Here is a 54407-nt window from a genome sequence, read left to right as displayed (position 1 = left end):
CCCCTGAGCTGCCCGGCTATCTGGGAGCCGATCGTGCGGTTCGTGTAGGCGTCCATCCAGCGGAGGTTATCAGCGTGGTCGCGCCCGCCCAGCTGCAATTCGTGCACGTGGTCGGGGTCGAGTCCGTCGCCGGCTCGGCTGGCCGAGGTGCGCCCGCTGAACTTCTGGGCGATGCGCCGCTGCTCGGCGCGGTTGCCCCGGTGCTGGCCGGCGAGCTTGCGGATGGTCGCGCCGCGGTAGTTGCGGGTGATCTGCGGATCGCGTTTCACGGGGGTCTTGCGGAGCTGGCCCTCGCGGCTGAGGCGGCGGAGGGAGTCGGCCTTCGTGCGGAAGTCCTTCTTGCTCATCTTCGAGTCGAACTTGATGGTGACGACCTTGGGTTTGACGCCGCGGCCCTTGCCCGCGCGGAAGAAGCGCGGGTTGTCGATGATCGCCGAGATGATCTTGGCGCCCTTGGAGACCGTCTTGCGGGCGGCCCGGGTGCGTGCCCTAGCCATTGAGCACCGCCTCGATCGCCATGTTGAGCAGCTGGTCGATGAGCATCGAGGTGATCATCTTGAAGATCGGGATCTCCAGGAGCGAGGCGCCGAAGGTGACCACGGCGGTGGCGATGGCCTGTGCGATCTGAATGGCGAGGGTGACGAGCTGGACGATCATCTGGAGCTTCAGCGCGAGCACGACGCCGGCGGCGATCATGAGGCCGATGCTGATGATGTTCGAGGGCTCGCCGATGTCGGCGATGTTGCGCACCGCGGACTCGCCGTCCTCCCACTCGGAGCGGAAGGCCTCGATGTCCTTGCTGATGTTGTTGTCGGTGACGGTGCGGGCGGCGTCCTCGAGCTGGTCGATCGCGCCGGTGATCTGGTCGGACAGTCTGGTCCAGGTGTCGCCGAGGTCGAACAGCTTCGTCTCGTCCGATTCGGGCCAGTCGTAGCCGAGCATGGAGAGCAGGCTCGTGAGTTCGGAGGGCAGTGACATACCCACTTTGGGTCTCCTTCGTAAGGGGAGGAACGCGAAGGGTGATGGGAGGGCGCGGCCGGTGGCGGCGGCCGGGCGGGGGTCGTCAGAGGCCGAGTTCGGCGAGGAGCTCGCGGAAGATGCGCGCGGCCTCGCTGTCGGCGGTCTCGTGGTTGTCGGCCATCTCGCGGAGGTTGACGGCGTAGTCGAGGAGGTCTTCGATGTTCGTCTCGATGCACTCCATGAGGGCCTCCATGCACACCTGGTGCGCGAGGTCCAGGAGCGAGCCGATCATGTCCCCGCCGAAGGAGTCGGTGAGCCCTTCGACGGCGGATTTGAACTCGTCGAAGAGGCCTTGGACCGCCTCGGTGGCGGCGTCGAGCGCTTCCGCGCCCTCCCGGATCGAGTCGAGGTCGAGTTGCACCACCATGTCAGGCCCCTCCCTGCAGTTTCTTCATCACGGCGCTGATCTGGGTGCTCATGGCCCGCATCTGGGCGATGCCCTGGTCCTGGATCTTGGCGACGGCCTCGCCGATGGCTTCGAGGTCGGGCGCGGCGGTGTCGTGGCCGAGGGACTCGGCGCGGGCGTCGAGGGCCGCGTTGACGACGTTGCGGAGCTCTTCTTCGAGGAACTCGGTGCCTTCCTTGAGGACCCGCACCTCCGTGAACTCGAAGCGCTCGACGCGGCCGTTCGCGCCTAGGGTCAATTTGATGCGCCCGTCGGCCGCCTCGGCGGTGACCGGGGGGACCTGGTGGTCCTGCTGCGTCTGCCTGACGACGTCCAGTTTCGAGCGGGCTTCCGCCAGTTGCTGGGCGATGGCGTCCTCACCGAACATGCCGCCTCCGAGGGTCTCAGTGGACTCAAATGTGAGTATCAGCATAGACCGGGGGCGCCACTTTCGGGTCCCCCGAATATCACTGTCTACCAGGGCCTTTGGTAACTCTGTTTACCGAGAGTCACGATGTCGACTCTGTCCATATTGGTGCGCATTCGACGCTGAACTCAGGCCCCACTGGACCGCTCCAGACACACGGCCGCCGCTGCGCCCGTTCGAGCGCGGCGCCAGTCCCCGACTCACCCGGACGGGTGGGGTGAGGGTGGGGTTTCTCCCCCCGTTCCCGAAGCGCCCGAATCCCGCGCACTCCGGTACCGTTTAGTCATGGACCTCAACGCGGACCTGGGGGAGGGTTTCGGTCGCTGGGTGCTCACGGACGATGACGCGCTGCTGCACATCGTCACGAGCGCGAATGTGGCGTGCGGATTCCACGCCGGGGACCCCTTGACACTGCGCCGCGTCACCGCCCTCGCCGCCGCCGGAGGCGTGCGCATCGGCGCCCAGGTCTCCTACCGGGACCTCGCCGGGTTCGGACGGCGCGAGATCGACCTCCCCCCGGAGGAGCTGGCCGCCGAAGTCGCCTACCAGATCGGTGCGCTCCGGGTCTTCGCCCAGGCCGCCGGCGCCGACGTGGCGTATGTGAAACCCCATGGGGCGCTGTACCACCGTGCCGGGCGCGACCCGGTGCAGGCCGCCGCCGTCATCGAGGGCGCGACGATCGCGGGCGTGGGCGTGCTGCTCACGCAGCGCGGGAGCACGCTCGACCTCCTCGCCGCCGAAGCCGGACTCCGCGTCATAGGTGAGGCATTCGCCGATCGCGGGTACCTTCCCGATGGGCACCTCGTGCCGCGCGGGCTCCCGGGAGCACTCCTCGGACCCGCCGAAGCGGTGGCGCAGGCCGTATCGCTCGCCGCCGACGGCGTCGTGACGGCGATCGACGGTACTGTCACTCCTGTTGCGGCCGAATCGATCTGCGTGCACGGCGACGGTCCCGACGCGGTGGCGGTCGCCGCGTCGATCAGATCAGCATTGATTGAGCGAGGCATCGACGTGGAGGCTTTCTCGTGAGCACCAGACCCACCGCACCCACCTCCGGCCGGGGGCTCCGGCCGCTGCCGGCCGGACCGCGCGGCATCCTGATCGACTGCGGCACCACCGCGCTCGCGCGCGCCTGCTACCGCTCGCTCCAGGCCCGGCGCATGTCAGGGCTCCTGGAGGCCGCCGACCTGGTGCCGGGCGCTACGACGGTGCTCGTCGACGGCATCGACGAACCCGAACTGCTGGCCGCCGAACTCCCCGGCTGGCCGCTCACGGAGGAGCCCGAGTCGGCGGGCGAGGCCGTCGAGATCCCCGTCTGCTACGACGGACGCGACCTCGAGGCCGTGGCGAAGATGTGGGGCGTGAGCCCCGAAGCGGTGGCGGACATCCACTCCGGCATCGAGTTCGAGGCGGCGTTCTGCGGGTTCTCCCCCGGCTTCGCGTACCTCGAGGGCCTGCCCGAGGAGTACCAGGTGCCGCGCCGCGAGACCCCGCGGACCTCGGTCCCGGCCGGGTCCGTGGCCATCGCCGGGCCCTACACGGGCGTGTACCCGCGCTCGAGCCCCGGCGGGTGGCAGCTCATCGCGACGATGACGAACCCGGGCCGGCTGTGGAACGAGCACCGCGAACCCGCGGCGCTCCTCGTCCCCGGCACCAAGGTGCGATTCGCGGCGGTGCGGGTATGAGCCACATCGAGATCCTGCGCGCAGGCGTGCTCACCACCTGCCAGGACGCCGGTCGCCCCGGCTGGGGCCACCTCGCGGTGCCGCCCTCCGGCGCGGCCGACCGCCCCTCATGGCGGCTCGCGAACCAGTTGGCGGGCAACCCCACCGGGGCTTGCGCGCTCGAGACGACCCTGAACGGCGCCACCGTGAAGGCGCACCGGAACGTGACCGTGGTCGTGGGCGGCGCGCCCTGCCCGGTCACTGTGGACGGACGCCCGGAGGCGTGGGGCCAGCCGGTGAAGCTCAAGGCCGGTTCGGTGCTGGACGCCGGGCCCGCCGAGGTCGGCGTCCGGTCGTACCTGGCGTTCTCCGGAGGGCTGCACCCGAAGTCGAGCCTCGGCTCGCACTCGACCTGCCTCCTCTCCGGTCTCGGCCCAGCGCCCCTGGCCGACGGCGACACGATCCCGCTCGGCCCCAGCCCCGCGCACCCGCCGCTGCCCACGCAGTGGCCGGCGCCCTGGGCCGGGGTGAGTGAGGAGCTCGTCATGAAGCTGCACCTGGGCCCCCGCCTCGAGTGGTTCCGCCCCGAGGCGATCGCAGAGCTCGCCCGCGGGGTGTGGACCGTCTCGGAGCACTCCAACCGGATCGGCCTGCGCCTCGACGGCCCCGCCCTGCGGCGCATCGACACCGCGGAGCTGCCGAGCGAAGGCATCGTCGCCGGAGCACTCCAGGTCCCCCCGAACGGCCAGCCGATCCTCTTCGGCGCCGACCACCCGACCACGGGCGGCTACCCCGTCATCGGCGTCGTCGGCCCCGAAGCCCAGGCCGCCGCCGCCCAAGCCCGCCCCGGCACGAGGATCAGGTTCGCCCCGATCCCCATGCCCCACTGGAGCAGAAGGGCCTGACCACCACCCGGCCGACGCCCCGGGGCGGCCCGATCATCCGGCCGCCGTTCGCCTGACGGCCTGCCCGGCGGTCCGGGCAGGCCGGGCAGGCCGGGCAGGCTTTCCACTGTCTATTCGTTCAGCGCCCTCCCGAAGTCCGCAATGAGGTCCTCGGCCGCCTCGATGCCCGTGGAGAAGCGAATGAGGTCGTCTGCGATGCCCGCTGCGGCCCGCTCCTCGGCGGTCAGCTTCGCGTGGCTGCTGATCGCCGGGCGCGTCACCAGCGACTCCACCCCTCCCAGACTCGCCGCCGCATACGGGATCTCCAGCGACTTCAGCAGCCGCTCCGCCGCCTCCAGGCCCCCGACCGGCCGGAACGCCAGCATCGAACCGAACCCGGAGAACAGCGCCGCGGCCCGCGCATGGTCGGGGTGCGACTCCAGCCCCGGGTAGTGCACCTCGGCGATCGCGCTGTGCCCCTCCAGGAACCGCGCCAGCGCCAGCGCGTTCTCCCCCTGCGCCTTGACCCGGATCGCCAGGGTCTTCAGGCCGCGCGAGAGCAGGAACGCGACGTGCGGGTCGATGCTGCCGCCGTACAGCATCAGGAAGTGCCGCACCTGCTCGATCCGCTCGGCCGAGCCGGTGACGACGCCCGCGACGAGGTCGGAGTGCCCGTTCAACCCCTTGGTCGCCGAGTGGCACACCAGGTCGTAGCCGATGCTGTGCGGCCGGAACAGCATCGGGGTCGGGAACGTGTTGTCGATGATCGAGGTCAGGCCGTGCTCCCGCGCGAACGCGGCGAGCCCCACGAGGTCGCCGACCCTGACGAGCGGGTTGGTGATCGACTCGACGTAGACCGCCTTCGTCTCGGGGGTCAGGACCGCGGCCCAGGCCTCCGGATCGGCGGCGTCGACGAAGTCGACGCCCCAGCCGGACCGGCGGGACTCCTCGGCGAGGAGGGCGTGGGTGCCGCCGTAGATGTTCCCGGCGACGATGATGCGGTCGCCCGCGGCGAGGACGCTGCGGAGCGCGGTGCTGATCGCGGCCATCCCCGAGGCGGTGGCGACGGCGGCCTCGGCGCCTTCGAGGGCGGCGAGCTTCTCCTGCAGGTAGGCCTGGGTCGGCGTGTTGGAGTAGCGGATGTAGTCGACGCCGCCACCGGGTTCGATCTCGTAGACCGTGCCCTGGTAGATGGGGAAGACGACGGAGCGGCCGTGTGCGGGCCGGGGTTCGGCGGCGTGGACGGCGAGCGTCTCGAATCGAACGTTTTCTGCGGTCATGGAGCCACATTACGTTCGGGTACGCCTGGGCCGCATCTGTCTAACGACCGGTTTGACCCCTGCCGAATGTCCTGTTCTTCAGCGGCGTTCCTGGTCGAGGCCGGCCAGGTACGCGTTGTAGACCTCGTGCGGGTCGTCCTCGGGGCGGCCCGAGGCGGCGGCGCGCTCGGCCATCCGGTCGAGGCGGCGGCCTTCGCGGTCCTCCGAGCGCGTCCACTGCGCGATGAGCACCGCGATGATGATGAGGCTCGGGATCTCCCCGAACGCCCACGCGATGCCGCCCCCCGCGCGCTGGTCGGCGAGGAGGTCGCCCACCCACGGGATGGCGATCTGGGTGTACCAGTCGACCGCGATCAGGTTGGTGCCCATCATGAGTGTGAGCCCGAAGATCGCGTGGAAGACGATCGACACGAAGTAGAGGAGCACCTTCGCCGGGTAGGAGAGCGGGCGCGGCTTCGGGTCCGGGCCGATGACGACCCAGAAGAACAGGCTCCCGGCGGCCAGGAAGTGCATGGTCATGAACAGGTGCCCGAAGTGCGAGCGCATCGCCCACTCGAACATGCCCGTGAAGTACATGAGGTACAGGCTCGTCAGGTAGACGAACAGGGCCACGAGCGGGCGCGACACGAACTGCGACCAGCGTGAGTGGATCGCCGCGAGCAGCCATTCGCGCGGCCCGCCGGCGCGGTCGGGCCTGAGGGCCCGCAGCGCGAGCGTCACCGGAGCGGCCAGCACGAGCAGGATCGGCGCGAGCATGTTCAACGCCATGTGCTGCACCATGTGCGCGCTGAACAGCACCATCCCGTACTTGCTGAGCCCCGAGGAGGTGGTGATGACGACGACGGCCCACCCGGCGATCCACAGGGCCGTGCGGTACCAGGGCCAGGCGTCGCCGCGGCGGCGCAGGCGCACGACGCCCGCGACGTACGCGCCCACGAGTGCCAGACCGGCCGTGCAGAACAGCACGGACGGGTACCAGTCGAGGACGATCGACGAGAACGAGAGCGGGCCGGGCGTGGGGAAGCCGAGCAGGGCCGTGTTCGGGTCCGGCAGCTCCTCCGACGGCGGCGGCGTCACCGACAGGGACGAGGCGAGGCCGAACGCGGCGGCCATGAGCCCCAGCTCGACCGCGGCCAGGCGCGTGAACGCGCTGCGGTCCCCCTCGGCGATGCGCGGCAGGGTGGCGCGCCGGTGCGCCCAGCCGAAGACCCCGCCGATCGCGAGGACCACGAGCTTCGCGAGCGCGATGCGCCCGTACGGGGACGTCCACAGGTCTGTGAGGTTCACGTTGGCGCAGAACACGATCAGACCCGAGAAGCCGATCGCCGCGTAGGCGAACACGGCGGCGGCGGAGTAGCGGCGGGCGGCGACGAGGGGGTCGCGGCGGGCGATGAACAGCGCGAACAGGCCGCCCGCCCAGAACGCGGCGGCGACCACGTGGATGAGGAGGCCGTCGACGGCGATCTGGTGGTTGCCGTTCGACGCCGAGTGCCCGGTGAACACCGGCGGGAGCGCCGCCGCGAGCGCGAGGGCGGCCGCGCACACCGCGCCGGGGATCGTGAACGCCCGCGCCGCGACCACGGCCGCGGCGGTCGCGAGGAGCGCGGTCAGGCCGAGCGCCTGCCCCTGCTCGTACTGGCCCACGTACGACCACAGGCCCAAGGCGGTGACCCCGCCGAGCGGGCGGGCGAACGAGTTCGCGAAGTCGACCGGCAGGCTCACCAGCGCGACGGCCGCCCAGATGCCGGAGGCGGCGGCGCCGACGCGCAGCCACCGCCAGGACTGGCCGGTGAGCCGGGCGCGGTCGCCCTGGCGCCCGGGCAGGAAGCACGCGGCGGCGATCATGCAGCCGACCGCGGCGAGCATCGCGAGGTCGTACCCGTACTTGAGAAGGCCGGCGGCCCAGGTGACGGTGGGGTCGGCGGTCGACAGGCCGGGCAGCTCCGCGACGTCCACGGCCCCGCCGAGGTCGAGCGCGATCACGGCGACGGCGAGTCCCGCGAGCACTGCCGCGGCGACCGCCAGCGCGCGCAGTCCGCGCCGGTGCCGCGCCTGCTGCCCGCTTCGGGACCCCGCGCCGCCGCCAGGTATGGTAGCGGCGGTGTTTTGGCTGGTCTCGGTCGATGCGGTCACGTAACCCAGCATGGCTGATTGTTCCAGCTCACGCCCCACCGGGTGGGGCCCAGTCGTCTCCTGCAACTCCACGGCGCGCCCCGCGGGCGCGTGCAGCCGTGTCATGGTTGCAGGACACAGTCAAAAAAGGCACGGTCACGGAGTGCGGCAGGCTATGCCGTGCGATGGCAGTCACGGCGGCGGCAGCGTCGCCGTAGTTTTCTATGGTGGATCGCGATGGGAATCATCGAAAGACGCGGTGAGATCATGAACCTGCTTCAGGGGAGCGGCGGCGTGCTCGGCAACATGCACTTCACGCTCGACGGCTCGGACGATCCGTCGAACGTGCTGAACCTCATGGCTCTGGACGCGTACGTTTCCGGGGCGCAGCCGCACGCGGTGGTGCGGGCGCTCGACATGGTCGCCGACGACGTGGACCTCATACCTGAGGGCGGTTCACTCGTACGGTCGATTTCCGGGGCCTCTTTTCTGCAACTGGTCACCGGTGACGGCTGGACCCTGCGGACGCAGCGGTGGCGGGACGGTTCGGGCCAGGCGGTCGTGACGGCGGTGACGCGCGAGCGCGCCGAGGAGATCGCCGCCTACCTGACCGACCGGACCGGCTCGGTCGAGGAGGTCGGCGAGGACAAGGTCGACATGGGCTTCTGGTACCGGTCGGCGCGGGGACCGTTCCGGTCCACGCGGTCGATCAGCGCGCCGCGCTGGCCCGAGATCGAGCGGAACTACTCCTCGAGCGCCGGTTCGGCGCTGGGGAAGCTGATGGCGACGCGGGCTTCGGACGTGGCGGGGCGGCTGGTGCTGTTCCACGGCCCGCCCGGGACCGGCAAGACGACGGCGCTGCGGGCTTTGGCGCGCGAGTGGGCGCCGTGGTGCCAGGTGGACACGGTGCTGGACCCGGAGGCGTTCTTCGCGGACCCGTCCTACCTGATGGAGGTCATCATCGGGTCGGAGATGGACCTGGTGCTGGACGCGGACCTGAATCCGGACGAGCCGCGGCGCGGGCACTGGCGGTTGATGGTCCTGGAGGACTGCGACGAGCTCATCCGCGGTGAGGCGAAGGAGGCGTCGGGGCAGTCGCTGGCGCGGCTGCTGAACCTGACGGACGGCCTGCTCGGGCAGGGGCGCGAGATCATGGTCGCGATCACGACGAACGAGCGGCTCGACCGGCTGCATCCGGCCGTGGTGCGGCCCGGGCGGTGCCTGGCGCAGATCGAGGTCGGGGCGCTTTCGGCGCTGGAGTCGAGCGACTGGCTCGGCGGCGACGCGGTGCGCGAGCCGATGACCCTCGCCGAGCTGTACGCGCGGCGCGGCGGCACGGACCCGACGCGGACGGAGTCCCCGATCCCGCAGCAGCAGATCGGGCAGTATCTCTAAGACATTGGGGGCGCTAGCCTTCAAATCGGACCCCGCATTGAGTTTCGGCTCGCAAGCTTCGCCGAGGCCGGGAACTTCCAAATCAATACTCCCAGCGGGGTACGACAGCCGAGGGGCGCATCGCGATCGCGATGCGCCCCTCGGCTTTATAAGAATGAATCTCAAGCGCCCCGGCCCGGCGAGCCTGCTGCAAGGCTCAGTTCGGCGAGTTCGCGGCGTCGCGGGAGGCGAAGACCTCCCTCGCGGCCTCGACCGCGTTGATGGCGGCCGGGAACCCCGCATAGACGGCGATCTGGATGAGCGCCTCGATCACTTCGACCCGAGTGCAGCCGGCGTTGAGGGCGCCGTTGATGTGGAAGCGCAGCTGCGGGGCGGCGTTGCCCAGCGCCGCGAGCGCACCGATGGTGACGAGCTCGCGGTCGCGCAAGTCGAGTTCGGGACGGGTGAGGACGTCGCCGTACGCGAACTCGGCGATGAACCGGCCCAGGTCCGGGGCGATGTCGGCCAGCGAGGTCACGACCGTGGGTTCGGCTTCGCCTGAGAGGTGCTGCAGGGTCTTGAGTCCGCGCTCGTGGCGTCCGTAGGAATGCTCCATGGGGGTCCTCCTTGGTCATGTGAGGACCGGATTCGGTTGCCCCACAAGGCCAATCCTCTAACAAGCGGCGTGCAGTGGCAAGGTTCGGACCCTGCGCCGCGGCCCGCGCAAGGGGCCCGGAACCTCCCGCGGATTCGCCTGATACACGCGTTTCACCCCACTTGATCCGCGTCTGACTTGCTAGGCTCAGGCGCGCATTCCCCCCGCCGCAGTCGACCATCGTCCACTCCAGGGGGAGCAGCATGTACACGCCGCCGAAGACCACGCACCGAGTCCGAGCACAGCGCATGGCCGTTCTCGGCGCCGCCGGCATCGTCGCCGTGGCGGCACTGGCCACGGCCGCCACGGTTCCGACAGCGCAAGCGGCGCCAGTCTCCGTCGATCCGCTCGCGAGGGCCCTCGGCTACAACGCGTTCGTCGAGAACGAGACGGTGCTCGCCTCGACCGAGTCCGAGGGCGGGATCGCGACGGGCGGCAACCTCGTCATCGCGGGGTCGTACAACGTCAACATCCACGACGCGAGCTCCTTCACCGCACCGGGAGACACCGAACCGAGCGCCCTCGTCGTAGGCGGCCGGATCGACTTCGCACAGGACCCGGCGACCTCGGTGGTCCAGGTTCACGACTACGTGAAGGTCGGCGACCTGAACGGCGCCCGGGTGCTGAACGAAGACGCCAACAACGCCTCGGTGAACACCCATGTGGTCGCGGCCGGTACAGGCTACGACTCGACGCCCAGGATCCAGCTGAACATGCAGCAGCCGATCTCATCAGTGGGCCCGACCTCCCCGATCGACTTCGAGGCGGCCTTCACCGAGCTCCGGGCGAACGCGGCCGACCTGTACGCGTGCGACGCGCACGAGGTCGTGATGAAGGACGATCAGGGCGCGACCGTGCCCAAGGGCCAGGTGCAGCAGAACCAGCAGATCCGGATCGCCCTCAAGAAGGGCGTCACCAACATCCTCAGCGTGACGGGCGAGGATCTGAACGCCATGGCGGACCTCGTCTTCCTCGACCGGCCGAGCACCTACACCCCGCTCCTGATCAACGTCGACACCTCCTCCACCGGCGACGAATTCGACTGGAAGGTCGCGACCCAAGCCGGCATCAGCGGCCCGCAAGCGCCTTACATCCTGTGGAACTTCAACGAGACCGCGCGGCTGCGCATCGCCTCGGGCGACTCCGTCGAGGGCTCGATCCTCGCCCCCTACGCCGATTACTCCGACATCAGCCCCACCAACGTCGAAGGCCAGATCATCGCCAGGAACGCGAGCCTCGGCGAGGTCGGCGAGAACGGCGGCGAGATCCACCACTTCCCGTTCCAGGCAGAGCTGACCTGCGACGACGATGTGGACCCCACCGCCAACGGCAGCACCGATGCCCCGACCACCGGCGACGTCACCACCTTGCCGTCCGGCGACACCACCACCGGCACCGGCAGCAGTGGCCCCGACGGCTCGAACGGTTCCGACGGCGCGCACGGTTCCGGCGGCGACGGCAACCTGGCGGCCACCGGCGGCGACATGCGGGCGTTCATCATCACGGCGGCCGTGCTGGTCGCAGTCGGCGCGGTGGCGCTGATCGCCGCGGCCCGGAGGCGAGCGGGCGAGTAGGGCGGGTCGACGACCGGAGCCGCAGGTCGGGTTTCGGTTCGAACAAGTGCATGCGTAAAGCCTATGGAAACGCGGAGCCGCTGCCATCGGCCGAACTTCCGGAACCGCCCCTGCCGAAAGTCAGGGGTGCCTGGAACGGCACGAGGACCGTGCCGGACCGTCCGGCGGGTCGGCCGTGGCGGCACCCGCGCCGGCGTTAGCCTGGGCCGCATGTGGCACCGCTTCGAACCGTCCGCACCCGCACGGCCGCAACGAAACGACGGCGTCCGATGAGACCGGCCGCACCCACGTACGCGCACACCTGGACCGCGCTCGTCCTCACCGCGATCGCCGGTGCCGTCGACGGCGCCGGGTTCCTCAGCCTGAGTCAGCAGTTCGTCGCGAACCAGACCGGCAACGCCGTACTGCTCGCCGTCGCCGTCTCCGGCGAGCTGACCGGACGCGAGGACGGCCTCTCCCCCATCGGCCCCTTGTGGTCGCTCGCGGGGTTCTCGCTGGGCACGGTGCTCGCCTCACTGGCGACGCGCCGCCACGTGCTCACCAGCTTCGGCGTGCCGCTCCTCCTGGTCGTCGAAGTCGTGATGCTCGCCCTGGCGGGACTCAGCGGGGGTTTCGAGCTCGCGATCGCTCTGGCGGCGTTCGCGATGGGGGTGCAGAGCGTCCACGCGGTCCGGATCGGGCTCTCGGGCGTCAACACCACGGTGCTGACCGGCACGCTCATCGCATTGTCCGTCAACCTCTCCGGCGGGCGGAGCGGGCTGCGGACGGCCCGGCTGCAGGCCGGGGTGTGGGCCGTGTACCTCGTGGCGGCCGGGCTCGGCTCGGTGCTGGCGAACGCGGTGTCCTTCGGGGCGGTGTGCGGGATCGCCGCAGTGGTGGTCGCCGCGATGGCCGTGGCGGCCTTCGCGGAAGCGCACCGGGGCACCGCCTGACACCGGCTCAGCTGCCGGTCAGGGCCCGGACCGCCTTGAGCCCGGGCCTGCGCAAAAGCGGCCACTTCCGGTCGGCCGCCGTGCGCCGCGCGAGGTCGTCAGCCGCGGCCTCCCATGCGGGGTAGGCGAACTCGAACCCGGCGTCCTCGAGGCGGCCGGGGATGACGCGGCGGCTCTTGAGCAGCAGCTCGGTGTCGCTGCGGAGCGCGAACGCGCCGATCTCGGCCATCCACTTCGTCGCCGGGATGCCGAAGTGCCCGCCCCAGGCCCTGCGAAGGGCCCGCATGAGGTCCTTCTGCCGCAAGGGATGCGGGGCGGCGAGGTTCACCGGACCGGTGAGGTCGTCGTGGTCGATGAGGAACTGCACGGCACGAGTGAAGTCCGCTTCGTGAATCCACGACACGAACTGGCGGCCGCCCGCGACGGCCCCGCCGAGGCCGAGCAGGGTCATGCGGGAGAGCACGTCGAAGACAGCGCCGCGGTCGGTGCTCATCACCATCGCCGAGCGCATCGCGACCTTGCGGGTGCGGGGCGTCTCGGCCTCGTCGAGCGTGCGTTCCCAAGCCTTGGCGATGTCGATGCTCTTGGCCCAGTAGGCGGGCACATCGGGTTCAGCGCCGCCGATGAGGCCGGTGGCCTCGTCGTTCGCGCGGTCGAAGGTGTGGGCGTAGATCGTGGCGGTGCTCATCTGGAGCCACACGGCCGGCGGCCGGTCGGCGGCGGCGATGGCCTCGCCGATGACGCGGGTCGAGTCGACGCGGGAGTCCATCATCGCGGCGAGGTTCTCGCGGGTGTAGCGGCAGCTGACGCTGCGTCCGGCCAGGTTGATCACGACGTCGGCGCCGTCGACGGCCTCGGTCCACGGCCCGAGTGCGCGGCCGTCCCAATGGACGTGGTGCGGGCGGGAGGGGCTGCGGGTGAGCACGATGAGGCGGTGGCCTGCGGCGAGGAGTCCGCGTTCGAGGACGGCACCGACACTGCCGGTCCCGCCGGGAATGACGATCTTCATGGGGTTCTCCCTTCCCCGCCAAGCCTACCTGCCGTATTGAACACGTTCAATTACTTTGCGAGGCCGAGACGCGAGACGCGCCGCACATACCCCACGAACCCGCAGTCCATCGAAGCCGTCAGGACGCTACTGGACCACCGACCTAGGCTCGAGTCCGGCAGCTCGAAAAGCCGTGACCTGCGTGAAGATTCGACGTGCAGCGCGCCGTGCAAGCATCGGAGCGACGAAGGCCACTAATCGCTCGGTCGGGCTCGCGGAAATGTCGGCGGGCTCGCGTAGCCTGCCGAGGTCACGATGACCTTGGAGGCTCGGTGAAGTTCAGGAAGATCGACGACAAGCTTTCCATGCGCAGGCCGCTGTGGGAAGCCGAGCGGTTGCGGCCCTTCGACGAGGAGCCCGAACCGGACTTCGAACTCAGCGAGCGCCTCTTCGACGGCCTGGAATGGACCGACGGACAGGGCGACGGCAGCCTGGACCAGTCGCTGCTGCGCAGCGTCGACTTCTCGGGGACGGTGCTGTCGCCCTTCGAGATCGTGGACGTCACCGTCGAACGCTCGATGCTGGCCAACGCCCGCTGGGAGCGGGCGACCGCGCGGCGGCTGGAGATCACCGACAGCCAGCTGGTGGGCTGGCAGGCGCAGTTCGCGCTGGCTCAGGACGTCTATGTCGCCGACTGCCGGGCCGACTTCGCGGGCATCTCGATCGGTACCGCGAAGGGACCGGTGGTGTTCGAGCGGTGCCGGTTCATGAACGCGACCTTCCTCGGGGACCTCTCCAAGGCCGTGTTCATCGACTGCGCCTTCCCGGGCGCGGACTTCTCGCGGGTCTCGAACGCCAAGGGCTGCGACTTTCGGCGAGCGGAACTGTCGGGGATCAACGGGCTCATGAGCTTGCGCGGAGCGCTCATCACGGCGGACCAAGCGGTTGAGATCGCGGGCGAGCTGGCGACCGCCGCGGGTTTCAAGCTGGCCTGAGCCGCGAGCCGGCGTTGCGGCGTTGCGGCGTTGCGGCGTTGCGGCGTTGCGGCGTTGCGGCGTTGCGGCGTTGCGGCGTTGCGGCGTTGCGGCGACCGATCCTAACCATCGATCAGTCTGACTTACCACCGCTGTCGCCGTATCGCGATTGCATTGCGACCGATATCGATCTTCTCCCCTTCCCTATTTCACCTCCTCGAAGGTCCCGGAGTACACCTCGCCGACTCTGCCGCCGCCCACGTCGAGTGACCGGAACGCGGTGACCTTCTTCGTCTTGAAATCCATCACGTGCGCCACGGTCGCCCCCGAGACCTCGTTCCAGCCGACCAGGTACATCCGCGACCCGACCTCGGCGACGTACAGCTCCACCTCCTCTGAAGCGCCTTCCACCGCGCCGTCGATCTGTTCGTAGACCAGTCTGTTGCCCTCCGCCGCATAGGTGTTGTGGAAGATCACCCCGTTGTCCAAGCGGATGTCGAAAGCCTTCCCCGCGAATGCGAAATCGGTCATGACCGTCTCCTTCCCCGACTGCGCCCATGGTCCGCATCAGCACGGACCCTTTTGGCCGCCTTCCAACCTAGGAGATCAACGACCGCGTCACCGGCGTTTCAGCGAGCCTGGCATGGTCGAAACCGGTCTATGGTCGTATCGTCGGCAGAGGCCGAGAACTCAGGTCGAGGTCGACGACCTTGCAAGACCACGGCCGCTGCCTCCGGCCGCACGGCGAGTACCCGCCGCCGACCTCGCTCTCGTCTTTCGCTGCTCCTGGGAGGAGTCAGCGGCCCTCGGCCGCCTCGTGCGGCACTCCTCCTTCCGACTCGATGGCCATGCGGGCCGCTTCCACTCGAGCGCGGAAGTCCTCGTCCTCGGTCTCGGCCAGCGCTTCGAGCGTGGTCTTCCTTCGCCGCAGCGACCGTTCCAGCCAGGCCTGCCACTCCGGCGTCCGTTCGACGGCCGCCACGGTCGCGGGTCGCCAGACCGGCATCGGGGCGCCGGTGGCGGCGAACCGCGGGTTCGGTTTCAGCCCTTCGGGTTGGGGCAGGAAGTCGCGGACTGCGGAGTCGGTCCAGCCGCGTGAGCGCAGGATCGGCTTCGTCACCCAGATCGTGCCGTCGCGTTGGCGTACGAACTGCGGCCTGGGCGGCGCGGGCGGGCCCTGCCACTCGAGCGGCAGTGGCTTGTACCTCGGCGGATCGTCAGGCGGAGCGCCCTCGCGCACGGTTTCGACCGCGGCCCTGGAGGGTGTGGAGAGCGGAGGTGGCCGGGTGTCGATCTCGGGTTTCATATTCGGCGCTGCGGGTTCCGGACCCGCCGCCGGTGGGCGGGTTTCGGGTTCGACGCTCGGGAACGGTCCGAGCCGGTCCGCGGTGGCCAGTGAATCGAGAAGCCACCTGGCGAAATGCGCTCGCAGTGGCTCGTCGGGAATGGTCGTGAACGGCAATGCCCGGGTGATCACCTCGAGGCTCGCCTGGTTCCGTGAACTGTCTGATGGTTTCGCTGCCATCGCTTCGTCCAATCGGTTCTCGCGCCCCGCCGCTGGGCGTTGCGCGCGCTATTCAGTTGCCTCCACAACTGTAGAAGCGGGGTACGACATCTTCGACCGGCAAGACATTGACCTGCGAAGACAGCTGTTGCAGGGTCGCTCAGGACAGGGTCGTCAGCCGCGTGTCAGCGGCGCGTCAGCGCCCGAGGCGATGGTTCTTCTCGACACCGCCTCCGGGAAACGCCGGGGCATCCGAGAGGGGAACCACCATGAGCGCCAACGAACTGCAGCAGATCGTCGCCAAGTCCGCCACCGAGTACGCGGTGCCCGGCATCGCCGTCGGCATCTGGCACCAGGGCCGCGAGATCTACGCGTCCCACGGCGTCACCAGCGTCGCGAACCCTCTCCCGGTCGACGAGGACACGATCTTCACCCTCGGCTCGACCAGCAAGAGCTTCACGGCGACCGCGCTCGTGATCCTCGCCGAGCAGGGCAAGGTCGACTTCGACGCGCCGGTGCGCCGCTACCTCCCCGACCTGCGGCTCGCCGACGAGCGGTCGGCCGCGACGATCACCGTCGGCCACCTGCTCAACCACACTGCGGGCCTGGACACCTGGATGCTCCGGGACACCGGCGACGGCGACGACGCCCTCAAGACCTATGTGGACCACTTGGACGAGCTGACGATCATCGCCGAGCCCGGCGAACGGGCGTCATACAGCCAGGCAGCGTTCAACCTCCTCGGGCGCGTCATCGAAGTCGTCACCGGCATGACTTACGAGCGGGCGATCGCCGCCCTCCTGTTCGAGCCGCTCGGGCTCGAGAACTCCACCTTCTTCGCGGCCGAGGCCATGACCCGCAAGTTCTCGCTCGGCCACAGCGTCACCGAGGACGGCACCACGGTCGCCCCCCACCTGGAAGGTCCACCGCGCCCAGAATCCGGGCGGGGGCGGCGCCTCCACCGCGCGCGACCTCGTCCGCTGGGCCCGGTTCCACCTCGGGGACGGCCGCACCGAGTCGGGCGAGCGGATCGTCTCCCGCGAAGCGCTGCAGGCGATGCGGCGGCAGACCGTGGAGTTGCGCGGCAGCTCGCTCGGCGACGGGTTCGGCATCTGCTGGTTCCTGCGCGAGATCGACGGCGTGGCCACGTTCGCCCACGGCGGCTCGTCCGTCGGCCAGTTCGCGGACTTCCTCGCCGTGCCCGAGCACGACTTCGCGATCGCCGTCGTCACCAACGCCGAACCGGGCGGCACGCCCTGCAACCTGGCGGTCATCCGGTGGGCGCTGGAGCACTACCTCGGGCTGGTCGACCGCGATCCCGAGCCGGTCCCGTTCGACCGGGAGCGGGCCGCCGGGATCGTCGGGGACTACGAGGTCGACATGATGGTCGTGAGCGTCGTCGACGAGGGCGACCGCCTGAGCCTCGCGGCTCGGATCCGGCCCGAACTGCGTGCGGCCTCGCCGGAGATGCCGGCCGACTGCGAACCCGCGAACATGGGATTCCTTCATGAGGACGGCGACGACTACATCGTCACCGAGGGCCCGCTCCAAGGCCAGCGCGGGTTCTTCGCGCGGGACGAGGATGGCGAGATCACGGCGATCGACCTCGCCGGACGCCAGTTCCGCAGGGTTCGCGAGCGGGTCTGAGGGGTGAGGCCGGAGTCGACCGTCCTGCGGCGATACGGGAGGCCCCGGGTACCCGCCCTATCCCACCTTCACCACTACCAGTGAAAAGGACACCGTCTCACAGGGGTGCGACGAAAATTTGTTCGAACGCCGCCGCACCGGAGTGCGGCGGCGTTCGAGGCGCTGGACGTGGCGTGTTCCGGGCGCTCGGCGCGACGCCCAGGACGCGGGGCGTGGCGCAGGGCGGACGTTCAAGAACCCAAGACCTGAAGCCCAACGGCCCAACAGCCCAACAGCCCAACAGCCCAACAGCCCAACAGCCCAACAGCCCAACAGCCCAACAGCCCAACAGCCCAACAGCCACCATGCTGCGCCGCCCTCCAATTCCGCCACTCCTTCCCGCCCGGGCACACTTACTCCCATGCGCGTACACCTCCTCGGTCCCTTCGAGATCCGCAACGGCGACGATGAACCCGTCGAGCTCGCCGGTGCGCGCCTGCGCGCGCTCGTCGCCCGCCTCGCCCTCGAACCGGGCCGCGAGGTCACCGCCGACACCCTGCTCGACGCGATCTGGGAGGACGACGCGCCCTCCGCGAACGCCCTGCAGGCCCTGGTGTCCCGAGTCCGCCGCGCCATCGGCGCCGACCGGCTCACGCGCGGCGCCGCCGGGTACCGCCTCGCCGTCGAACCCGGCGACGTCGACGTGAAGCGGTTCGAGCGGCTCTCCGAGACCGGCCGCCGGCAAGCCGACCTCACCGCGCTCCGCGAAGCCGAATCGCTCTGGCGCGGAACGGCTCTCGCCGACCTGCGTCACCTCCGGTTCGCCGAGAACGAGGCAATCCGCTTGGAGCGGCTGCGCAACGAGACCGCCCGCGAGCGCCTCGCACTCGAGATCACCACCGGCGCCGACGTACTCGCCGAACTCGAACCCGTCGCCGAAGCGCACCCGCTCGACGAGCGCTGGCAGGCCCTCCTCATGCGCGCCCTCTACGCGACCGGCCGCCCCGCCGAGGCCCTCGACGCCTACGAGCGCGCCCGCGAACGCCTCGCCGACGAACTCGGCGCCGACCCCTCCGCCGAACTCGCCGACCTTCACCTGCAGATCCTGCGCCAGAGCGCGGCCCCGACCGCGCGCGTCGAGAAGCGCACCAACCTCAAAGCGCAGCTCACCAGCTTCGTCGGCCGCGAGGCCGACCTGGACGCGCTCACCGCGGCGGTCGCCACGTCGCGGCTGGTCACCGTCACCGGCCCCGGCGGCGCCGGCAAGACCCGCCTGGCCGTCGAGGCAGCGGCCACGATGTCGAGCCTTGCGCCCCAAGGCGTCTGGCTGGTCGAACTCGCCGCCGTGGGCGACGACGCCGACGTGGCGCCCGCGGTGCTGCGCGCCATCGGCGCCCGCGAGTCGGGTCTGCTGGAACCGTCCGCGCACGATGCCGCGTCGCGCCTCGAGGAGTACTTCGCGGAACAGGACGCGCTCATCGTCCTCGACAACTGCGAGCACCGCATCGACGCCGCCGCGCGCCTCGCCGCCCGGCTGCTCGGCGCCTGCCCCGGCCTGCGCCTCCTCGCCACCAGCCGTGAAGCCCTCGGCATCGGCGGCGAGCGGCTGTTCCCGATCCCGCCGCTGCCGCTCGCGGCCGATCGTCCAGAAGCGAGCCCCGCGGTGCGGCTGTTCTGCGAGCGGGCAGCCGCCGTGCGCCCCGATTTCAAGCTCGACGACTCCAATGCCGAAGCGGTCGTGGAGATCTGCCGCCGCCTCGACGGCCTGCCCCTCGCGGTCGAGCTCGCCGCCGCCCGCATGCGGGCGCTCGACGCGTCCCAGATCGCCTCCCGCCTGGACGACCGGTTCGCGCTCCTCGCAGGATCGGACCGGACCGCGCCCGAACGGCACCGCACGCTCGAAGGGGTCATCGCCTGGAGCTGGGACCTCCTCTCGGATGCCGAACGGGCCCTTGCCATGCGCATGGCCGTCTACCCCGGCGGCGTCGGGCTCGACCGGGTCGGTGACCTCGACGCGCTCGCCGGACTCGTCGACAAGTCCCTGGTAGAGCGCGTCGGTGAGCGGTACCGGATGCTCGAGACCATCCGCGCCTACGCGGAGGCGCAGCTCGAACCCGACCAAGCGGAGGTCGAACGGGACGCGATGGCCCGGTACTGCCTCGACCTGGTCGAACGCGCCGACGACGAGATCAGGTCGGCCGCGCAGCTCGAGGCGATGGCGCGCCTGGACGCCGAGCACGACAATCTCCTCGCCGTGCTCGCCCGCTCGGTCGCGTTCGGGCACAAGGAGTCCGGCCTGCGCATGATCGCCGCGCTGTTCTGGTTCTGGCACCTGCGCGGCTTCCGTTCCCAGCTCCAGCACTGGTACCCGGCGCTCCTGGAGCTCCCGGGCGAGATCCCCGAACGGCTCGTGCCCGCCGTCAAGCTCCTCACCGGCATGGGCCAGTTCGAATTCGGTGACCCCGAAGCGGCGACCCGATCGATCGCCGAAGGCATCGCATTGGGACGCAACGCGCAAGGGCCGATCGCGGGGCACTCGCTCCTGGCCATCGGCCCGGCGTTCCTCTCCGACCCCGCCGTCTCCGCGGACCGCACCACGGCCGAAGCCTGGGAGCTCGGCGTCATCCTGCTCACCGAAGCCGCCGTCAACGAAGGCGGCACGGGCGCCGAAGGGCTCGAGCAGATCGAACGGGCCGAAGCCGAGTTCGCGAAGCTCGGAGAGCGCTTCGGCCTCGCCTCGGCCCTGCGGATGCGTGCCGAGTACTCGGCGCGCCAAGGCGACCACGACGAAGCCAAGGACGCCCTCGCGCAGGCCGGGCGCCTCTTCGACGAACTCGGGACCGCTGACGACGCCGCCGAGACGTACGCCGAACTCGCCCTGGTCACCGTCCGCAGCAGCGCTCTCGTCGACGGCGCCCGCACGATCGAGCAGGCCTGGGAGCCCATGCGCCTCAGCCTGGCACGGGCCGACGCCGAACGCAATCCGAACACCACCGCGTATGTGCGGTGGTGCCGCGCCCAGATCCTGTTGAGGGAGGGCGATCACGAGCAGGGCCTGAGCGAACTCGCCATGGCCGAGCAGGTCTTCGGTGACACCAGAATGGACCCGCGACTCCGGGTCTGGGGAGCCGCGCTGCGCGCGATCGTGGCGCTCGCCGAAGGCGACGCGGCGCGCGCGCATCGCTTTCTCGATGCGCTGACGGCCGAGAGCATCGAAGGGGCGGCTGACCCCAACGTCGCCGTCGCCGTGCGCGTCCGGGCCGCAGCCGCTCTCGCGGCGGGGGACCCGGTGCACGCGGCGACCCTGCTGGGCGCGGCCGTCTCGCTGCTCGGCACCGAGGACCGCCGGGGCTACGACGCGGCGCTGCGCACGCTGGAACGCACCCGCGAGGCGTTGGGAGACCAGCGGTTCCAGGCCTCGTACGAAGCCGGAGCCGTACTCGACCGCACCGCCGCCGTCGACCTGCTGCTCGCGCACTCCCGGCAAGGCTGACCCACGGGAGGAGAACCGGGCCGGATCAGGTCGCGTCCCAGGGCCGCACCTCCACGACCGCGCTCGTCGCCAGCGGGCCGTACAAGTGCGGGTATTCGGGTGCGCCGGGCCCGGGGGCCTCGTAGCGGATCGGCACGTCGACCAGCGCGGTGTCGATGACCAGGACCACGAGCGGCCCGGGGTGGTCGCCGTACACGAACGCGGCCACGGCCTCGAGCTGCTCGGGCAGCGAGCAGTGGATGAAGCCCACCTCGGCGAGGGTCTTCCCGCGCGTGGAGCCTTCGTACACGCCCGCGGCGAGCGCGGCCTCCCAGAGGCCCGGTTCGGTCAGGTGCAACAGCTCGGTCATGCCACGCACGCTACCGCCGCGCCCGGCACGGCGTGCGGCCCCGCGCAGGGCCGGGTGCGCCGCAGGTGCCGACGCCGCAGTCACAGCCCGCCGAGCACGAAGGCTCCTGCGCCACGGCACCTCTGGAGACGCCGCCGTCCGCGACCGGAGACCGGTCGCGGACGGCGGGAGAGAGCACTCGGTGTCAGTCGGCGTACCGGACCGTGAGGTCCCCGACGCTGGTGTTGACCGAGATGACGTAGTCGGCGCGGGAGGACGGGTCGGTCGCGATGTCGATGTCCTCGCTGCCGACGCCGGACTCGAAGACCACGTCGTAGGTGGTGCCGTCATCGGGCACGATGATCTCGACGTCGCCGGTGCTGTTGATGACGCTGATGTCGCCGCGGACCTCGGCGTACTCCAGGCGGACCGAGCCGACGCTGGATTCGACCCGGGTCTCGGTGGCCCGCAGGTTCTCGCCTTCGACGCCGCCGATGCTGGTCTCGACGTCGATCGTGCCGTCGAGGCCGTCCATGTGCACGTCGCCGACCGAGTTCTCCGCTTCGGCGGCGGCACCGCTGGGCACGGCGATCGTGTAGTTCACATCGCACTCGTCGCTCGCGAAGACGATCAGGCGGTCGTTGCATTCGCCTGAGGCCGTGAACGTCTCGCCCTGCCACTGCTCCTTGACCTTGGGATCCTCACCGCGCCAGATGGTCTCGCGGTCGACCACGAGCGAGCCGTCGGCGGAGGCGTTGAGTTCGATGCTCCCGACCTCCACGGTGACGTCGACGCCCGTGGTGGGTTCCGTGTACGTCTCGCTGTGGGTCTCGGACTTCTCGGGCGAGGCGGTGGACCAGATCCAGACGCCGGCGGTGGCCAGGGCGAACAGGAGCACGATGCCGGTGGAGGCGACCCCGACGATCCACCAGACGGTACGGGCGGCGCGGGGGGCTTCGGGCTCGGGGGCGGTGGTCTGCTTCTCGGGGGTGTCGATCATGACCGGTCCTTCGTGTTGCCTTGCAGGAACTTGAGAATGGCGAGCACGCGGCGGTTGCCGCTGTCACTGGGCGGGAGCCCGAGCTTGGTGAAGATCGAGTTGATGTGCTTGCTGACCGCGCCCTCGCTGAGGACGAGGACGGCGGCGATGCCGGCGTTGGAGCGGCCCTCCGCCATGTGCGAGAGCACTTCGCGCTCTCTCGGGGTGAGGCGGTCGAGCTCGCTGCCGTTGCGGCGCACCAGGAGCTGGGAGATCACCTCGGGGTCGAGGGCGGTGCCGCCGTCCGCGACCCGCTTGAGCGAGGCGAGGAACTCGGCGACGTCGGCGACCCGGTCCTTGAGCAGGTAGCCGATGCCGCGCATCTGCCCGGTGAGCAGTTCGACGGCGTACCGCTCCTCGACGTACTGGGAGAGCATGAGGATCGCCAGGTCCGGGTACTGGCGGCGCAGCACCAGTGCGGCGCGCACGCCTTCGTCGCTCTGGTCGGGCGGCATCCGCACGTCGGCCACGACGAGGTCGGGCCGGTCGCGCTCGACCGAGCGCAGCAGTGCCTCCGCATCGCCCACGGTGTCGATGACTTCGATGCCGCCGATCTCCATGAGCCTGGCCAGGCCCTCCCGCAGCAGGACCGAGTCTTCGGCGATCACGACGCGCATGGCAGCTCCGCTTCGATTTCCGTGGGGCCCCCGAGGGGGCTGGTGATGCGGAAGGTGCCGTCGACCGAGCGCACCCGGTCGGACAGGCCCTGGAGTCCGGTGCCCGCCTGAGCGTCCGCGCCGCCGCGGCCGTCGTCGGCGATGCGCAGGTGCAGCACCCCGTCCTCTAGGGACACTTCGACCGCGGCGTGCTCGGCCTCGGAGTGTCTGGCCACATTGGTCAGTGCCTCGGAGACGACGAAGTAGGCGACGGCTTCCACGTCCCGGGCGACGCGTCGGTCCATGTCGACGCGCAGCCGCACCGGGACCGGCGAGCGGGCGGCGACCGCCGAGAGCGCGGCGTCCAGGCCGCGGTCCTCGAGCACCGCCGGGTGCAGGCCGCGCACCAGGTCGCGCAGGTCGGTGAGGACCTGCTTGGCCTCCTCGTGGGCTTCCGCGATGGCGCGGGCGCCCTCCTCAGGAAGGTCGTCAAGAGTGGCGCGGGCGATCCCGAGGTTCATGGCGAGCGAGGTGAGCCGCTGCTGCGCGCCGTCGTGGAGGTCCCGCTCGATGCGGCGCCGCTCCGCGTCCGCCGCATCCACAGTAGAGTCGCGGCTCGCGGCGAGATCGGTCACCCGCAGCTCGAGGGCCTCCGCCCGGCTGGTGCCCAGGAGGACCCGCGCCATGAGCTCGTCGAGCACCGCCAGGCCGCGGGTGATCCAGGGCGCCGCGAGGGTCAGGACGATGCCGGTGCCGCAGAGGATCCAGTGCCTGGGGTCCAGCCCCGACTCGCGGCCGATGAGCGGCGCGAAGACCATCGCGGGGCCCGCGGTCCACGCGGCGATCGCGAAGGCCGCCGCCAGAAAGCCGTAGATCCCGGCGATCGCGTGGTAGGCGAGCTGCCGCCATGTGCGGGGGTGCTTCACGATCGCCAGGAGGTGGCGCGGCGCGAACGTCACCGGCTGCGTGAACGGCCCTTCGGGCCACTCGGTGCCGAGGAACGCGGTGTGGCGGCTGCGCTGCACCACCGTGAGCACGCCGTTCACGACCAGCAGGATGCCGCCCATGATGATCGGGACGATGATGGTGATGAGGCCGCCGACGCCGGTGGCGACGAGTGCGGCGATGGCGGCGCCGCCGGCGATGCCGACCAGCGCCCCGGTGACGAGGTGCATGAGGGAGCGCCAGGTCGAGCCCGCCCAGAAGGCCCGCACTGCTGCTCGCGGGGCTCTGCGCCAGGGGATCGGCGGCGCCGCTGAAATGTCCATGCATTGAACAGTAGGTTCGCGAGCGGGCCCGCACATTGCCGCTGGTGCCCGACTTCACGGTGAAGTTATCTCCACCCCTGCGAGCGGCCGAGGCCGGGAGGTGCTCCCGGCCTCGGCTGCGGGGTGGTGGTCCGGCGCGGGGGCGCTAGCCCATGGTCCAGCGCTGGTTGGCGCCGCCGTTGCAGGTCCAGAGGACGACCCTGGTGCCATTCGCGGTCGCGTTCCCTGAGGCGTCCAGGCACAGTCCCGATTGGGTGCTGGAGATGGTGCCGTTGGCGTTGACGTTCCACTTCTGGTTCGCGCCGCCGTGGCAGTCCCAGATGATGGCCCTGGTGCCGGGGGCGGTCGCGCCGCCTTCGGCGTCGAGGCACTTGCCGCCGTAGACGCGCAGTTCGCCACTGGCGGTCTTGGTCCACTGCTGATTGGCCGCGCCGTTGCAGTCCCACAGCTGCAGTTGGGCGCCGTTGCTCTGGGACTGGCCGGCCACGTCGAGGCAGCGGGACGACTGGGCGCCGACGATCGCGCCCTCGTCGCCGCCACCCGGGTCGCCGGATCCGAACTGGGAGAAGAAGTTCCAGGTCACCCCGGAGGTCCAGGTCTGCCAGCCGTCGTCGTAGGTCCCGTCGATCGGGCCGGGGGTGTGGCCGCCGTCGAACGCGGCCCACTGGACCGGATACCCGGCCCGGCAACCGGAGTAGCTGGTCACGATGTGCGTGCGGCTGCCCGAGGCGGGCTCGGGCGGGTTCTGCCGGGTGCAGCCGTTGTTGGTGACGAACCGGTCGCGCAGCGAGCGCCCCTGGGAGATGTTGAGGACGTTGTCGGAGATGCCGTGGATGCCGAGGTAGGCGATGGGCTGCGTGCCGCCGCTGCACCCGCTGAGCTGCCCGCCGGCGTAGACCGCGACCGCCCGGAAGACCGTCGCCCGCGAGCAGGCGAGGGAGTAGCTCATGCCGCCGCCGTAGCTGAAGCCGAGCGCGAAGCGCTGCGCGGTGTCGACGCAGAGGCCGGACTCCAGGCGCCCGATCATGTCGTCGACGAAGGTGACGTCCCGGCCGCCCGAGTTGGCCCAGCCGTTGCCGATGCCCTGCGGCGCAACGAAGATGGCGCTGTTGTTCGAGAGTCGCTGGAGCCCGTAGTAGGACCAGTTCGCGCCGTCGGTGCCGCCGCCGGCCACGTCGCCCGCCGTCCCGCCGTTCCAGTGGAACGCGAAGATCAGCGGGTACGCGCGACTGCGGTCGTAGTTGTCGGGGACCCGCAGGATGAACGAGCGGCTCGTGCCGCCGCTCTGGATCGTGTGCGTCCCGCTCGACAAGGTCGGAGCGCTCCCACATCCGGCGCTCGAGGCGAGGGTGGTGACATCCGTACTCGTGTCGGCGGGCGCCCCATGGGCTCCCGTGGCGCCGACGGAGCCGACGACGACGGCGGCCACCGCGGCGAGCAACGCCAGCAGCCGGTGGGCGGAGCGCCTGCGCACCCGCTCGGTCCGTTCCCTGCTCCATATCCGTTTCACTGCTGCATCTCCTTGCGTGCCACGAAGACCAACGCCTTCATCGAAGTTCATCAATGCAAGGCTTCAGCGTACTTACATATGACGTATCAGGTCAAGAGGTCGGTGCAACCACGGATAAATCAGGCCTACCGCCTGATCAGCGCATCCGAGAGGCCTCGTTCATCTGATCTTTCTGCAGGCGAATCCCTTCGCCGCCCCGGCCTGGCCACGAGCAAGTGAGCCCGGCTCGCGAATAGTGCCGCTTTTGCATATTTGCGCCGTTCACAGCCGTACGATCGATATATGGCTACTGTTCTATGGCTTCTGATCATTGTCTGGGTCGTGCTCGCGATCGTCGGCTTCGCCATCGAGGGCCTGCTCTGGCTGGCCATCATCGGCATCGTGCTGTTCATCGGCACCATCGTCTTCGGATTCATCAGGCGCGGCGCCGGCCGCGGCGCAGCCTGATCCGGCGGCCCCGGACGACCGGGCGGGGTTTCGTCCCGCCTGGGAACGGGCATGCTCTCGGAACCGAACGCCAGGAGGATGCGCCATGAGCACATTGATCGAATCAACCGAGACCACCGGAGCCGAGGACGACCAGTCGCCCTCAGACGAGTTGCGGGACAACGAACTCGACGTCCTGCGGGAGACGGGCGGCATCAGGTCGATGCTCCCGGTCCTCGTGGGATCGGTCGCCGTCGGCATCGCCGCCGTCGCCGTCATCGGGGTGCAGCTCACCCGCCGGCGCCGGTCGAAGACGCTCCTGCGACGGGCCGCGTCCCGCGCGGAGGACGTCAGGGACGCCCTGACGCACGCCGCGGCCGAACTCCCCGAACGCGGCAAGGCCGCAGTCCGGCGAGTGCGCCGCTGACCGGCTCGCCCTCGTTCCCAAGCGGACTCGGCACCCGCACCGATCCACTCAGGATTCAGGTGACCATCCCCGCCCCAATGCCTTCCCTCGTCTGGAAGCCCGCCGCCCCCGACCTGTACGTCGCGACGCTGGACGGCGAGTTCGCCGGGTACGTCTCGGCCGTCGAGGAACTGCACTCGGCCTTCGGGCCGCACGCGCAGCACCTCGGCTCCTACCGCTCGTTCCGCACCGCGTCGTCCGCGCTCGGCCACTGGCTGGCGCACGCGGTGGGGTGCGGCGTGCCGCCGAGACTGTCGAAAGTGGCACTCCCTGCAGGTTTATAGGAACGGGCAGCGGTCAGCCAGGCCGCATTGAGACCGAATCGGTATAGGCTGGGCACATCGATGGAGCCGCTCGGGCACCTGCACGGCCCGCTTTGACGCGAGCCGGGACGGGAATCGAAGACCCGAGCGCTCCGCATGTGTCAGCAGAACCGCGCTCTGAACGCCTGCGATGCGGGACCTACCCCGCACGCAGGGGTGGAACGCGCTGGTGCCGGCCCGGGAAGCGCAACCTGGTCGATCCGAAGCCGGGTGTTCACCGGTTGCCCAACCAGACAGCCGCAAGGCGGTAGCCGCACATGGCACCACGACACCTCAGCCGACGCAAGAGCGACGACGAATACGGGGAGTTCGCCCCCTTGTTCGGTCAGATGGCCGGACTCGACGTCCACGATCCCCGACGCGAGGAACTCAGGAGCCGGATCATCACCGGATACCTCCCCCTCGCCGACCACATCGCCCGCCGATACTCGAGCCGCGGCATCGCCAAGGACGACCTCGCCCAGGTCGCCACGGTCGGCCTCATCCGCGCCATCGACCGCTTCGACCACGAACGCGGCGAGTTCCTCTCCTTCGCCGTGCCGACCGTCATGGGCGAGGTGCGCCGCCACTTCCGCGACACCGCCTGGCCGGTGCGCCTGCCGCGCCGCCTCCAGGAGGTGCGCATGGCGATCACCACCGCGGCACTCCAGCTCTCCCAGACGCTCGGCCGTCCGGCCACCGCCGGCGACCTCGCCGAGCGGCTGGGCATCCCCGAATCCGAAGTCCTGGAAGGGCTGGAGGCGATCAAGTCGCTCCGGTCGGTCTCCCTCGACCAGCCGGTGCACGAGGACGGCCTCTCGCCGGTCGAGACGATCGGCTCGGAAGACCTCGCCCTCGAACTGGTCGACAACCTGACGTCCCTGCTCCCGCTCCTGCGGCGGCTGCCCACGCGCGAGCGCCAGATCCTCGCGCTGCGGTTCTTCGGCGAGAAGACGCAGTCCCAGATCGGCACGGAGATCGGCGTCTCGCAGATGCACGTCTCCCGCCTGCTCAAGAGCACGCTCACGGAGCTGCGCGCCGGCATGCTCACCCCGCCGCCGCAGGACACGACCGCTGAGCGCGGGCCTCCGACAAGGCCGCGTGAGCGGCGTCCCGGAAGCTGAGCGAACGTCTTGAGCCCGAGGACCGGCGTCGCCGCACCTCGCTGCCGCAGACACGGTCAGGGCCGGCATCCCGCAGGGGAGACCGGCCCTGAACTGCTGTTTCATCCGTCGGGGTGACTGTGTGCTGGAAACCCGTGTCTCGGGTCATAGGAAGCGTCTCGGTGTCTGGTCTGGGGTCCCTGGCCTTCGGCTCGGTTAGGCGGCACGGAGCTTCCCGCGCAGCCACCAGGCGATCTGGAGGAGCACACCCAGGGCGATCGCCCCCATGAGGACGTTCAGCAGCACTTCGTCCGCGACGGCGATCGCCGATTCCAGGTGCGCGCCGGTCCTCCATTGCGGTACCTGAACACTGATCGCGAAGACCGCGCAGCCCAGGGCGGGCAGACCGTAGGCGAGGCGGCGGCCCGGCAGCGGCCAGGAGGCCGCGATGAGCACCACCGCGGCGGCGGCGAACGCCGCGGTGAAGCCCGGTGACGCCGTCTCGTTCGGATTGCCGGCGGGCAGGAAGTACACGGCGGTGACGAAGAGCGAGAGCAGCATCGCGGCCAGGGCGCCTCCTTCGACGAGGTACGTCTTCACGCGGCGGCGCGGCATCCGCCATGAGGCCCAGAGCAGCCAGGGTGCCGGCAGCGACAGGACCGCGATGCCGAGTGCGGTCTGGACCGGGCCGGACAGGTCCCCGTCCAAGTCGAGCCATCCCAGGAGAAGGAAGAGCCATGCGAACGGGGCGAGCCCCCAGAGGACGGCGGGCACAATGCCCCTTGCGGCGGTGGTCTGCGGTGTCGTGTTCATGAGGCCAGTGTCGCGACCATCCGCAAGCACTCCACTACCGAATCCGCGCCTCAGTTGGAGCATTCCTACAACAGATCCCTACGATCGATCTGCGACGCCCTCGTATTTTCTCGGATTTCCACAAACGGTCTGCCGTGATCGTCCGGTCGGATCCTTTCGGTATTCGGCCTGTAAGAAGCGGTAGACGCCGAAGCACTCGAGTGCGATCAGGCCGCCCCAGGCCGCCCCCGCCCGGCGTCGTGAGCGCGGCGTCGAGGCCGCCGGTCTGCTTCGGGTCGAAGTCGACCGCCGCGGAGACGGTCAGGGCGCCGGCAAGGGCGACCGCGACGTCACCCTGCGCCGGGCGGAAGACGCCGCCACATCGGCCACGGCGCGCGAGCACGGAAAAGGGGGCCTTGCGGCCCCCTTGTCTTTGGTCGGGTTGACAGGATTTGAACCTGCGACCCCCTCGTCCCGAACTATCGGCATGGGGGTCGTTGGGGGCCAACCAAGGTGCATCGCAGCTGGTCAGAGCCAATCCGAGGTATCCTCGCTCGCTGCGGTTGCTGTACTTTGCTGCTGTACTGCGGTCAAGCCGGAGCCATAGGAATAATCCATATTCGGAATGTCAGTACACGCGAGTCGACTATCTGGTAGATCGATCTGCGCCCAAATCCTTCCGAGCATATTTGCGGAAATCATTTAGGCAGTTGAGTATCACTTCCTGGAAATTGTCCGGATCGCCGCTGATCGCTTCCGAGATCGTGACAAGGTGTTTGTCTGCACTGTCCGTCACCTGATTCGTCCCTACGAGTCTGATTTGGTCGATCCATGCAGCGCCCCGCTGAAGTTGATCTTTTGTGACGCGCGCCTTGTCCTTACCATCCCAACCGAATTGGAGATCACGGAGAAATGACGCATACCCCTCATATGCCTCTAGTCGTGCCTGTCGCAACCACTTCCGGTGTTCGAGGCGCAGCGTCAGGAAGGATGTCACGAACGCCGCCAGCACAAGCGCGATAGCGGCAATGATTGCTGGAGCTAGCTGGACAATCAACGGTGTCTCAGAGCCTACTTGCACAATGATTGGGGTTTCTTCCATCAGACGATTATCCCCGCGCACAGTCAGTCAGTGTCAATCGCATCTTGACGGTCCTTTTGGTTGGCAGAGGGCTCGGTCATAGTTCAGCCCATTACCCAGCTCGCTCTTGACCTCACTGGAGGCCGGGTTCATTGGCCGGGGGCGGGTGCGCGATACGCTCGCTCGGCGACAGGGCGGGCCCGCAGGGATCGCCCGCTATCCGGCCTGGCCGCGCGCCCGCAGGGGTCCCCGGCCAAGGGTTCCGGCCGGAACCTTTCTTCCATCCTCAGGGCGTCCTCCGCTTGGCCCGTGGCCGGCCGAGGACCGCCCGCAGCGAAGCGAGGACCGGACCGCAGGCCTGCCGCGAGGCGCGGCCGCAAGGCCGCCTTGAAGATGTATAGAAAGTTCTCACAGGGCTTCTTGGCCTGGGCTCCGGCCGTAGTGGGCCCGCCAGCGGCGGTGCGCTGGGGTTCTTCCTCAAAGCAGTTCAGGCGTTATAGTGGCAGCACGTATGACTACCTATGATGAAGCTTTCGAGACATCGCGAGCGGCACTCCAAGAGGCGTTGCCCCGCCGATGGGCACACGTCCAGGCGGTAGGTGCCAAAGCCCTTGCGGTCGGTCCGAAGATCCTTTCCGAGCCGGATGCCGATGCACTCGCTATCGCCGCAATCCTGCATGACATCGGTTACGCCCCAAGCATTGTCGACACCGGCTTTCACCCACTGGACGGTGCACGCTGGCTGCAACGTCATGGTTGGGATGCTCGCATTGTGAACCTAGTTGCCAACCACTCGTGCGCCTGCCTTGAGGCGGATGAGCGCGATCTTCGGGCAGAGTTGGGTGAGTTCCCGAACGAGAAGACCCTCATCACAGACGCACTGTTGTACTGCGACATGACAACCGGTCCTGACGGTCAAGACTTCGAGATTGAGGAACGGCTCGCGGAGATCAAGTCACGCTACGGTCCTGAGCACCTGGTGTTCCGGTTCATCTCGCGGGCCGAGCCTTCGCTCATCGACGGGGTGCGGACGGTCCAGCGGGAACTGGGTCATCAGCCGATGTAGGGCTCAGCCAGACCCTGGAACCCGTGTTTGATGCGCAGCCTCATTGAGGAATTGATCCTCACTGAGGCTGTTTCTGCTTCGCTGAACCACTGGACCTTGAGGGATTCCTCGCTGGTTTGGATCTCGCCGCCGATCGGCACAGCACGGAAGCAGAGCGAGAACTGCTGCCGGACTTCGCCATCGCTGTACTCCGAGAGGTGGCCCGGGTCTGTGTATATCCCGATGAGGCCGGTGATCTCGATGTCGAGACCGGTCTCTTCCTTCGCCTCGCGAACGGCAGTCTGGCTGATCGTCTCACCGAAGTCGTGGGCTCCGCCTGGCATCGCCCAATCCTCGTTGTCGCTCCGCTGGATCAACACAATCCGTCCGGCCCCGTCTTCGATGAACGCTGTGGTCGACGGAACCACGCTGTTCGGCTCGGGCGCGTTCGGATCGTTGATGTGGTCGACGCGGGTCATGGGCGCATCGTACCTTGTTGACCTGTCCAGATATTGACCGAATTTGCGAGGACCCGCTCGAAGCACTCGGTAAAGGTGCGGAACATGCCACCGCCTGGCAGCTCCTTCAGGTGCATGACCGGAGCGTGGGAGGCGTAGCACCCGAGGACGTGGGTGTTCACCAGCATCTCGGAGTCACACCAATAGATGCTGTTGTACAAGGTTGTGTCGTGGAACCCGACCCAGATTCCCGGCGTGCCCTCAAGCTGCTGGTAGAACGGCAACACGGCCTCGATACGGCGCTGCATACCTTTGCCGACGCCTTCCTCCTCGCCGCGGAGCTCGACCGCGGTCGATTTGGGATCCCCGAGAAGGATCGAGACCTTCACGCCCTCAGCGGCCTTTGCTTTGAGGAGCGGCACCAAGCCAGCATCGCCCTCGGGGAGGAACAGGCCAGCGTAGGCAAGGACTCCGATGTGCCGCGTCGCTTGCCTGAAGATCCGAGACCACAGCTCCGCTGGGACATCGTTCCGCTTCGCATAGGTGTGCACCAGCTCAGACTCACTGACCAGCTTCGCTTTCTGCTCAGGAAGGGCATCAGGCCAGAGGTAGTTCTCGCTCTGCTGCAACGCCAGAGCGACTGCGGCCCGCGTCTTCGCGTATGGGTTGCGCCCCTTGGTGATCCAGCGTTCGACCGACTTCGGGTCGACTCCGATCGTCTGAGCAAGTTGGGCGGGGGTCATGCCCTGCGCATGGATCGCGCTCCGGAGCCGTTCGTTCATACCGCTGTCCTTCACCTCTGAAGTAGGGACGTCTAGGGACGAGTCTAACAGTATTGAGACGTCCTGAGAAGTCCCATGCGGTGGTGAATGTGTCCTCTTTGAAGCCTCATTCTTGAGTCATCAGCCCGGATCACCTGGGTTGGGGCCCAAGCGGGTCAAGCAAAACGACAAGGAAGAGGTAGGGCTATGAAGCTCAAGCTGGATGTCTCGGACGTGACTTTCATGGTGTCGCTGGCCCCGGTGGCCAAGGAGTACGACGGCAAGCACCAGACCGACAAGGACGGTTCGCTGAAGTGGACCACCGAACTCATCGCGCTCGGCTCGTCCGAGGACGAGGGTGCGTCGGTCATCAAGGTCGTCACCACTGGTGAGAAGCCGAACCTCCCCAAGGGGAAGCCGGTCTCGGTCGTCGACCTGGAAGCGGTCCCGTGGGTCTCCAAGCAGGGCACCCTCGGCACGGCGTACCGGGCCTCTGCGATCAATCTCGCCGGTAAGTAGTCACCCTGAGGCTTACGCCTCTTGATCCCGAGAGGATCTGCCATGCACGACTTCCCGATGAACGCCACGTTCGGCGCTCACCTCAAAGAGGGTATGGGCCTGCGGTCCAGCGTTCACCACTCCGAATGCGGGGTGCTGACCGTGGGGACCTGGAGAGAGGACAACTGGGAGCTGAGCCTGTTCGGTTCGCCCGCCAGTCTCCGCAAGCTCGCTGAGGCGCTGCACCAGCTCGCCGACGCGACCGAGCGCGATGTCAACCGTCAACGGACGCTTGACAACGCTCCGGCAATCCGCCGGTCCAAGTTCGTCCTGGAGGGCGAAGCCACCACCGAAATCAAACTCGCCGCTTAAGCGGCACTGGGGAACCGGTCCAAATCCGACCAAGAACTCGACCGGCTCCCCGGTTTCCAACAAGCAACCATCCCTTGCCCCCAAGGGGGCGGAAAGGAGTGCTGCCATGCCTCGTAATGGTAGCAACCGTGCCAGCTCCGGGCGTTCCCGCTCGGGTGTTCGTGCTGGTCAGACCATCATCGATACCTTCGAGATCGACTCGGCGAAGCGCCGGGCCAAGATCGTCGGCATCCTCGCTGGCGTCTTCGCTGGCCTGGTCGCCTTCGCGATCGCTCTGACGGTCAAGGATGGCGCTGCGGCGTTCCTCCTGGCGGTCGTCGTCGCCTTCGCCACCGGCTTCGTCGCCGCTGGCTTGGTGCTGATCTGGCCGGGGCTGCGCATGGCGTGGCACTGGGCCGGAGAGCTGGTCGTCCTGGCCCTGGTGGTCAGCGTCTGGGCGTTGCTCAACGCTTGGGCGGGACCGCTGGTCGCTCTTGGCGCGACGCTCCTGCTGATCGGTGTGCCGTGGCTGTTCCGCCCGGTGTGCCGGTTCCTGGTCCGTTGGGCCTGGTGCATGATCGTGCGCCACCGCATCCGTGTCGCCTGCGATGCCTTCATTGAGGGCAAGGGCGTTCGCGGTTCGGTGATGCCGCTGATCCTGTGGGCTTGTCCCACGGATTCCGGTGAGCGTGTGTGGCTTTGGCTGCGCGGTGACCTCACCTTGGACGATCTGCGGGACCGTCTCACCGAACTCGCTTCGGTGTGCTGGGCACACGAGGCATCGGCCGAAATGGCCGGGTCGAAAGCGGCCTACGTGGTCGTGGACATCCGTCGCCGTGACGTCCTCGCTGAGGGCGTGGCCATGCCAGTCACCGAGATGCTCGAAGGCATCGATCCCGATTCCTACCCGGTCGAGTACCGCCGGGTGGACGACTCCGAAGGCGTCGACCTGACACCGGAGTCGGTGAACGCCGAACTGGATGCCCTGCTGGGCACCAAGGGCGGTCGCAAACCGCGTCAGCGCAAGGCCGATGACGGCCAGACCACCGCACCCGATGAGAACCCGGACGAGGGCGACATGCCCGCCTGGGTCTAACCCAAAAAGCTCCCCAACTGGGGCTGCTCACGGTGGGAGCCGTGGAAGCCAGAGAGGCCAAGTACCGGCTCCCACCACCAAAACTCACGCATCGATAGATGCACCGATTTCACTAAGGAGATTGCACGATGAACATCGCACTGGGACCGGTCATGTCGATCAAAGACCCCATCTACCTGGGCCGGTCGGCTTCGAACGAGGCCGTCAACGTCACCATGTACGGCAAGAACATGATGCTCAATGGCGAGCCCGGCTCGGGCAAGTCGGGGCTGATGAACAACATGATCGCGCAGGTGTCACTGATGCCGGACGCGCGAATGCTCGGCTTCGACGCCAAGTTGGTCGAGCTGATGCCCTGGACCGATGTCATGGACGTGTTCGTGGGCCCGGAAATGCGCAAGGCGCTTCAGACGATGCTGTGGATCCAGAAGCTCATGGACCGCCGCTACGACTGGATGTCGCGCAACCGGATCCGCAAGCTCGTCCCGTCGCCGGCCGAACCGGCGTGGGTGCTCTTCCTCGATGAGGTCGCGTACTACACCTCGGTCGCGGGAACCAAGGTCGAGCAGGAGCTGTTCTCCGCGCTCTTCCGTGACGTGGTTGCCCGGGGACGGGCAGCGGCGATCATCCCGATCATGGGCACGCAGCGTGCCTCCTTCGACATCCTGCCGACCGCACTGCGCGACCTGTTCGCCTACCGGTGGACCGGCCGCGCGACCACGCCCGGCTCCTCGGATGTCGCCCTCGGGGCCGGTTGGGCCGAAGCGGGCTACAACGCAATGAGCCTGGACCCCAAGAAGCCCGGGGACTCCTTCCTCCTCGCCGAGGGGAATGCACCGCAACGGATGCGGGCGGCCTGGATGACCGACGAAGAGATTCAGACTGTCGCGGCCTTCGCTGCGCAGCTTCGGGGCCACAGGGCCTCTGCCTAGAGCGAGTGCCGTCAGCGCCAACAGATGTCAACGAGCAGTTGACGGCACTCCAGGGCGAATGGTTCACCCGGGGTTCGATTCCCCGGCGTCCACGACGTAAGGAATCCCAGCACTAATCGCACACGGGCTAGTACTGCGTCCTGCTGATGAGGCATTGATAACAAAGGAAAGAGGGCAAGAAATGAAGCACCTCAAAGTGACGCTCGACGGTGAGGACAAGAACGTAAATCACTACGTCACCACTGACGAGAACGCCGCTGCCGTAATTGCGGACTTCAAGGAAGGCGACATGATCGCCATCGACAACCACATCTTCCGAGGTGACGTGACGGTTAACGATTCGACCACGCTCATCCGGGTGCACCGGATTGTGGAGATCGAGATCAAGAACAGGTAAGCCGTAGCGGCTTACTGGTAGAGCGATCGGCAATCTTCGGGGTTCGAGGCCCCGACGCTCACGCAGCAATAACCACGAATGACACAGAGAGGAGGAGTGTGCATTGTTCCGGACCGAATTCGATGACCCTGAAGGCATCCGCCACGGCGGATTGCCGACGTTCAACTACCGCTGCGCGCCGGTCGGACTGTACACCCGCCGACAACTCGCCGCTGAAGGTCTTACGCCTGGGCGGCAACCCATCGCAGGCCAGATCTTCTGGCGTCGCGGTAACCGAGTCGCCTACCTCTATAGGCGTGACCTGCCCGTGCCCAAGCGCCCGGCTACCGACGCCCAACTGCGGGCCCTGATGAAAGCGTGGGTCGCTCTGTCGACCTGCCCGTCATGCCAGACGGAATACGGCTACTACATCCCCAAGCGCTACGGCGAATGCCTCGACTGCTTCGAAGGCGGCGCGCGATGACCGATCTCCTCGCCGCGTTCGCCATCTTCCGCGAAGCGATGCCACTGCATCGCGTCAAGCAGATCGACTCGCTTCCCCCGTGGGAGCCCGATCTTTCCCGAATGCGGTTCCTCTGCGTCATCTGCGACGTGCACATGACCGGAACCGAACTCGCCGACGACGACAGGCACCTCCTCCTATCCCTGCCCTTCGAGGGCTGGGAAATGCGGGCGTGCGAGGTCTGCGGCGAAGAGACCGTGCCAACGGTCGAGCACTCCAAGAAATGCGACTACTGCACCGGCGTGCAGTGGCAGAAGCCAAGGAGCCAGAAATGAAACTCGAAGACGGCGTGCAAACCGTCATCATGCTGTCCATGGGTGTGGCCGCTGGCGCGGTCTCCTTCACCCACGTCCACGACGCCACCGTCGCGGCCGGTCAGCCCTCCTGGGTCGGCTGGGTCAACGCGGTGACCATCGAACTGATGGTGATCGCCCTCGGTCTCGAGGTGCGACGCCGCCGCCGCAACGGCGGCCACAAGGTCAAGTCCGTGATGGCGATGATGATGTTCTTCATCGCCCTCTCGCTTGGGGCCCAAGTCCTCGACGCTGAACCGACTGTTGTCGGTTGGCTCGCCGCTTCGGCTTCGGCCCTGGGGTTCTTGACCCTGGTCAAGGTCGTACTCTCGCGGCCCGCTGAGGCGCAGCCGGCCGAATCGCCGGTGGCCTCATTTGCGGAACCGGATTGGAGGGAGTCGGCCCCGGTCGCCTCCTCGGATCCGATCGACGTGCCGAGCCTCCAAGCCGAGCGCTCTGCCGTCGCCGCTGAGCCTGCTCAGCCGGACTGGGCCAACGCCTTCGCCAACCTCGGCAACGGGGACCGGTGATCGTAATGGTCGAGAACCGCGAGTTCAACGGCTTCGCCCGCCGCATCATCCGCGCCTATGGGCGCCGGGTCGCTGAGGGTGACGTGGACGCACTTCCCGAGCTCCTTGAGCTCTCAGCCTCGCTTGATGAAGCCATCACTAACGCAGTCAAGGGCCTTCGCGCCTTTGGCTACTCCTGGGCTGAAATCGCCGAACGTATCGGCATGTCCAGGCAGGCCGCCCAGCAGCGCTGGGGCAAGGCCATCCCCGATCAACGGGATCCCAACTCCGACACCTAGCGCCGAGGGCGCGGCCAATCTTCCACAACCGCCGCGCCCCGGCAACAACCTGCCAACCATCGCGATTGAAAGGCGAAAACCAGTATGCCAACCGAACCCATCACCTTGGCTCACCACTACCGGCAGCCGATCCTCGGCGACATCACCGGAGCTGCGGGCGAATGCCAGTACCCCGAACCGGTCGACCCGCCCCACTTCAACGGCGAACGCTGCTACCGGGTCTACAAGTGCCCCGAATGCCACTTCGTGCTGCATGTCAACGGCGGCAACCTCGACCAGCCCGAACCCCTCGACATCGTCTTGGTGGTCTGCGGCTTCTGTTCGTATCCCGACTTCGTGCGGGACAACCCCTATCCCGAAGACCTGTGCCGTTGCTTCGGCTGGGTCTACCTCGACGACGAGGACTGAATAGCGCCCTGTCCGGCCGCTCCTTTATTACGCACGAGCCGCCGGACGGGGTCACAACACGCCTGCCCGCACTTGGAAGGAGGACACCTTGCCTACAAGCACCATTCGACCCGGCTTCGCCGCCGACATCATCGCCCGGTCCGAGTCGACCGGTTGGGAACCATGGCTCTCGCACGTCGCCGGTGCCGCTGGATGCTCCAACCCGGTACGCCTTCGCGGCGATCTCCACACCGTCAATGAGTCCACGGGCCAAGTCCTCTCCGCCCGGTCCACCGGCTCCATGCCCGACGGCATCATCTACAAGGCCTGCGGCACGCGCCGGGCTTCCCTCTGCCCCACCTGCGCCAAGACCTACCAACACGACGCTTTCCACCTCGTGCGCTCCGGCATGACCGGCGGCAAAGGCGTCCCCGAGACGGTCACCGCTCATCCGGCACTGTTCGTCACCCTCACCGCCCCCGCCTTCGGACCCGTCCACACGCACACGCTCACCGCCTCAGGCAAAGTCCGGCCCTGCCGCGCGCGTCGTGACGCCGTGACCTGCCCCCATGACGTCCGACTGGCCTGCCACACCCGGCACGACGAAAGCGCCGGCCAGATCGGCCAGCCGCTGTGCCTGGACTGCTACGACCATGACGCCCAAGTCGTCTGGAACGTCGCCTCCGGCGAACTGTGGCGGCGCACCCGCATCAACATCGACCGCGGATTGTCGCGCCTCGCCAAGGCCCACGGCATCGACCCGGCCTCGGTGCGGCTGCGCTACGTCAAGGTCGCGGAGTTCCAGCGTCGCGGTGCCGTTCACTTCCACGCGCTAATCCGCCTCGACGGTCGCATGCCCGGCAGTGACGCGATCCTGCCGCCGCCTGCCGCCCTCGACGCCGAGGCCATTGCTGCACTCGTTGCCGATGCCGCCGCCTCGACCAGCTTCCGCACCGAGGAACACGACAAACGCCCTGAGGGCTGGCTCATCCGCTGGGGTGCGCAAGTCGATGTCCGCCAGGTCGAACTCGGCGATGACGAGTTGAGTGAGAACCATGTGGCGGGCTACCTCGCCAAGTACGCCACCAAAGCCACCGAGGACACCGGCCACCTGTCCGGCCGCCTCACCGAGGCCACCGTCTCCGTCTACGCCGACCCCGAAGGCGACCACATCGCCCGTCTCATCGCCGCGTGCTGGCGGCTCGGTTCCGAAGGCGGGGAATGGATCCGGCTTCGTAAGTGGGCGCACATGCTCGGCTTCGGCGGCCACTTCATGACCAAGGCGCGCGCCTGGTCGACCACCTTCGGTGCGCTCAGAGACGCACGCGCGCAATGGATTCGCTGTCAACACGAGGTTGACACCGATCCGACTGAAACGATCGTCCTCGTCAACTACCTCCGCTATGACGGCACCGGCTGGCACACCGAGGCTGACGCCCTCATGGCGTCCTCTGCCGCCGCTCGCGCCCGGGAGCAACGGCAGCTCGCCCGTGAAGCTTTGGATGAACTCACCACTATGGATCGATTGGATTGATTGCGATGGAAGGAAGCACGGTACTCAAACCGCGTTGGTACGACACCAGGCAGACCGCCGAGGTCCTCGGCTTCGGCGTCTCGAAGGTCAAGATGCTCATCGCCTCCGGCGAGCTGCGCTCGGTCAAGGTCGGCGGCCACCGCCGCGTCCTGCCCGAATGGATCGAGGAATACGTCGAGGGCTTCGCCCGCCAGGACGACTATGTGGGTGCGGCATGAGCAAGCGGGGCAACGGGGAAGGCTCGATCTACCCACATGGCAACGGGTACGCCGCCTACGTGTGGGTCACGACCCCTGCGGGCGTGAAGAAGCGCAAGTACGTCTACGGCCCAACCCGTGAGGTGGTCCACGGCAAGTGGCTCGATCTCCACCAGGCCGCCGCGCGCGGTGCTGTCGAGACCAAGTCCAAGACCGTCGAGCAGTACTTGCACGCCTGGCTCGAAGAGGTCATCAGGCCCAACCGGGAACCGAAGACCTACGACGGGTACGAGCGGTTCATTCGGCTGCACATCGTGCCGTGGCTCGGTAAGAAGAAGCTCGATCGGCTGTCAGCGCGGGATATCCAGCAGTGGGCGAACAAGCTCGCGACGGTGTGTCAGTGCTGTCAGCAGGGCGTTGATGAGCTGCGGACGCCGCACAAGTGCTGTGCGAAGGGCAAGTGCTGTCGAAAGGCGTTGTCCGCCAGGTCGATCAGTGACGCTCGTACGGTGCTGCGCTCGGCGCTGTCGCAGGCGGTCACTGATGAGCTGGTGTCGGTGAACCGGGCCATGCAGATCCGTTTGCCTAGCGGGCGCAAGCGTCGCAAGAAGTCGTGGGGCACCGATGAGGCTCGGCGGTTCCTCGAACACGTCCGCCCTGATCCGCACTACGCGGCGTACCTGCTGGTCCTCGCGATGGGCCTGCGCAAAGGCGAAGTCCTCGGCTTGACCTGGGACAGCCTCGACCTCGACGAGGGCGTTCTTGAGCCGCAGTGGCAGCTCCAGCGGGTCATGGGCGAACTGATCCACAAGAGGAAGGCCAAGACCGAGGAGTCCGAGAACGCCCTGCCGATGCCTGATCTGTGCGTCAAGGCGCTGCGGGAGCGTCGGGAGCGGCAGCTTCGGGACCGGGCGAAGGCCGATGTCTGGCATGACTCGGATCTGGTCTTCACCACTCGGTACGGGACGGCGATCGAGCCGCGCAACTTTCACCGGTACTTCGTCAACCATCTCGAGGCAGCCGGCCTCCCCCGGATCTCGGTGCACGACGCCCGGCGGACCTGTAGCTCGCTGCTGGTGGACCTCGACGTTCACCCTCGCGTGATCATGGCGATCATGCGGCACTCGGACTTCAAGATGACCATGGAGGTCTACGCGCAGGCCTCTGACAAGGCCACCAGGGAGGCGCTGCGGAAGCTGAGCGAGAGTTTTGAGTCCGAGGACTAGCGTTGCTGTAAATCGCTGCTGTAGACACAGTCAGGGCCGGGATCCCGAAGATGGGAGACCGGCCCTGAACTGCTGTTTCATCTGTCGGGTTGACAGGATTTGAACCTGCGACCCCCTCGTCCCGAACGAGGTGCGCTACCAAGCTGCGCCACAACCCGATGTTCTATTTTCACGCACGCTGGGCGTTCGTGTCGATTGGAAATGCTACCTGAGGGCGCCGACCCCCATCGAGCGGGGGCGGGGCGCTTCGGGCCCGGTCACATCCGGGCCCGAAGCGCGCCTCGCGTCAAGCGGCTAGAAGGCCTTCGGCACGAAGGTCAGCAGGCTGGCCTCCGGGGCGCACGCGAAGCGGACCGGCGCGTACGGGCTCGTGCCCAGGCCGGCCGAGACGTGCAGCCAGGTGTCCTCCCACGGGTGCAGGCCCTTCACGCGCTCGCGGTCGATGCCGCAGTTGGTGACGAGCGCCCCGTAGCCGGGGACGCAGACCTGGCCGCCGTGGGTGTGGCCGGCGGCGATGAAGTCGTAGCCGTCGCGGGCGAACTCGTCGAGCACGCGCGGCTCCGGCGAGTGCGTAAGGCCTATCGACAGGTCGGCGCTCGCGGGCACCGGCCCGGAGACGAGCTCGTAGTCGTCCAGGTCGAAGTGCGGGTCGTCGACGCCCGCGAAGTGGACGTTGAGGCCCGAGACGACCTTGTCGGCGGCGGCGTTGTTCAGGTCGAGCCAGCCGCCGTCGACGAGCACCTTGCGCAGCTCCTCTGTGGGCAGCGGCGCGCCGTACTTGTGCTCGTGGTTCGGGTTGAAGTACTGCAGCGGGTTCTTGAACACCGGCGCGTAGTAGTCGTTGGAGCCGAACACGAACGCGCCCGGCGCGCGGAACAGCGGCCGGAGCGTCCTGGTGACGAGGTCGATCGCGTCCGGGTGGGCGAGGTTGTCGCCGGTGAGGAGCACCAGGTCCGGATCGAGCGCGGCGAGGGACGCGACCCAGTGGGCCTTGCGCACCTGCCCGGGCGTCATGTGCAGGTCGGAGATGTGCAGCACCCGAATCGGCTCGGCGCCTTCGGGCAGTGCGGGCACCGCGAAATGGCGGAGCGTGTACTGGACGCGCTCGTAAAGAGAGGCGTAGGCGAGTGCCAGCGCCCCGGCGCCGACCCCGATCCCGGCTGCTGCGGCTAGTCCACGGCTGATCTTCATACCCCAACGGTAGATTGTCGAGTCATGAGCGAGCTAAAGACCCGGTTGGAAACCGATATGAGAGCCGCCCTCAAGGCGCAGGACAAGGTGACGCTGGGCACCCTGAGGATGGTGCTCACGGCGGTCCGGAACGAAGAGATCGCAGGTAAGACCCCTCGCGAGCTCGATGACGCGGACGTCGTGAAGGTCCTGGTCAAGCAGGCCAAGCAGCGGCGCGAGGCGGCCGAGGGGTTCCGTTCGGGGGGCCGCGAGGAGTCGGCCGAGGCCGAGCTCGCGGAGGAGGCCGTGATCAAGCGGTACCTGCCGACCGAGCTCACTGAGGCCGAAGTCACGCAGCTGGTGCGCGAGGCGATCGCCGAGGGCGGTTTCGCCGGTCCGAGGGACATGGGCAAGGTCATGAAGGCGGTCGGCCCGAAGACGGCGGGCCGCGCGGACGGCAAGCTCGTGTCCGGGATCGTGAAGGCCGAGCTCGCGGGGTAGCGCAGCCGGGTCGTGTCGCCGTTCACGGCTATCGTTGAGGGTCGGGCCCGCTTCGCTTTTCGAAACCTTGAGGAATCCATGTCCAGCCATATCGCGGCCGAGGCCGCGCGCCGCCGCACCTTCGCGGTGATCTCGCACCCCGACGCCGGAAAGTCGACGATCACCGAGGCCCTCGCCCTGTACGGGCGGGCGATCTCGTCGGCCGGCGCCGTCCACGGCAAGGGCGACCGCAAGGGCGTGGTCTCCGACTGGATGTCGATGGAGCAGGACCGCGGCATCTCGATCACCTCGGCGGCGCTGCAGTTCGAGTACCGCGGCTGCGTCGTGAACCTGCTCGACACCCCCGGCCACGCCGACTTCTCCGAGGACACCTACCGGGTGCTCACCGCCGTCGACGCCGCCGTGATGCTCCTGGACGCCGCGAAGGGCCTGGAGCCGCAGACCCTCAAGCTCTTCGAGGTGTGCCGGGCCCGGCGCATCCCGGTGATCACGTTCATCAACAAGTGGGACCGCCCGGCGAAGGACGCCCTGGAGCTCATCGAGGAGATCGAGACCCGCATCGGCATCAAGCCGACGCCGGTGACGTGGCCGGTGGGCGTAGGCGGCGAGTTCCGCGGCGTCATCGAGCGCGTGGGGTTCGGGGACGAGACCGGGGGGCGTCGTGCGGTCGGCCCGCAGGTGCCGGGCATGGTCCGCTACGAGCGTTCGCCGGGCGGGCAGCAGCTGGCCACGGCGGAGTTCCTGGACGAGGACGCGGCGATGGCCCAGTTCGGGCCCGATTATGAACGCGCCCAAGAGGAGTCGGAGCTGCTGAGCGAGGTCGAGGCGGATTTCGACCCGAAGACCTTCGAGTCCGGGCAGACGACGCCGACCCTGTTCGGGGCGGCCCTCGTCCACTTCGGGGTGGGCCAGCTCCTCGACCTGCTCGTGGACATCGCGCCGTCGCCGTTCTCGCGTGAGGACGCCAAGGGGAGTCCGCGCGATCTGGAGGACGGCTTCTCCGGGTTCGTCTTCAAGTCGCAGGCGAACATGAACGCGTCGCACCGCGACCAGCTGGCGTTCATCCGCGTCTGCTCGGGTCGTTTCGAGCGCGGCATGCAGGTCACGCAGGCGCAGGGCAAGCGCACCATGTCGACCAAGTACGCGCAGACGCTCTTCGGCTCGGCGCGGGACACTGTGGACGAGGCCTGGCCGGGCGACATCGTGGGCCTGGTCAACGCGACCGGTCTTTCAGTGGGCGACACGATCTATGCGGGCAAGGCGGTGGAGTACCCGCCGCTGCCGGCGTTCGCGCCCGAGCACTTCGGGGCGCTCCAGATGCACGACACGTCGAAGGCGAAGCGGTTCCGGCGCGGCATCGCGCAGCTCGACGCCGAGGGCGTCGTGCAGGTGCTCTACTCCGAGCGCCGCGGCGAGGCCACGCCGGTGCTCGCGGCGGTCGGTCCGCTCCAGTTCGAGGTGACGGTGGCGCGTCTGCAGGCCGAGTTCGACGTCCCCGCGACGATCAACAACCTGCCGTTCAAGCTCGCGCGCCTCACCGATGCCGAAGGCGCGCAGCGGCTTCGCACTGCGCCCGGGGTCGAGGTCTTCACCCGCCCGCGCGACGGCGCGCACCTGGTGGCGCTGCCGAACAAGTACCGCATCCAGACGATCGTGAACGACTACCCCGGGCTCGTGCTCGAACCGCTGCTCGCGGGAGGCCAGGGCTGATGGCGAAGCTGCTGACTTCAAGCGCCATCAGGTCCCTGTCGCGCGGCCTGCAGATCTCGCCGACGAAGAAGTGGGGCCAGAACTTCGTCGTGGACGCCAACACGGTGCGCCGCATCGTCAACGTCGCCAAGCTCGACGCGGACGACGTGGTGATGGAGGTCGGCCCCGGTCTCGGATCGCTCACCTTGGCGCTCATCGAGGTGGCGCGGCACGTGATCGCCGTCGAGATCGACCCGAAGCTCGCCCTCGCCCTGCCCACCACTGTGGAGCACCGCGCGCCGGAGGAGCACAAGCGGCTCACCGTCATCGAGACGGACGCCGCCCGGATCAAGCCCGAGCAGATGCCCGAGGCGCCCACCGCGCTCGTGGCGAACCTGCCGTACAACGTGGCCGTGCCCGTGGTCCTGCACGCCCTGGAGAACTTCCCGAGCCTCCGCAAGGGCCTCGTCATGGTCCAGGCCGAGGTCGGCGACCGGCTCACGGCCGGGCCGGGCTCCAAGATCTACGGCTCGCCCAGCGTCAAGATGGCCTGGTACGCGAAGGCGCGGCGCGCCGGGTCGGTCTCGCCGAACGTGTTCTGGCCGGTCCCGAACGTCGCGAGCGGCCTGGTCGCGTTCGAGCGCATCGAGAGCCCCGACGCGAACCGCGTCGAGGTCTTCGGCGCCGTGGACGCCGCGTTCGGGCAGCGGCGCAAGATGCTGCGCCAGTCGTTGAAGGCCTGGGTCGGCGCCGACGTGGACGCCGTGCTCGATCGGGCGGGAATCGAACCCACCAGGCGGGGTGAATCGTTGGACATAGCGGAGTTCATCGCCCTCGCCGACGCCAAGGAGGCGCTGGGCGCGACCGCACCGTCTCAGGAGGCCTGAATGACCGGACAGACCGCGCCAGCCCAGCCGGGCGCCCAGATCAGCGTCGATGTGCCCGCCAAGATCAACCCGCACCTCGGCGTGGGCGACGCCCGGGCGGACGGCTACCACGCACTGTCCACCGTGTACCAGGCGATCAGCCTGCACGACACCGTGACCGCCGAGCGGCGCGGCGAGCCGGGCATCGAGATCACCATCTCCGGGGAGGGCGCGGCGACGCTGCCCACCGGCGAGGCGAACCTGGCCCACAAGGCCGCGAAGCTCATCGCCCTGTACGCCGGGATCGAACCGGACGTGAAGCTGCACCTGACCAAGCGCATCCCCGTCGCCGGCGGCCTCGCCGGCGGCTCGGCGGACGCGGCCGGAGCGCTCATCGCGTGCGCGCGCCTGTGGGAGGTCGAGATCGGCGACGCCGAACTGGAGCGCCTCGCCGCGGGCCTCGGCTCTGACGTGCCGTTCTGCCTCAAGGGCGGCACGGCGATCGGCTCCGGGCGGGGCGAGGAGCTGACCCCGGTGGCCGCCAAGGGCACCTGGCACTGGGTGGTCGCCACGACGGACACGCAGATCTCGACCCCGGAGTGCTACAAGGAGGTCGACCGCCTCCGCGAGGACGGCATCGGCCGATACTCCTCCGATGTGGGCCCCCTGGTGAAGGCGTTCGAGGCTGGCGCGAGCGCCGACGACCTCGCGCGGCTGCTCATCAACGACATGGAGGCCGCCGCCGTGAGCCTGCGCCCCCAACTGGCCTCACTGATGCACGGCGGCCTCGAAGAAGGCGCCCTCGCCGCGCACGTCTCCGGCTCGGGCCCGACGGTCCTGTTCCTGGCCACCGACGTCAAGCACGCGGTCGCCCTGGCCCGCCGCATCCGCATGCGCGGCGGCGCGAAGAGCGTCCACCTGGCCCACGGCCCGGTGAACGGCCCGGCCGCCTAAGGTCACGCGGCCTCAAACTGCTTCGAGGCCGGACTGCCGCTTCCTGTCCACAGGTCTGCGTTGAGGAATGACCGGCTCGCTGCCGTCGCGCTTGACCGTCCACAAGAACCGGAAGCCCTTCGAGGTCTCCACCGGACGGTACTGGCCCGGCAGCGACTGGTCGTGCAACACCCGGCGGAGCAGGGCACCGTTCAGTGAGACGTCGTCGAGAAACACCGAACCCGCGAAGTCGACGGTGGCGTTGAAGCGCGCCATGAGGAAGCTCGCTCGCGAGTGCCACGCCGATTCGCGGTACACGCTGCCCCCGTTGAAGACCGAACCATCGAAGTTGGCTCCGCCCCTGAAGGCGGACCGTGCGAAGCTCGTCCAGCTGCCGAACGCCACGGAATCGAAATCCACGCGGCCACCGAAGACGACTTCTTCGAACGTCGTCGTGCCCACGAACCGCGCGAACCCGAATTCGGCCGCGCCCGTGAAAGTTGACCTGCTGAGATCCGCAGAACCGTGGGACACCGCTCCCTTGCAGTTCGCTTCCCCACCAACGGAGACCCCGGAGAACTCCAGGTGCTTGCGGAACTCGGCCAGCGAGCAGTCCACGCGTTCGACGAACCGCGCCTTCGCGAACCAAGCCGTGCCGAACCACATCGCGCGGCTGAGGTCGGCGTCGGCGCTGAATACGGCCTCCTCGAAATCGACCTGGTCCTCGAATCTCGCATCGGAGAACGACACCGACTGCTCGAAGACGACCCCGGTGAACCAGGTCATCCCATCGAAGCAGGTGCCCCGAAACTTCGTGGAGCCGCGGAAGCGGGCGCCGGTGAAATCGACGTTCCGGAGGCGGCAACCGCTGAAGTCGACGAGGCGCAGTGAGGCTCCGGTGAGATTGAGGCGATTGTGGCTCCAGTAGTTCCGGCGGCCGAGTCGGCGCTTGAGTCGCCGTTGCAGGATCTCCTGCGCGAAGGCGCGCACCTCACGCTCGGGATCGGCAGGCGGGCTCGTCATTGCGTCGAATGGACGGCGCAGATAGGAGCAGATCTCGTCTAGGACGAGCTGCCGCAGCTCCTCGTGCTGCTCGCCAAGGCGTTCGAGGTTGTAGAGGCCGCCGATGCGGATGGTCGCGTTATTGTCCGACGAGAGCTGCTCCACCGCTTGGATACGCAGCTCGGTAATCCGCTGCTGCGTGCTGTGGAACTCGTCGTGCTGCTGCCGTCTGAAGCTCAGCACGAGCGCGGAGGCGGCGCCGATGCCGGCCGCCACGGTGAGCGTCGCGCGTACCGTTTCGAGCCGCATCTTCGCGATCTCCAGGTCGGCCTGGGCGTCTCCGGGCGTGCGCAGCGCCTCGATCTCGGCCATCTGGAGGTCGTAGTACCACCAGCCGCCAAGCAGGATGAGGGCGAAGACGACCAGAAGCACCCAGGTCCGGATCGGGCGGGGCCGCCACGGCGGCTTGGGCGCAGGGTCCTCAGAGCGCCGGCTCCGCGCGTCTCCGCGTCGCATGAGGACCCGGAGCATCCAGAAGGCGAGGGGGCGCAAGGGCATGGCCCAAGCCTACGAACCCACCGCATCGCCTGGGGTTCGCCCGGGAACGATGTCGGGGTTTCCAGGGACTATGACGGTGTCACGACCTCGATCTACGAGGTCACAGAGCGGTACGAGTCCTGGAGCGCTCGAGGTCCGGCTTGGCGAGGCACCTACGCGGGATCAGATCGATGAGTTTGTGAACGAGATGCGTTACGACTACCGCAATGCGACTCCGAAAATGAACTTCCTCGCAGTAGAGGCGTTGATCCGCGCGCTCTACGGCGAAGAAGAACTCGCCGATGACATTGCCGCTGCGGACCAGTATCGCGTGCAAATCTCAACGATCGTCAAGATCGTCACCCAGTCCGCGCCGATGCAGGCGCAGCTTGACATTTATCTTGCCGAAGCCGAAGCGCTCGCGACGCAGTGGAGTAGCGCAACCTAGTCGCTATCAAGAGTTTAGACGGCAAGGGACAAGGGCTTTGCCCTTGTCCCCCTTATGTTTTCAAAAACTTCTAGACGCTTTTGTGTCGTAAGTTGACACGTAAGTTTTTGGTGAGTCATCATCGAAGGACCGGCACTCGCAATCTCATGCGGGCCAGGTTCTTACGTCTCGAACGGAGCTTGTTACGAAGCATCCAGATCACACCAGCCTTGATTGATAGGCCAGAATATAAACGCCGCCCGGTGGTCTCCGACTACCAATCCTGATTCCACCGGGCGGCCAACAACAGAAAGCGAGCCTTCTGTGTCGTCTACGACGATACGCTATTCCGGCGTACCTGAAAACAGCCATTCCCGGCGGTTCGATCCCGACCACACCATCGAACCCACCGGTGAACCCACCTCCGGCATGACCGCCGATTCGACCATCTACTCCCGTCCAGCCCCGGCCGGCGGCTTCGACCGTGGCCCGGAATCGGACCTCACCCTCAAGTGGCGCAAGCGCCTCCGCGCTCTCGCCGACGAAGATCCCGCCACCGACTCGGACGCTCGCCCACAAGACTCCGGTCCATCTGGCCGCTCCCAGCAAGGCGCATTCCGCGCGGACCGATCCGGGCGCTTCACCGACCGCTCCGATCAGGCGGAGAACCCCGTCTCCAGCGGATACGACCTTGCAGAAGGCTGTGTCGCAAGCGGGCCCGACCTCATCGCAGAGCACACCGCCACCGATCCCTCCCACACATCAGAGTCCGCCACCGACTTCGTCCCCGGGTTCACTCCCGGCAAGGCCGGTCCGATCTCACCCGACCCGCGCCACAATCGCGCATTCCCGCACCCGCAGAACCCCGGCCTGTTCGCCGACGCGGACGGCTTCTACGACTGGGCGAACCGTCGCCCCTACCTCGCCGACGGGTCCCCCGACCCGTTGACCCCGGGCGCCTACCGGTACCAAACCCGACCCGATCTCTGCGACCTGGACGCACCCGACTCCGACCCGTCCAGCCCCCGTTACGAGCCGATGCATCTGCGCCACAAGCCAGGCGATGACTGGCTGATCGACAACAACCGGCCTTACGACGTCCTCGACCCGGGTCCCTTCGGCTCTCCCGAATGGTTCCCCGACCGCCGCACCGGACGTCACCGCCGCGACGAGCTCCCCGACCCGATCCCCTGGTGGGAAACCGAAGAGGAACCCGAGAAAGCCGAGTGGGCCAAGCACGCCGAAGCGCTCTACGACCGCCGAACCCGCACCACCCGCGAGCGCGAAGCGCGCGAGGACAACCGCCGCGACGACACCGACCCTCCCGAACCGCCGTCTCGGCAGTCGGCGGTTTCGGAGGAGCGTCCGCATCGGCAGCAGTCGCCCCGTCCTCAACCCTGGTCCCGGTCCGAACCCGAAGCGCGCGAACCGTTCCATGAATCTTCGCCATCGCAGACCCGTCCGCAGCGCCGACCTCACCTGCCCCGCCAGGCCGATCGCCGTACGACCGGCATTCCCGAAGAGCCCCCGCACCGGTTCGAAAAACTCCGCGAAGACGCCTGGGACCGGTTCATCGACAAGTCCGCCGATCTCGCCGCAGCCCACCGCTCGCCGGCCGCGATCGAACGCGAATGCGGGCCGACCATCGGACGGATCGCACGCGGGATCCGCCTGATCACCGGGCTCCTCCGCCACCGACCCAAGCCACGCGACACCGACACGGCGCCTCCCGACCAACGCACCAGGCTGACCGAGGCGGTGCGGCCCGACCGGCACGCGGTGCTCGCGGCCCGGACCGCCCGCTTCGCCGGTGCGGTGCGCGGAGCGCAGCGCGCCCGCACTGGAGCGCCCCCACTGCGGATGGCCCGTGCCGACGCGCCCGGTGGTGCGGCATGGGCGTAGGCCGACTCGCGCCGCACCAGGTCCGGGCCCGATACGCGCAGGCGCTGAAGGAGATCCCACTGCCGGTCCGCTCGTTCACCGGGATCGACCCAGGCGGGCTCACGCCCGTTGGCGAAGCGGAGATCGCCGGGAGGCGCGTGCAGTTCGGGGTGCTGTACGCGATCCCGAGACTGTGGATCACCTTCCCCGAACATCTGCCCCCGATCCTGGGGTTCCTCACCGGCTTCGACGGCACCGCAGGCGATGCCATGAGAACAGAACTCCACGTCACCGAACTCGACCACCTCGACTGGGCCCGACAGCCCGGCCAGGCCGCGACCCTCAAACGCGCAGCGGCCGACATATGGCGAGCAGCCCAACGCGAATGCGAAGGATGACCATGAACCACACCGAAAGCGCGGCGCTGTTCCGCGCCCACGCCACCGCGCGCCTCACCGGCGACACCATCGAGACCGCCCGCCTCGCCGCGCACATCGGCGACGAGCAGCGCATGAGCCACCTGCTGTTCACGCTGACACTCTTCACCCAGTTCGTGGTCGAAGAACTCGGCTGCGAACCCGACCCGGCCGACCTCGCCGCACTCACCAAACGCCTGCATGACAAGCACTACCGACCGGAGCGTCCATTCGAGGCGCTGCGCGCCGAGGCCATGATCCGGGCCGTCACCGCCGAATCGGTCCTGCTCACCGAGATCCCGCACACCGAGCAGGCCGCCTACATGTGGGCCGTCATCGATGAACTCGCCGATCCGAAGCTGAGCGCTTCCGAACTGGACGAACTCTTCGACCTCGTCAAAGAAGCCCGAGACGATCTCCTCGGCAAAGCCCTCGATTCGCCGGAGCTCAACCCGGCGAGGCACGAGCAGGTGCCAGCCACTTCCGCCGAGGAAGGAACCGACGCATGACACCCGACGCGCTCCACCGCACCCACCTCACCGCCCTCGTCACCGGCAAGATCGACACCGCCGCGAAACTCCGGCAGCAGTTCCAGGCGAAGGACCACGGCATCGCCGCCGAACACCTCCTCGCCGCCGTCGCAGTCGTTCTCGAATACCGCTTCGGGCCCGGGGCCGGGCTCGGGGCAGGCCCGATCGACTACGACCGCCTGGGCGCGTTCATGACCGAGCTCCGGCACGCCTGTAAGAGCACCATGCCACCGCCCGACCACCTCGGTGTCGAAGCCGTCATCCGCGCGCTGTACGGCGAACCGCACCTCGCCGCACCGCTCGCCGAGCAACGCCACAGCCAGGCGCTGTACACCGCCCTCGCCTACGAGCTGAGCCGCCACCACTGGCTCAGAGCCAACCCGGAACACCTCGTCCACTACGCAAGGAAGCGCATGACCACCTGGATCCTCGGGCGCCCTGAGGAGTGAACGGAGCCGCCTGGGGTCGCCCAACAACGGCCCCAGGCCCGGTCCGGTGCCGGGGCCGCTCGGCGGTCCCGGCACGCGATCTCGGTGCGGCCGTTGCAGTTCTATAAAGAATCCGATGGGATAGGTCCAGATCCACCTGGACCGGAACCCGCAGCTTCGTCCAGAAGGGCCGCGAGGCGCACCAACCTGTAACCATGGGCGGTTACGTTCACGCCGTTGCAAGCTCGTTTCGAGAAAGGCGCGTGGAAGCATGCCCTCCGTGTTCGAAGATCCAGAAGGATTCATGCGGGAGTTCGAGAGCCGCATAGCCACCATGGTCGAGAAGGCGTCCTCACTGGACGAGGCGCTGGGGGCGGCCACGGCCACCGCCAGATCCGCGGACGGCGAGGTGCGCATCACCGTCGGCCTCGGCGGCGTGCTCCAGGAGATCCACCTCAGCAGCAAAGCGCAGACCCTGACCCCGAGAACCCTTGCCGCCATGATCAAAGAGACCTACGACAAGGCCGCGATCCAGGCCGGCAGCAACTCCACCCAGGCCCTCTCGGATGTCTTCGGCGAGGACAGCGCGATCGTCCAAGAGGCCCGCGCGAACCGTCACCCCGAGGAGTAGTCGCGTGCAGGACCGCATCGACATCCCCTCCGCGGAAGCGTTCGAAGCGCACGCCGCAGGCATCAAGTCCAAAGTGGTCGACCCGGTGGCGCAGGCCTTCGACGCCGCCCAGCAGAAGGGCTTCGGCGAACTCCTCGACTTCGGCATCGTCAACCTGCCGTTCGCGGGCGGCGCCGCCGACCTGGCGGGCAAGGCCACCGAAGCCATCGGAAAAGCTCAGGAGGGCACCGAGGAGCTCGCCAACCGGATCAAGCAGACCGGCGAGGCGTACCACGACAACGACGGCGAGGTCGCCGCCATGTTCAACGAGTTCACCAGCGAGACGGAGCAGCAATGAACGACCTCATCGTCGACCCCGACAAGGCCGTACCCGGCGCCGGCACGTTCACCGGTGCGAAGGCCCTCCACAGCGCCCAGCTCCTCGCGAACTCCGAGACCGACCTGGAGAAGGGCCTCAACGGCACGGTCATGGCCCTGGACGTCCTCGGCATGGTCATGAACCCTCTCATGGGATTCATGAAGGCCGGCGTCGGATTCCTCATCGAACACGTCGGGCCGCTCCGGGACTTCCTCGAGGTGCTGGCGGGCGACCCCGTCTCGATCAACGCCACCAAGGACACCTGGAAGAACATCGAGGCCGCGCTGGACCAGGCGGCCACCGACCTCATCGGCGACGCGGCCACGGTGTCCGACTGGGTCGGCGACGCCGCCGACGCCTACCGGGACAAGATCACCGACTTCGAGGCCGCGATCCGGGCCGGGAGCTCCGCCGCCGGGAGCATCGCGAAGTACATGGAGGTCATGGGCATCTGGACCGCGGTCACCCGCGCACTGGTACTGGAGCTCATCTGCGAGTTCGTGTCGCGTGCCATCATGTACGCGCTCGCGGCCCTGGCCGCCTCGTGGTTCACCTTCGGCGGGTCGTTCGCGGCGATGATCTCGGGAGTCATCGCGGACGCGATGGTCCTCATCGCCAAGATCTCGACGCACTTCGCCAAGCTCGGCAACGCCATGTCCAAGCTCGCGGGCCGGTTCCCCCAGCTCGCCGGCTCGCTCGACGACGCCGGCAAGGCGGTCACGAACTTCGGGATGAAGGGGTACGTCAAGAGCGCCGGCAAGAACATCGCCCAGCACAACAAGATGCTCGATCAGCAGGAAGCCCTGATCAACGCGGGCAAGAACGTCAAAGGGCTCGGCGGCAGGATGCCGCACACGCAGAGCGCCAACCAGAAGACGATCTACGACACGCTGCGAAGCCCGTTCGGCTCCGGCAACATCCCCGGCACCGGCGGCCTCAGGCCGATCTACAAGGACAAGGTGATCCCGCCGACGTCCGTGGGCGGGCACTCGGTCACCGGCGGCAGGAGCCTGTCCGAGATCATCGGCGGCTACCCGATGAGCGGTGCCAAGGGCGGCATGAAGGGCGCCCCCGCCGCGACGCAGGACCCCCAGCCGCAGCAGGAGGAGCAGCCGCAGCAGTGACGCCCGGTCGGAGCGGTGCGAGTCCTGAGCCCCGTGTCAAACGTTGCGGTCCCAGATCATCCTCAGGCCGTGGAGGGTCAGGTTCGGCTCGTAGTGGGTCACGGTCTCGCACTGCTCGATCACGACCGGCGCGAGGCCGCCCGTGGCGACGACCGCGGTCGGCGTGGTGCCGAGCTCTTCGGTGATGCGGCGGACGAGGCCGTCCACCTGGGCCGCGGTGCCGTAGACCATGCCCGACTGCAGGCACTCGACCGTGTTCTTGCCGATCACGCTGCGCGGTTTGACGAGCGGGATCTTGAGCAGGTTCGCGGCGCGGGACGCGAGGGCGTCGATCGAGATCTCGATGCCGGGCGCGAAGGCGCCGCCGAGGAAGTCGCCCGTGGCCGAGATGACGTCGATGTTCGTCGAGGTCCCGAAGTCCACGGTGATGCACGGCCCGCCGTACAGGTGGAACGCCGCGTGCGTGTTCGCGATCCGGTCCGGGCCGGCCTCGCGCGGGTTGTCGATGCTCAGGCGCACACCCGTCTTGATGCCCGGCGCGATCTGCACGAGGTGCGCGTGCGGGTAGTACCGCTGCACCATCTTGGCGACCTCCGCGCCCTGCTGGGGCACGGTGGACGACAGGGCGATGCCGCTCAGGTCCACGCCGTCGCCGTCGAGGAGGGCCCGGAAGGTGAGCCCCAGCTCGTCGGCGGTCGCGTGCGGGTCCGTGCGGATCCGCCACGAGTGCTTGAGGGTCTCGCCCTCGAACACGGCGAGCACCGTGTTGGTGTTCCCGATGTCGACGCACAGCAGCACGGTCTACTCCTCGAAGTCGAGTCCGATGTCCAGAATGGGCGAGGAGTGGGTGAGCGCGCCGACCGAGATGTAGTCGACGCCCGTGGCGGCGTAGTCGACCACGCTGTCGAGGCTGATGCGCCCGGTCGCCTCGAGCTCCGCCCGGTCGCCCACCGACTCCACGACCTCGGCGAGCTCCTTGGGGCTCATGTTGTCGCACAGGAGGAACACGGCCCCGGCCGCGACCGCTTCGAGCGCCTCGTCGAGGGACTCGACCTCCACCTGGATGTCGATCTCGGGCTCGGCGGAGCGGACGGCGGCGAAGGCCTCGCTGATCGAGCCGGCCGCCTCCTTGTGGTTGTCCTTGATCATCGCCACGTCGTACAGGCCCATGCGCTTGTTGTCGCCGCCGCCGGCGCGCACCGCGTACTTCTCCAGGGCGCGCAGGCCCGGCGTGGTCTTGCGGGTGTCGAGGACGGTGGTGTGCCAGTCGGCCAGCACGTCCGCGAAGCGGCGGGTGTGGGTGGCGACGCCGCACATGCGGCAGAGCAGGTTCAGCGCGGTGCGCTCGGCCGCGAGGAGCGAGCGGGTGGGGCCGGAGACGCGGGCGAGGACCTGCCCGGCGCGGATGCGCGCGCCTTCCTTGGCGAGGTACGTGAACTCGACGTCGCCGGGCATGGCGTGGAAGACCGCGTGCGCGACCGGGAGCCCCGCGAGGAGGCCGTCGGCGCGCGCGGTGACCGCCACAGTGGACTTGTGCTCGGGTCCGAAGATCGACTCGGAGGTCACGTCGCGGCGGGCGTGCGAGAGGTCCTCGTCCAGGTAGTCCTGGACGGCGACGTACACGTC

61 protein-coding genes, 1 tRNA gene and 2 pseudogenes (1 of these 64 running past the window's edge) are annotated in these 54407 nt (G+C 68.4%); 40 read left to right on the top strand and 24 right to left on the bottom strand.

Translation table 11 applies throughout. The features are described from left to right. The 4 genes from QWI33_RS28800 to QWI33_RS28785 form a co-directional block, all read right to left on the bottom strand. Positions 1-497, bottom strand: the 5' portion of a protein-coding gene (locus QWI33_RS28800) for a hypothetical protein (RefSeq protein WP_289960081.1). 46 nt of this gene lie to the left of the window's left edge; only the first 497 of its 543 coding nucleotides appear in the window; it begins with the start codon at positions 495-497; its stop codon lies beyond the left edge, outside the window. Continuing rightward, the gene (locus QWI33_RS28795; RefSeq protein ID WP_435367611.1) at positions 490-984 is read right to left on the bottom strand and encodes a WXG100-like domain-containing protein; all 495 of its coding nucleotides are present in this window, start codon (positions 982-984) and stop codon (positions 490-492) included. Before QWI33_RS28795 ends, QWI33_RS28800 begins: the two co-directional genes overlap by 8 nt. Positions 985-1063: 79 nt before the next feature. Further along, positions 1064-1387 (bottom strand): WXG100 family type VII secretion target, encoded by a 324-nt coding sequence (locus tag QWI33_RS28790; protein WP_289960079.1) that lies wholly within the window; start codon positions 1385-1387, stop codon positions 1064-1066. Position 1388: 1 nt separating this feature from the next. Beyond that, entirely contained in the window at positions 1389-1793 is a 405-nt protein-coding gene (locus QWI33_RS28785) for a hypothetical protein (protein ID WP_289960078.1), read from the bottom strand. Positions 1794-2117: 324 nt separating this feature from the next. On the opposite strand from QWI33_RS28785, the gene QWI33_RS28780 reads away from it, so the two are divergent. Genes QWI33_RS28780 through QWI33_RS28770 form a run of 3 tightly spaced genes read left to right on the top strand, consistent with a single transcriptional unit; the run spans position 2118 to position 4401 of the window. After that, entirely contained in the window at positions 2118-2861 is a 744-nt protein-coding gene (locus tag QWI33_RS28780; protein WP_289960077.1) for a LamB/YcsF family protein, read from the top strand. Continuing rightward, positions 2858-3517 (top strand): 5-oxoprolinase subunit B family protein, encoded by a 660-nt coding sequence (locus QWI33_RS28775; protein WP_289960076.1) that lies wholly within the window; start codon positions 2858-2860, stop codon positions 3515-3517. Before QWI33_RS28780 ends, QWI33_RS28775 begins: the two co-directional genes overlap by 4 nt. After that, a complete protein-coding gene (locus tag QWI33_RS28770) occupies positions 3514-4401 on the top strand; it encodes a 5-oxoprolinase subunit C family protein (protein ID WP_289960075.1) in 888 nt (295 codons plus the stop codon). The genes QWI33_RS28775 and QWI33_RS28770 overlap by 4 nt, the downstream gene beginning before the upstream one ends. A 110-nt stretch (positions 4402-4511) precedes the next feature. Here the strand turns inward: QWI33_RS28770 and QWI33_RS28765 are convergent, their stop codons facing one another. Both QWI33_RS28765 and QWI33_RS28760 read right to left on the bottom strand, forming a co-directional pair. Continuing rightward, positions 4512-5660 carry a trans-sulfuration enzyme family protein gene (locus QWI33_RS28765; RefSeq protein ID WP_289960074.1) on the bottom strand — a complete coding sequence of 383 codons (1149 nt, stop codon included), beginning with the start codon at positions 5658-5660 and terminating at the stop codon, positions 4512-4514. 78 nt (positions 5661-5738) lie between these two features. Next, positions 5739-7793 carry a bifunctional copper resistance protein CopD/cytochrome c oxidase assembly protein gene (locus QWI33_RS28760; protein ID WP_289960073.1) on the bottom strand — a complete coding sequence of 685 codons (2055 nt, stop codon included), beginning with the start codon at positions 7791-7793 and terminating at the stop codon, positions 5739-5741. Positions 7794-8009: 216 nt separating this feature from the next. Here QWI33_RS28760 and QWI33_RS28755 point away from each other — a divergent pair, with 216 nt between their 5' ends. Next, entirely contained in the window at positions 8010-9167 is a 1158-nt protein-coding gene (locus QWI33_RS28755; protein ID WP_289960072.1) for a DUF5925 domain-containing protein, read from the top strand. Positions 9168-9363: 196 nt separating this feature from the next. On the opposite strand, the gene QWI33_RS28750 is transcribed toward QWI33_RS28755, so the two are convergent. Next, positions 9364-9762 (bottom strand): carboxymuconolactone decarboxylase family protein, encoded by a 399-nt coding sequence (locus QWI33_RS28750; RefSeq protein ID WP_289960071.1) that lies wholly within the window; start codon positions 9760-9762, stop codon positions 9364-9366. 287 nt (positions 9763-10049) lie between these two features. Here QWI33_RS28750 and QWI33_RS28745 point away from each other — a divergent pair, with 287 nt between their 5' ends. Both QWI33_RS28745 and QWI33_RS28740 read left to right on the top strand, forming a co-directional pair. Further along, the gene (locus tag QWI33_RS28745; protein WP_289960070.1) at positions 10050-11375 is read left to right on the top strand and encodes a choice-of-anchor A family protein; all 1326 of its coding nucleotides are present in this window, start codon (positions 10050-10052) and stop codon (positions 11373-11375) included. Between the two features lie 269 nt (positions 11376-11644). Continuing rightward, positions 11645-12307: a DUF1275 family protein gene (locus tag QWI33_RS28740; protein WP_289960069.1), complete on the top strand. Its 663-nt coding sequence runs from the start codon at positions 11645-11647 to the stop codon at positions 12305-12307. Positions 12308-12314: 7 nt separating this feature from the next. Here QWI33_RS28740 and QWI33_RS28735 read toward each other — a convergent pair whose 3' ends face one another. Further along, a complete protein-coding gene (locus QWI33_RS28735; RefSeq protein WP_289960068.1) occupies positions 12315-13316 on the bottom strand; it encodes a TIGR01777 family oxidoreductase in 1002 nt (333 codons plus the stop codon). A 311-nt stretch (positions 13317-13627) separates the two neighbouring features. On the opposite strand from QWI33_RS28735, the gene QWI33_RS28730 reads away from it, so the two are divergent. Continuing rightward, positions 13628-14290 (top strand): pentapeptide repeat-containing protein, encoded by a 663-nt coding sequence (locus QWI33_RS28730; protein WP_289960067.1) that lies wholly within the window; start codon positions 13628-13630, stop codon positions 14288-14290. Positions 14291-14473: 183 nt separating this feature from the next. Here QWI33_RS28730 and QWI33_RS28725 read toward each other — a convergent pair whose 3' ends face one another. Then, a complete protein-coding gene (locus QWI33_RS28725) occupies positions 14474-14800 on the bottom strand; it encodes a MoaF-related domain-containing protein (protein WP_289958711.1) in 327 nt (108 codons plus the stop codon). A gap of 265 nt (positions 14801-15065) precedes the next feature. Beyond that, positions 15066-15389, bottom strand: coding sequence for a hypothetical protein (locus QWI33_RS28720; RefSeq protein WP_289958712.1), 324 nt, complete (start codon positions 15387-15389; stop codon positions 15066-15068). Positions 15390-16042: 653 nt separating this feature from the next. Between QWI33_RS28720 and QWI33_RS29545 the strand changes: the two are divergent. From QWI33_RS29545 to QWI33_RS28710, 3 genes and pseudogenes are all read left to right on the top strand, one after another. Continuing rightward, positions 16043-16624, top strand: a pseudogene (locus QWI33_RS29545) (serine hydrolase domain-containing protein); the annotation flags it as partial. A gap of 124 nt (positions 16625-16748) precedes the next feature. Then, positions 16749-17420 (top strand): annotated as a pseudogene (locus QWI33_RS28715) (serine hydrolase domain-containing protein); the annotation flags it as partial. A gap of 400 nt (positions 17421-17820) precedes the next feature. Next, positions 17821-20892, top strand: coding sequence for an ATP-binding protein (locus tag QWI33_RS28710; RefSeq protein ID WP_289958713.1), 3072 nt, complete (start codon positions 17821-17823; stop codon positions 20890-20892). A 25-nt stretch (positions 20893-20917) separates the two neighbouring features. On the opposite strand, the gene QWI33_RS28705 is transcribed toward QWI33_RS28710, so the two are convergent. From QWI33_RS28705 to QWI33_RS28685, 5 genes are all read right to left on the bottom strand, one after another. Further along, positions 20918-21241, bottom strand: a complete 324-nt coding sequence (locus QWI33_RS28705; protein WP_289958714.1) for a DUF952 domain-containing protein — start codon at positions 21239-21241, stop codon at positions 20918-20920. A 184-nt stretch (positions 21242-21425) separates the two neighbouring features. Beyond that, positions 21426-22220, bottom strand: coding sequence for a DUF4097 family beta strand repeat-containing protein (locus tag QWI33_RS28700; protein WP_289958715.1), 795 nt, complete (start codon positions 22218-22220; stop codon positions 21426-21428). Further along, positions 22217-22876, bottom strand: coding sequence for a response regulator transcription factor (locus tag QWI33_RS28695; protein ID WP_289958716.1), 660 nt, complete (start codon positions 22874-22876; stop codon positions 22217-22219). The genes QWI33_RS28700 and QWI33_RS28695 overlap by 4 nt, the downstream gene beginning before the upstream one ends. Then, a complete protein-coding gene (locus tag QWI33_RS28690; protein WP_289958717.1) occupies positions 22864-24123 on the bottom strand; it encodes a sensor histidine kinase in 1260 nt (419 codons plus the stop codon). Before QWI33_RS28690 ends, QWI33_RS28695 begins: the two co-directional genes overlap by 13 nt. 145 nt (positions 24124-24268) lie before the next feature. After that, positions 24269-25570 (bottom strand): lectin, encoded by a 1302-nt coding sequence (locus tag QWI33_RS28685; RefSeq protein ID WP_435367595.1) that lies wholly within the window; start codon positions 25568-25570, stop codon positions 24269-24271. Between the two features lie 345 nt (positions 25571-25915). Between QWI33_RS28685 and QWI33_RS28680 the strand changes: the two genes are divergently transcribed. The 4 genes from QWI33_RS28680 to QWI33_RS28665 all read left to right on the top strand — a co-directional run bounded on the left by QWI33_RS28680 (position 25916) and on the right by QWI33_RS28665 (position 27951). Next, a complete protein-coding gene (locus tag QWI33_RS28680) occupies positions 25916-26080 on the top strand; it encodes a hypothetical protein (RefSeq protein ID WP_289958719.1) in 165 nt (54 codons plus the stop codon). Between the two features lie 85 nt (positions 26081-26165). Further along, the gene (locus tag QWI33_RS28675; protein WP_289958720.1) at positions 26166-26486 is read left to right on the top strand and encodes a hypothetical protein; all 321 of its coding nucleotides are present in this window, start codon (positions 26166-26168) and stop codon (positions 26484-26486) included. Between the two features lie 77 nt (positions 26487-26563). Then, positions 26564-26809 carry a hypothetical protein gene (locus QWI33_RS28670; protein ID WP_289958721.1) on the top strand — a complete coding sequence of 82 codons (246 nt, stop codon included), beginning with the start codon at positions 26564-26566 and terminating at the stop codon, positions 26807-26809. A 296-nt stretch (positions 26810-27105) separates the two neighbouring features. Next, a complete protein-coding gene (locus QWI33_RS28665) occupies positions 27106-27951 on the top strand; it encodes a SigB/SigF/SigG family RNA polymerase sigma factor (RefSeq protein ID WP_289958722.1) in 846 nt (281 codons plus the stop codon). 195 nt (positions 27952-28146) lie between these two features. Here QWI33_RS28665 and QWI33_RS28660 read toward each other — a convergent pair whose 3' ends face one another. After that, positions 28147-28743: a hypothetical protein gene (locus QWI33_RS28660; RefSeq protein ID WP_289958723.1), complete on the bottom strand. Its 597-nt coding sequence runs from the start codon at positions 28741-28743 to the stop codon at positions 28147-28149. Positions 28744-29368: 625 nt separating this feature from the next. Beyond that, the gene (locus QWI33_RS28655) at positions 29369-29824 is read right to left on the bottom strand and encodes a hypothetical protein (RefSeq protein ID WP_289958724.1); all 456 of its coding nucleotides are present in this window, start codon (positions 29822-29824) and stop codon (positions 29369-29371) included. Between the two features lie 490 nt (positions 29825-30314). Between QWI33_RS28655 and QWI33_RS28650 the strand changes: the two genes are divergently transcribed. Then, entirely contained in the window at positions 30315-30869 is a 555-nt protein-coding gene (locus tag QWI33_RS28650) for an HD domain-containing protein (RefSeq protein WP_289958725.1), read from the top strand. Here QWI33_RS28650 and QWI33_RS28645 read toward each other — a convergent pair. Further along, positions 30857-31327, bottom strand: coding sequence for an NUDIX domain-containing protein (locus QWI33_RS28645; protein WP_289958726.1), 471 nt, complete (start codon positions 31325-31327; stop codon positions 30857-30859). The two genes, QWI33_RS28650 and QWI33_RS28645, sit on opposite strands and share 13 nt — an antisense overlap. Next, on the bottom strand, positions 31324-32088 hold the full coding sequence (locus tag QWI33_RS28640) for a helix-turn-helix domain-containing protein (RefSeq protein WP_289958727.1): 765 nt from the start codon (positions 32086-32088) through the stop codon (positions 31324-31326). The genes QWI33_RS28645 and QWI33_RS28640 overlap by 4 nt, the downstream gene beginning before the upstream one ends. Positions 32089-32274: 186 nt before the next feature. Here QWI33_RS28640 and QWI33_RS28635 point away from each other — a divergent pair, with 186 nt between their 5' ends. The 13 genes from QWI33_RS28635 (at position 32275) to QWI33_RS28575 (ending at position 40288) form a co-directional block, all read left to right on the top strand. Beyond that, positions 32275-32586 carry a hypothetical protein gene (locus QWI33_RS28635; protein ID WP_289958728.1) on the top strand — a complete coding sequence of 104 codons (312 nt, stop codon included), beginning with the start codon at positions 32275-32277 and terminating at the stop codon, positions 32584-32586. 42 nt (positions 32587-32628) lie between these two features. Further along, positions 32629-32937, top strand: a complete 309-nt coding sequence (locus tag QWI33_RS28630) for a hypothetical protein (RefSeq protein WP_289958729.1) — start codon at positions 32629-32631, stop codon at positions 32935-32937. Between the two features lie 106 nt (positions 32938-33043). Continuing rightward, positions 33044-34012: a hypothetical protein gene (locus QWI33_RS28625; protein WP_289958730.1), complete on the top strand. Its 969-nt coding sequence runs from the start codon at positions 33044-33046 to the stop codon at positions 34010-34012. A gap of 128 nt (positions 34013-34140) precedes the next feature. Then, entirely contained in the window at positions 34141-34944 is an 804-nt protein-coding gene (locus tag QWI33_RS28620) for an FtsK/SpoIIIE domain-containing protein (protein ID WP_289958731.1), read from the top strand. 181 nt (positions 34945-35125) lie between these two features. Beyond that, positions 35126-35341, top strand: coding sequence for a hypothetical protein (locus QWI33_RS28615; RefSeq protein ID WP_289958732.1), 216 nt, complete (start codon positions 35126-35128; stop codon positions 35339-35341). Between the two features lie 103 nt (positions 35342-35444). After that, on the top strand, positions 35445-35804 hold the full coding sequence (locus tag QWI33_RS28610) for an RRQRL motif-containing zinc-binding protein (RefSeq protein WP_289958733.1): 360 nt from the start codon (positions 35445-35447) through the stop codon (positions 35802-35804). Next, positions 35801-36118, top strand: coding sequence for a hypothetical protein (locus tag QWI33_RS28605; protein ID WP_289958734.1), 318 nt, complete (start codon positions 35801-35803; stop codon positions 36116-36118). Before QWI33_RS28610 ends, QWI33_RS28605 begins: the two co-directional genes overlap by 4 nt. Beyond that, complete coding sequence (locus QWI33_RS28600) at positions 36115-36666, top strand: DUF2637 domain-containing protein (RefSeq protein ID WP_289958735.1); 552 nt, start codon at positions 36115-36117, stop codon at positions 36664-36666. The genes QWI33_RS28605 and QWI33_RS28600 overlap by 4 nt, the downstream gene beginning before the upstream one ends. A gap of 5 nt (positions 36667-36671) precedes the next feature. Beyond that, positions 36672-36944 (top strand): ECF-type sigma factor, encoded by a 273-nt coding sequence (locus tag QWI33_RS28595; RefSeq protein WP_289958736.1) that lies wholly within the window; start codon positions 36672-36674, stop codon positions 36942-36944. A gap of 84 nt (positions 36945-37028) precedes the next feature. Continuing rightward, positions 37029-37352 (top strand): hypothetical protein, encoded by a 324-nt coding sequence (locus tag QWI33_RS28590; RefSeq protein ID WP_289958737.1) that lies wholly within the window; start codon positions 37029-37031, stop codon positions 37350-37352. A gap of 88 nt (positions 37353-37440) precedes the next feature. Continuing rightward, positions 37441-38865: a replication initiator gene (locus QWI33_RS28585; protein WP_289958738.1), complete on the top strand. Its 1425-nt coding sequence runs from the start codon at positions 37441-37443 to the stop codon at positions 38863-38865. Between the two features lie 5 nt (positions 38866-38870). Continuing rightward, positions 38871-39083 carry a helix-turn-helix domain-containing protein gene (locus QWI33_RS28580; protein WP_289958739.1) on the top strand — a complete coding sequence of 71 codons (213 nt, stop codon included), beginning with the start codon at positions 38871-38873 and terminating at the stop codon, positions 39081-39083. Next, positions 39080-40288, top strand: coding sequence for a site-specific integrase (locus QWI33_RS28575; RefSeq protein WP_289958740.1), 1209 nt, complete (start codon positions 39080-39082; stop codon positions 40286-40288). Before QWI33_RS28580 ends, QWI33_RS28575 begins: the two co-directional genes overlap by 4 nt. Before the next feature lie 84 nt (positions 40289-40372). Here the strand turns inward: QWI33_RS28575 and QWI33_RS28570 are convergent. After that, positions 40373-40446, bottom strand: a tRNA-Pro gene (locus QWI33_RS28570). A gap of 136 nt (positions 40447-40582) precedes the next feature. Further along, positions 40583-41479 (bottom strand): metallophosphoesterase, encoded by an 897-nt coding sequence (locus QWI33_RS28565; RefSeq protein ID WP_289958741.1) that lies wholly within the window; start codon positions 41477-41479, stop codon positions 40583-40585. A gap of 24 nt (positions 41480-41503) precedes the next feature. On the opposite strand from QWI33_RS28565, the gene QWI33_RS28560 reads away from it, so the two are divergent. The 4 genes from QWI33_RS28560 (at position 41504) to QWI33_RS28545 (ending at position 45468) form a co-directional block, all read left to right on the top strand. Next, entirely contained in the window at positions 41504-41959 is a 456-nt protein-coding gene (locus tag QWI33_RS28560) for a GatB/YqeY domain-containing protein (protein WP_289958742.1), read from the top strand. 78 nt (positions 41960-42037) lie between these two features. Beyond that, entirely contained in the window at positions 42038-43669 is a 1632-nt protein-coding gene (locus QWI33_RS28555; RefSeq protein WP_289958743.1) for a peptide chain release factor 3, read from the top strand. Further along, entirely contained in the window at positions 43669-44535 is an 867-nt protein-coding gene (gene rsmA / locus QWI33_RS28550; protein ID WP_289958744.1) for a 16S rRNA (adenine(1518)-N(6)/adenine(1519)-N(6))-dimethyltransferase RsmA, read from the top strand. The genes QWI33_RS28555 and rsmA overlap by 1 nt, the downstream gene beginning before the upstream one ends. Continuing rightward, positions 44536-45468, top strand: coding sequence for a 4-(cytidine 5'-diphospho)-2-C-methyl-D-erythritol kinase (locus tag QWI33_RS28545; RefSeq protein ID WP_289958745.1), 933 nt, complete (start codon positions 44536-44538; stop codon positions 45466-45468). 12 nt (positions 45469-45480) lie between these two features. On the opposite strand, the gene QWI33_RS28540 is transcribed toward QWI33_RS28545, so the two are convergent. After that, positions 45481-46881 carry a pentapeptide repeat-containing protein gene (locus QWI33_RS28540; protein WP_289958746.1) on the bottom strand — a complete coding sequence of 467 codons (1401 nt, stop codon included), beginning with the start codon at positions 46879-46881 and terminating at the stop codon, positions 45481-45483. Positions 46882-47185: 304 nt separating this feature from the next. Between QWI33_RS28540 and QWI33_RS28535 the strand changes: the two genes are divergently transcribed. The 8 genes from QWI33_RS28535 (at position 47186) to QWI33_RS28500 (ending at position 52781) form a co-directional block, all read left to right on the top strand. Further along, entirely contained in the window at positions 47186-47434 is a 249-nt protein-coding gene (locus QWI33_RS28535) for a hypothetical protein (RefSeq protein WP_289958747.1), read from the top strand. 213 nt (positions 47435-47647) lie between these two features. Continuing rightward, complete coding sequence (locus QWI33_RS28530; protein ID WP_289958748.1) at positions 47648-49315, top strand: hypothetical protein; 1668 nt, start codon at positions 47648-47650, stop codon at positions 49313-49315. After that, positions 49306-49692 carry a hypothetical protein gene (locus QWI33_RS28525; protein WP_289958749.1) on the top strand — a complete coding sequence of 129 codons (387 nt, stop codon included), beginning with the start codon at positions 49306-49308 and terminating at the stop codon, positions 49690-49692. Before QWI33_RS28530 ends, QWI33_RS28525 begins: the two co-directional genes overlap by 10 nt. A gap of 2 nt (positions 49693-49694) precedes the next feature. After that, entirely contained in the window at positions 49695-50219 is a 525-nt protein-coding gene (locus QWI33_RS28520) for a prolipoprotein diacylglyceryl transferase (protein WP_289958750.1), read from the top strand. Further along, a complete protein-coding gene (locus tag QWI33_RS28515; RefSeq protein ID WP_289958751.1) occupies positions 50216-50689 on the top strand; it encodes a hypothetical protein in 474 nt (157 codons plus the stop codon). The genes QWI33_RS28520 and QWI33_RS28515 overlap by 4 nt, the downstream gene beginning before the upstream one ends. Positions 50690-50972: 283 nt before the next feature. Next, complete coding sequence (locus QWI33_RS28510; RefSeq protein WP_289958752.1) at positions 50973-51299, top strand: YbaB/EbfC family nucleoid-associated protein; 327 nt, start codon at positions 50973-50975, stop codon at positions 51297-51299. 4 nt (positions 51300-51303) lie between these two features. Next, positions 51304-51636 (top strand): type VII secretion target, encoded by a 333-nt coding sequence (locus QWI33_RS28505; protein WP_289958753.1) that lies wholly within the window; start codon positions 51304-51306, stop codon positions 51634-51636. Beyond that, on the top strand, positions 51633-52781 hold the full coding sequence (locus tag QWI33_RS28500; RefSeq protein ID WP_289958754.1) for a hypothetical protein: 1149 nt from the start codon (positions 51633-51635) through the stop codon (positions 52779-52781). Before QWI33_RS28505 ends, QWI33_RS28500 begins: the two co-directional genes overlap by 4 nt. Before the next feature lie 36 nt (positions 52782-52817). Here the strand turns inward: QWI33_RS28500 and QWI33_RS28495 are convergent, their stop codons facing one another. Beyond that, a complete protein-coding gene (locus QWI33_RS28495; protein ID WP_270118170.1) occupies positions 52818-53579 on the bottom strand; it encodes a type III pantothenate kinase in 762 nt (253 codons plus the stop codon). 3 nt (positions 53580-53582) lie between these two features. Then, entirely contained in the window at positions 53583-54404 is an 822-nt protein-coding gene (nadC, locus tag QWI33_RS28490; RefSeq protein WP_289960084.1) for a carboxylating nicotinate-nucleotide diphosphorylase, read from the bottom strand. Between the last annotated feature and the right edge of the window lie 3 nt (positions 54405-54407).

This window comes from Glycomyces tritici (assembly GCF_030403505.1).
This window is presented reverse-complemented; position numbering and strand designations above follow the sequence as displayed.

Coding starts and splice junctions, on each gene's coding strand:
- QWI33_RS28745 (WP_289960070.1), top strand. CDS start 10,050: ATGGCCGTTCTCGGCGCCGCCGGCATCGTCGCCGTGGCGGCACTGGCC.
- QWI33_RS28680 (WP_289958719.1), top strand. CDS start 25,916: ATGGCTACTGTTCTATGGCTTCTGATCATTGTCTGGGTCGTGCTCGCG.
- QWI33_RS28520 (WP_289958750.1), top strand. CDS start 49,695: ATGAACCACACCGAAAGCGCGGCGCTGTTCCGCGCCCACGCCACCGCG.
- QWI33_RS28770 (WP_289960075.1), top strand. CDS start 3,514: ATGAGCCACATCGAGATCCTGCGCGCAGGCGTGCTCACCACCTGCCAG.
- QWI33_RS28605 (WP_289958734.1), top strand. CDS start 35,801: ATGACCGATCTCCTCGCCGCGTTCGCCATCTTCCGCGAAGCGATGCCA.
- QWI33_RS28740 (WP_289960069.1), top strand. CDS start 11,645: ATGAGACCGGCCGCACCCACGTACGCGCACACCTGGACCGCGCTCGTC.
- QWI33_RS28630 (WP_289958729.1), top strand. CDS start 32,629: ATGCACGACTTCCCGATGAACGCCACGTTCGGCGCTCACCTCAAAGAG.
- QWI33_RS28500 (WP_289958754.1), top strand. CDS start 51,633: ATGAACGACCTCATCGTCGACCCCGACAAGGCCGTACCCGGCGCCGGC.
- QWI33_RS28675 (WP_289958720.1), top strand. CDS start 26,166: ATGAGCACATTGATCGAATCAACCGAGACCACCGGAGCCGAGGACGAC.
- QWI33_RS28735 (WP_289960068.1), bottom strand. CDS start 13,316: ATGAAGATCGTCATTCCCGGCGGGACCGGCAGTGTCGGTGCCGTCCTC.
- QWI33_RS28640 (WP_289958727.1), bottom strand. CDS start 32,088: ATGAACGAACGGCTCCGGAGCGCGATCCATGCGCAGGGCATGACCCCC.
- QWI33_RS28635 (WP_289958728.1), top strand. CDS start 32,275: ATGAAGCTCAAGCTGGATGTCTCGGACGTGACTTTCATGGTGTCGCTG.
- QWI33_RS28700 (WP_289958715.1), bottom strand. CDS start 22,220: ATGATCGACACCCCCGAGAAGCAGACCACCGCCCCCGAGCCCGAAGCC.
- QWI33_RS28755 (WP_289960072.1), top strand. CDS start 8,010: ATGGGAATCATCGAAAGACGCGGTGAGATCATGAACCTGCTTCAGGGG.
- QWI33_RS28600 (WP_289958735.1), top strand. CDS start 36,115: ATGAAACTCGAAGACGGCGTGCAAACCGTCATCATGCTGTCCATGGGT.
- QWI33_RS28510 (WP_289958752.1), top strand. CDS start 50,973: ATGCGGGAGTTCGAGAGCCGCATAGCCACCATGGTCGAGAAGGCGTCC.
- QWI33_RS28545 (WP_289958745.1), top strand. CDS start 44,536: ATGACCGGACAGACCGCGCCAGCCCAGCCGGGCGCCCAGATCAGCGTC.
- QWI33_RS28580 (WP_289958739.1), top strand. CDS start 38,871: ATGGAAGGAAGCACGGTACTCAAACCGCGTTGGTACGACACCAGGCAG.
- QWI33_RS28560 (WP_289958742.1), top strand. CDS start 41,504: ATGAGCGAGCTAAAGACCCGGTTGGAAACCGATATGAGAGCCGCCCTC.
- QWI33_RS28790 (WP_289960079.1), bottom strand. CDS start 1,387: ATGGTGGTGCAACTCGACCTCGACTCGATCCGGGAGGGCGCGGAAGCG.
- QWI33_RS28650 (WP_289958725.1), top strand. CDS start 30,315: ATGACTACCTATGATGAAGCTTTCGAGACATCGCGAGCGGCACTCCAA.
- QWI33_RS28655 (WP_289958724.1), bottom strand. CDS start 29,824: ATGGAAGAAACCCCAATCATTGTGCAAGTAGGCTCTGAGACACCGTTG.
- QWI33_RS28725 (WP_289958711.1), bottom strand. CDS start 14,800: ATGACCGATTTCGCATTCGCGGGGAAGGCTTTCGACATCCGCTTGGAC.
- QWI33_RS28625 (WP_289958730.1), top strand. CDS start 33,044: ATGCCTCGTAATGGTAGCAACCGTGCCAGCTCCGGGCGTTCCCGCTCG.
- QWI33_RS28615 (WP_289958732.1), top strand. CDS start 35,126: ATGAAGCACCTCAAAGTGACGCTCGACGGTGAGGACAAGAACGTAAAT.
- QWI33_RS28620 (WP_289958731.1), top strand. CDS start 34,141: ATGAACATCGCACTGGGACCGGTCATGTCGATCAAAGACCCCATCTAC.
- QWI33_RS28780 (WP_289960077.1), top strand. CDS start 2,118: ATGGACCTCAACGCGGACCTGGGGGAGGGTTTCGGTCGCTGGGTGCTC.
- QWI33_RS28690 (WP_289958717.1), bottom strand. CDS start 24,123: ATGGACATTTCAGCGGCGCCGCCGATCCCCTGGCGCAGAGCCCCGCGA.
- QWI33_RS28565 (WP_289958741.1), bottom strand. CDS start 41,479: ATGAAGATCAGCCGTGGACTAGCCGCAGCAGCCGGGATCGGGGTCGGC.
- QWI33_RS28670 (WP_289958721.1), top strand. CDS start 26,564: ATGCCTTCCCTCGTCTGGAAGCCCGCCGCCCCCGACCTGTACGTCGCG.
- QWI33_RS28710 (WP_289958713.1), top strand. CDS start 17,821: ATGCGCGTACACCTCCTCGGTCCCTTCGAGATCCGCAACGGCGACGAT.
- QWI33_RS28665 (WP_289958722.1), top strand. CDS start 27,106: ATGGCACCACGACACCTCAGCCGACGCAAGAGCGACGACGAATACGGG.
- QWI33_RS28765 (WP_289960074.1), bottom strand. CDS start 5,660: ATGACCGCAGAAAACGTTCGATTCGAGACGCTCGCCGTCCACGCCGCC.
- QWI33_RS28595 (WP_289958736.1), top strand. CDS start 36,672: ATGGTCGAGAACCGCGAGTTCAACGGCTTCGCCCGCCGCATCATCCGC.
- QWI33_RS28515 (WP_289958751.1), top strand. CDS start 50,216: ATGACACCCGACGCGCTCCACCGCACCCACCTCACCGCCCTCGTCACC.
- QWI33_RS28645 (WP_289958726.1), bottom strand. CDS start 31,327: ATGACCCGCGTCGACCACATCAACGATCCGAACGCGCCCGAGCCGAAC.
- rsmA (WP_289958744.1), top strand. CDS start 43,669: ATGGCGAAGCTGCTGACTTCAAGCGCCATCAGGTCCCTGTCGCGCGGC.
- QWI33_RS28705 (WP_289958714.1), bottom strand. CDS start 21,241: ATGACCGAGCTGTTGCACCTGACCGAACCGGGCCTCTGGGAGGCCGCG.
- QWI33_RS28525 (WP_289958749.1), top strand. CDS start 49,306: ATGGGCGTAGGCCGACTCGCGCCGCACCAGGTCCGGGCCCGATACGCG.
- QWI33_RS28590 (WP_289958737.1), top strand. CDS start 37,029: ATGCCAACCGAACCCATCACCTTGGCTCACCACTACCGGCAGCCGATC.
- QWI33_RS28555 (WP_289958743.1), top strand. CDS start 42,038: ATGTCCAGCCATATCGCGGCCGAGGCCGCGCGCCGCCGCACCTTCGCG.
- QWI33_RS28575 (WP_289958740.1), top strand. CDS start 39,080: ATGAGCAAGCGGGGCAACGGGGAAGGCTCGATCTACCCACATGGCAAC.
- QWI33_RS28750 (WP_289960071.1), bottom strand. CDS start 9,762: ATGGAGCATTCCTACGGACGCCACGAGCGCGGACTCAAGACCCTGCAG.
- QWI33_RS28785 (WP_289960078.1), bottom strand. CDS start 1,793: ATGTTCGGTGAGGACGCCATCGCCCAGCAACTGGCGGAAGCCCGCTCG.
- QWI33_RS28695 (WP_289958716.1), bottom strand. CDS start 22,876: ATGCGCGTCGTGATCGCCGAAGACTCGGTCCTGCTGCGGGAGGGCCTG.
- QWI33_RS28660 (WP_289958723.1), bottom strand. CDS start 28,743: ATGAACACGACACCGCAGACCACCGCCGCAAGGGGCATTGTGCCCGCC.